Annotated in this window: 54 protein-coding genes (2 of these 54 running past the window's edge); 11 read left to right on the forward strand and 43 right to left on the reverse strand. The window is 45.7% G+C overall.

From position 1 onward, the window contains the following. The 4 genes from BMW94_RS22160 to leuB form a co-directional block, all read right to left on the reverse strand. On the reverse strand, positions 1-435 hold the 5' portion of the coding sequence (locus BMW94_RS22160) for an ATP-binding protein (protein WP_091001070.1). Its footprint begins 669 nt before the window's first position; 435 of the gene's 1,104 nt are visible here — the first part of the coding sequence; the start codon lies at positions 433-435; its stop codon lies off the left edge, out of view. Between the two features lie 443 nt (positions 436-878). After that, positions 879-1,295 (reverse strand): hypothetical protein, encoded by a 417-nt coding sequence (locus BMW94_RS22165; protein ID WP_024628323.1) that lies wholly within the window; start codon positions 1,293-1,295, stop codon positions 879-881. A gap of 357 nt (positions 1,296-1,652) precedes the next feature. Further along, entirely contained in the window at positions 1,653-2,192 is a 540-nt protein-coding gene (locus BMW94_RS22170) for a peroxiredoxin (protein ID WP_091001071.1), read from the reverse strand. Between the two features lie 273 nt (positions 2,193-2,465). Continuing rightward, entirely contained in the window at positions 2,466-3,551 is a 1,086-nt protein-coding gene (gene leuB / locus BMW94_RS22175; protein WP_024628321.1) for a 3-isopropylmalate dehydrogenase, read from the reverse strand. Positions 3,552-3,782: 231 nt separating this feature from the next. Here leuB and BMW94_RS22180 point away from each other — a divergent pair, with 231 nt between their 5' ends. Then, a complete protein-coding gene (locus BMW94_RS22180; RefSeq protein ID WP_091001072.1) occupies positions 3,783-4,763 on the forward strand; it encodes an aldo/keto reductase in 981 nt (326 codons plus the stop codon). 234 nt (positions 4,764-4,997) lie between these two features. On the opposite strand, the gene BMW94_RS22185 is transcribed toward BMW94_RS22180, so the two are convergent. From BMW94_RS22185 to ilvB, 4 genes are all read right to left on the reverse strand, one after another. Further along, on the reverse strand, positions 4,998-6,539 hold the full coding sequence (locus tag BMW94_RS22185; RefSeq protein WP_091001073.1) for a 2-isopropylmalate synthase: 1,542 nt from the start codon (positions 6,537-6,539) through the stop codon (positions 4,998-5,000). A gap of 123 nt (positions 6,540-6,662) precedes the next feature. Then, positions 6,663-7,655 (reverse strand): ketol-acid reductoisomerase, encoded by a 993-nt coding sequence (gene ilvC / locus BMW94_RS22190; RefSeq protein WP_024628318.1) that lies wholly within the window; start codon positions 7,653-7,655, stop codon positions 6,663-6,665. A 302-nt stretch (positions 7,656-7,957) separates the two neighbouring features. Then, on the reverse strand, positions 7,958-8,440 hold the full coding sequence (ilvN, locus tag BMW94_RS22195) for an acetolactate synthase small subunit (RefSeq protein ID WP_091001074.1): 483 nt from the start codon (positions 8,438-8,440) through the stop codon (positions 7,958-7,960). After that, entirely contained in the window at positions 8,437-10,188 is a 1,752-nt protein-coding gene (gene ilvB / locus BMW94_RS22200; RefSeq protein WP_091001075.1) for a biosynthetic-type acetolactate synthase large subunit, read from the reverse strand. Before ilvB ends, ilvN begins: the two co-directional genes overlap by 4 nt. Positions 10,189-10,789: 601 nt before the next feature. On the opposite strand from ilvB, the gene BMW94_RS22205 reads away from it, so the two are divergent. Beyond that, on the forward strand, positions 10,790-11,233 hold the full coding sequence (locus BMW94_RS22205; protein WP_091001123.1) for a GNAT family N-acetyltransferase: 444 nt from the start codon (positions 10,790-10,792) through the stop codon (positions 11,231-11,233). A 6-nt stretch (positions 11,234-11,239) separates the two neighbouring features. Here BMW94_RS22205 and BMW94_RS22210 read toward each other — a convergent pair whose 3' ends face one another. The 9 genes from BMW94_RS22210 to BMW94_RS22255 form a co-directional block, all read right to left on the reverse strand. Continuing rightward, positions 11,240-11,614: a hypothetical protein gene (locus BMW94_RS22210; protein WP_091001076.1), complete on the reverse strand. Its 375-nt coding sequence runs from the start codon at positions 11,612-11,614 to the stop codon at positions 11,240-11,242. Between the two features lie 216 nt (positions 11,615-11,830). After that, entirely contained in the window at positions 11,831-12,793 is a 963-nt protein-coding gene (locus tag BMW94_RS22215) for an ABC transporter permease (protein WP_091001077.1), read from the reverse strand. After that, positions 12,794-13,873, reverse strand: a complete 1,080-nt coding sequence (locus tag BMW94_RS22220) for an ABC transporter permease (protein ID WP_091001078.1) — start codon at positions 13,871-13,873, stop codon at positions 12,794-12,796. Further along, the gene (locus BMW94_RS22225) at positions 13,866-15,404 is read right to left on the reverse strand and encodes an ABC transporter ATP-binding protein (protein WP_091001079.1); all 1,539 of its coding nucleotides are present in this window, start codon (positions 15,402-15,404) and stop codon (positions 13,866-13,868) included. Before BMW94_RS22225 ends, BMW94_RS22220 begins: the two co-directional genes overlap by 8 nt. Before the next feature lie 341 nt (positions 15,405-15,745). Further along, the gene (locus BMW94_RS22235; RefSeq protein ID WP_091001081.1) at positions 15,746-16,786 is read right to left on the reverse strand and encodes a BMP family lipoprotein; all 1,041 of its coding nucleotides are present in this window, start codon (positions 16,784-16,786) and stop codon (positions 15,746-15,748) included. A gap of 579 nt (positions 16,787-17,365) precedes the next feature. Then, positions 17,366-17,725: a 50S ribosomal protein L20 gene (gene rplT / locus BMW94_RS22240; protein ID WP_017689664.1), complete on the reverse strand. Its 360-nt coding sequence runs from the start codon at positions 17,723-17,725 to the stop codon at positions 17,366-17,368. Between the two features lie 78 nt (positions 17,726-17,803). After that, a complete protein-coding gene (gene rpmI / locus BMW94_RS22245) occupies positions 17,804-18,004 on the reverse strand; it encodes a 50S ribosomal protein L35 (protein WP_062320217.1) in 201 nt (66 codons plus the stop codon). A 24-nt stretch (positions 18,005-18,028) separates the two neighbouring features. Beyond that, positions 18,029-18,523 carry a translation initiation factor IF-3 gene (gene infC / locus BMW94_RS22250; RefSeq protein ID WP_024628309.1) on the reverse strand — a complete coding sequence of 165 codons (495 nt, stop codon included), beginning with the start codon at positions 18,521-18,523 and terminating at the stop codon, positions 18,029-18,031. A 311-nt stretch (positions 18,524-18,834) separates the two neighbouring features. After that, the gene (locus BMW94_RS22255; RefSeq protein ID WP_091001082.1) at positions 18,835-20,073 is read right to left on the reverse strand and encodes a glycosyltransferase family 2 protein; all 1,239 of its coding nucleotides are present in this window, start codon (positions 20,071-20,073) and stop codon (positions 18,835-18,837) included. Between the two features lie 712 nt (positions 20,074-20,785). On the opposite strand from BMW94_RS22255, the gene BMW94_RS22260 reads away from it, so the two are divergent. After that, complete coding sequence (locus tag BMW94_RS22260; RefSeq protein ID WP_091001083.1) at positions 20,786-21,313, forward strand: phosphatase PAP2 family protein; 528 nt, start codon at positions 20,786-20,788, stop codon at positions 21,311-21,313. A 50-nt stretch (positions 21,314-21,363) separates the two neighbouring features. Next, the gene (locus BMW94_RS22265) at positions 21,364-22,512 is read left to right on the forward strand and encodes an MGDG synthase family glycosyltransferase (protein WP_091001084.1); all 1,149 of its coding nucleotides are present in this window, start codon (positions 21,364-21,366) and stop codon (positions 22,510-22,512) included. Between the two features lie 84 nt (positions 22,513-22,596). Here the strand turns inward: BMW94_RS22265 and BMW94_RS22270 are convergent, their stop codons facing one another. The 3 genes from BMW94_RS22270 to BMW94_RS22280 form a co-directional block, all read right to left on the reverse strand. After that, entirely contained in the window at positions 22,597-24,144 is a 1,548-nt protein-coding gene (locus tag BMW94_RS22270) for an ABC transporter substrate-binding protein (RefSeq protein WP_091001085.1), read from the reverse strand. Positions 24,145-24,258: 114 nt separating this feature from the next. After that, on the reverse strand, positions 24,259-25,158 hold the full coding sequence (locus tag BMW94_RS22275) for a carbohydrate ABC transporter permease (RefSeq protein WP_091001086.1): 900 nt from the start codon (positions 25,156-25,158) through the stop codon (positions 24,259-24,261). A 29-nt stretch (positions 25,159-25,187) separates the two neighbouring features. Next, a complete protein-coding gene (locus BMW94_RS22280) occupies positions 25,188-26,093 on the reverse strand; it encodes an ABC transporter permease (RefSeq protein WP_076289941.1) in 906 nt (301 codons plus the stop codon). 402 nt (positions 26,094-26,495) lie between these two features. Here BMW94_RS22280 and BMW94_RS22285 point away from each other — a divergent pair, with 402 nt between their 5' ends. Beyond that, positions 26,496-28,742, forward strand: a complete 2,247-nt coding sequence (locus tag BMW94_RS22285; RefSeq protein ID WP_091001087.1) for an AraC family transcriptional regulator — start codon at positions 26,496-26,498, stop codon at positions 28,740-28,742. Between the two features lie 124 nt (positions 28,743-28,866). On the opposite strand, the gene trmB is transcribed toward BMW94_RS22285, so the two are convergent. Both trmB and BMW94_RS22295 read right to left on the reverse strand, forming a co-directional pair. Beyond that, a complete protein-coding gene (gene trmB, locus BMW94_RS22290; RefSeq protein WP_091001088.1) occupies positions 28,867-29,616 on the reverse strand; it encodes a tRNA (guanosine(46)-N7)-methyltransferase TrmB in 750 nt (249 codons plus the stop codon). Positions 29,617-29,768: 152 nt separating this feature from the next. Beyond that, positions 29,769-29,966, reverse strand: a complete 198-nt coding sequence (locus tag BMW94_RS22295) for a hypothetical protein (protein ID WP_091001089.1) — start codon at positions 29,964-29,966, stop codon at positions 29,769-29,771. 272 nt (positions 29,967-30,238) lie between these two features. Between BMW94_RS22295 and BMW94_RS22300 the strand changes: the two genes are divergently transcribed. From BMW94_RS22300 to BMW94_RS22315, 4 genes are all read left to right on the forward strand, one after another. Further along, the gene (locus tag BMW94_RS22300; protein WP_064639508.1) at positions 30,239-31,192 is read left to right on the forward strand and encodes a tRNA modification radical SAM protein MnmL/YtqA; all 954 of its coding nucleotides are present in this window, start codon (positions 30,239-30,241) and stop codon (positions 31,190-31,192) included. A gap of 1 nt (position 31,193) precedes the next feature. Then, entirely contained in the window at positions 31,194-31,778 is a 585-nt protein-coding gene (locus BMW94_RS22305; RefSeq protein WP_091001090.1) for a tRNA 5-(aminomethyl)-2-thiouridylate-methyltransferase MnmM, read from the forward strand. Positions 31,779-31,965: 187 nt separating this feature from the next. Then, positions 31,966-32,943: a type I phosphomannose isomerase catalytic subunit gene (locus BMW94_RS22310; RefSeq protein WP_091001091.1), complete on the forward strand. Its 978-nt coding sequence runs from the start codon at positions 31,966-31,968 to the stop codon at positions 32,941-32,943. 65 nt (positions 32,944-33,008) lie between these two features. Further along, positions 33,009-33,986 carry an alpha/beta fold hydrolase gene (locus BMW94_RS22315; protein WP_091001092.1) on the forward strand — a complete coding sequence of 326 codons (978 nt, stop codon included), beginning with the start codon at positions 33,009-33,011 and terminating at the stop codon, positions 33,984-33,986. Between the two features lie 129 nt (positions 33,987-34,115). Here the strand turns inward: BMW94_RS22315 and odhB are convergent, their stop codons facing one another. From odhB to BMW94_RS22370, 11 genes are all read right to left on the reverse strand, one after another. Then, positions 34,116-35,396, reverse strand: coding sequence for a 2-oxoglutarate dehydrogenase complex dihydrolipoyllysine-residue succinyltransferase (gene odhB / locus BMW94_RS22320; protein WP_091001093.1), 1,281 nt, complete (start codon positions 35,394-35,396; stop codon positions 34,116-34,118). A 5-nt stretch (positions 35,397-35,401) separates the two neighbouring features. Beyond that, a complete protein-coding gene (locus BMW94_RS22325; protein WP_091001094.1) occupies positions 35,402-38,275 on the reverse strand; it encodes a 2-oxoglutarate dehydrogenase E1 component in 2,874 nt (957 codons plus the stop codon). Positions 38,276-38,951: 676 nt separating this feature from the next. Then, positions 38,952-42,053 carry a DUF5704 domain-containing protein gene (locus BMW94_RS22330; protein ID WP_254790322.1) on the reverse strand — a complete coding sequence of 1,034 codons (3,102 nt, stop codon included), beginning with the start codon at positions 42,051-42,053 and terminating at the stop codon, positions 38,952-38,954. 588 nt (positions 42,054-42,641) lie between these two features. After that, positions 42,642-43,925, reverse strand: a complete 1,284-nt coding sequence (locus BMW94_RS22335; protein WP_091001096.1) for an S-layer homology domain-containing protein — start codon at positions 43,923-43,925, stop codon at positions 42,642-42,644. Positions 43,926-44,293: 368 nt separating this feature from the next. Next, the gene (locus BMW94_RS22340; protein ID WP_254790324.1) at positions 44,294-44,737 is read right to left on the reverse strand and encodes an NUDIX domain-containing protein; all 444 of its coding nucleotides are present in this window, start codon (positions 44,735-44,737) and stop codon (positions 44,294-44,296) included. Between the two features lie 161 nt (positions 44,738-44,898). Further along, positions 44,899-45,261, reverse strand: a complete 363-nt coding sequence (locus BMW94_RS22345; RefSeq protein WP_091001098.1) for a cupin domain-containing protein — start codon at positions 45,259-45,261, stop codon at positions 44,899-44,901. Beyond that, positions 45,258-45,770: a GNAT family N-acetyltransferase gene (locus BMW94_RS22350; RefSeq protein WP_254790323.1), complete on the reverse strand. Its 513-nt coding sequence runs from the start codon at positions 45,768-45,770 to the stop codon at positions 45,258-45,260. Before BMW94_RS22350 ends, BMW94_RS22345 begins: the two co-directional genes overlap by 4 nt. 173 nt (positions 45,771-45,943) lie before the next feature. Continuing rightward, positions 45,944-46,366 carry a GNAT family N-acetyltransferase gene (locus tag BMW94_RS22355; RefSeq protein WP_368086934.1) on the reverse strand — a complete coding sequence of 141 codons (423 nt, stop codon included), beginning with the start codon at positions 46,364-46,366 and terminating at the stop codon, positions 45,944-45,946. 168 nt (positions 46,367-46,534) lie between these two features. Next, positions 46,535-46,903, reverse strand: a complete 369-nt coding sequence (locus BMW94_RS22360; RefSeq protein WP_091001099.1) for a YybH family protein — start codon at positions 46,901-46,903, stop codon at positions 46,535-46,537. A 44-nt stretch (positions 46,904-46,947) separates the two neighbouring features. After that, positions 46,948-47,442: an 8-oxo-dGTP diphosphatase gene (locus BMW94_RS22365; protein WP_091001100.1), complete on the reverse strand. Its 495-nt coding sequence runs from the start codon at positions 47,440-47,442 to the stop codon at positions 46,948-46,950. Positions 47,443-47,796: 354 nt separating this feature from the next. Next, the gene (locus tag BMW94_RS22370) at positions 47,797-48,582 is read right to left on the reverse strand and encodes a DUF3891 family protein (protein ID WP_091001101.1); all 786 of its coding nucleotides are present in this window, start codon (positions 48,580-48,582) and stop codon (positions 47,797-47,799) included. Positions 48,583-48,774: 192 nt separating this feature from the next. Between BMW94_RS22370 and coaA the strand changes: the two genes are divergently transcribed. Further along, entirely contained in the window at positions 48,775-49,704 is a 930-nt protein-coding gene (gene coaA / locus BMW94_RS22375; RefSeq protein ID WP_091001102.1) for a type I pantothenate kinase, read from the forward strand. Positions 49,705-49,763: 59 nt separating this feature from the next. After that, complete coding sequence (locus BMW94_RS22380; RefSeq protein WP_091001103.1) at positions 49,764-50,126, forward strand: DUF423 domain-containing protein; 363 nt, start codon at positions 49,764-49,766, stop codon at positions 50,124-50,126. 69 nt (positions 50,127-50,195) lie between these two features. On the opposite strand, the gene BMW94_RS22385 is transcribed toward BMW94_RS22380, so the two are convergent. From BMW94_RS22385 to BMW94_RS22425, 10 genes are all read right to left on the reverse strand, one after another. Then, positions 50,196-50,747: a histidine phosphatase family protein gene (locus tag BMW94_RS22385; RefSeq protein ID WP_091001104.1), complete on the reverse strand. Its 552-nt coding sequence runs from the start codon at positions 50,745-50,747 to the stop codon at positions 50,196-50,198. 32 nt (positions 50,748-50,779) lie between these two features. Then, positions 50,780-51,604: a glutamate racemase gene (murI, locus tag BMW94_RS22390; protein ID WP_091001105.1), complete on the reverse strand. Its 825-nt coding sequence runs from the start codon at positions 51,602-51,604 to the stop codon at positions 50,780-50,782. Positions 51,605-51,859: 255 nt separating this feature from the next. After that, the gene (locus tag BMW94_RS22395; RefSeq protein WP_091001106.1) at positions 51,860-52,246 is read right to left on the reverse strand and encodes a hypothetical protein; all 387 of its coding nucleotides are present in this window, start codon (positions 52,244-52,246) and stop codon (positions 51,860-51,862) included. Between the two features lie 4 nt (positions 52,247-52,250). Continuing rightward, positions 52,251-52,394 carry a hypothetical protein gene (locus BMW94_RS30620; RefSeq protein WP_175480811.1) on the reverse strand — a complete coding sequence of 48 codons (144 nt, stop codon included), beginning with the start codon at positions 52,392-52,394 and terminating at the stop codon, positions 52,251-52,253. Positions 52,395-52,476: 82 nt separating this feature from the next. Further along, the gene (locus BMW94_RS22400; protein WP_091001107.1) at positions 52,477-53,172 is read right to left on the reverse strand and encodes a GNAT family N-acetyltransferase; all 696 of its coding nucleotides are present in this window, start codon (positions 53,170-53,172) and stop codon (positions 52,477-52,479) included. 234 nt (positions 53,173-53,406) lie between these two features. Beyond that, the gene (locus tag BMW94_RS22405; protein WP_091001108.1) at positions 53,407-54,291 is read right to left on the reverse strand and encodes a serine/threonine-protein kinase; all 885 of its coding nucleotides are present in this window, start codon (positions 54,289-54,291) and stop codon (positions 53,407-53,409) included. Continuing rightward, positions 54,288-54,869, reverse strand: coding sequence for a GNAT family N-acetyltransferase (locus BMW94_RS22410; protein WP_091001109.1), 582 nt, complete (start codon positions 54,867-54,869; stop codon positions 54,288-54,290). Before BMW94_RS22410 ends, BMW94_RS22405 begins: the two co-directional genes overlap by 4 nt. Next, positions 54,866-55,447, reverse strand: coding sequence for a DJ-1/PfpI family protein (locus BMW94_RS22415; RefSeq protein WP_091001110.1), 582 nt, complete (start codon positions 55,445-55,447; stop codon positions 54,866-54,868). Before BMW94_RS22415 ends, BMW94_RS22410 begins: the two co-directional genes overlap by 4 nt. An 87-nt stretch (positions 55,448-55,534) precedes the next feature. Beyond that, positions 55,535-56,455, reverse strand: a complete 921-nt coding sequence (locus tag BMW94_RS22420; RefSeq protein ID WP_091001111.1) for an SDR family oxidoreductase — start codon at positions 56,453-56,455, stop codon at positions 55,535-55,537. A 51-nt stretch (positions 56,456-56,506) separates the two neighbouring features. Beyond that, on the reverse strand, positions 56,507-57,671 hold the 3' portion of the coding sequence (locus BMW94_RS22425) for a F390 synthetase-related protein (protein WP_091001112.1). 170 nt of this gene lie beyond the right edge of the window; only the last 1,165 of its 1,335 coding nucleotides appear in the window; the start codon falls outside the window, past its right edge — the gene reads right to left on this strand; the stop codon is at positions 56,507-56,509.

Below are 57,671 nucleotides of genomic sequence, written 5' to 3' on the forward strand. Positions count from 1 at the left end.
ATTCTGATAAGCGGTCTGCTCAATCTGTTTATAATCGGAAACATCCTTCACACTGAAGAGGAAGTCCCCATCCATCTGATCCCCGTACGTTACTGTAACCAGCCAATGCCTGCCATACTCGTCAATCAATTCATGATAGCGCTTACGGTGAAAGATAGTTTCCCGATAGATCCGTAAAATTTTCTTTTTCTTGAATCGGCTCATCTGTGGATGATGCAGCATTTGCATCAGGGTGCAGCCGCTCAATAGACTCCTAGGAAGCTCCAACAATTTTGCCATTTGAACGTTAATAAACGTCAATACACCGTTACTGTCAAACAACATTATACCGCTATCCAGATGCTCCAGGACATTCTCATATTTGTTGTTATCCAGATGTACAGGCGGGAATCCATTCGTTGGCCGAGGCACTGTATCCTGAAATTCACTAATCATGTCAGGTTCCTCCTTTTCACGTAAATGATAAACTTGCCATTCGGACATCATATCATCACAGAAACAGGAAGGGCCGATTTTATTTTTCATTACCGGTGCCCTTTCATTAGGGGGCTGAGCCGAAAATATGGATGGCATGTCCGGAACCCAAGCTGGTCTATTCCGGGTAACCAAGAGTCGATCCGGAAAACATGATACGTCTGTTCCATTCTAACCTTCTCCTATTCCCAAACACGAACATTTTTTGCTCCGCCTCGTTTGCAAGTCTGTTTTTATCATAGACAAGTTTATAGAAGAGAGTCAATCGGAGAAAGTGTCGAATGGAAATTATTTTAAGAAAAACCGTGAATTAGTTTCTATATACAACAAAAACGAAGCTTATTCGCTTGATTAGCGAATAAGCTTCGTTTGTATAATTTAAATTTTAAATAATTAAATTCAATCTATAGTCCACTCTTGTTATGCTGAATTTTGAGTCTGCGCTGACTCATGACGGCTAAGCGACGCTTGAGTTCACTTTCCCACTTCTCATCCTTCATTTCCTTGGCAAGACGAAGTAGATCCAGAGACATGTCGATCTGACGCTGCACAATGACCATAGCATCCTCGCTTTCACGATTCACGCAATTTTCAAAAATCGCATCTTCATCTTCCGTCACGTAATCTTGAAAATCAATCTCCGACGCACCATCTCCATGCGCATATTCAGCCAAAATTTCATATTCATTTTCCACTTTATAATGCACTTCTACCCGGTGACACACCGGACAAAACAGCAGGGGAACATTATGAACCTGGGTGCGGTAATGCTTCAGCGTGCCCTTTGTTCCCACCATACTTGCCCCACAACAGTAACTCATTTTTGTTCACCCTCCTTATAACGTGCCGAGACTTTTTAGTAGATAGCAGTCCCGTACACTTCAAGCACTTCCGAAAAAGGAATAGTTCCATCAGTGTATCACATTCATGTACAAATTATAAATGCAGAGCACCGGAATATTTACCGGGTTTCCATACCCTATTCGCCTTAAGGCCCTTCGATTCCTCTTTCCAGAGATAAAATGAAGGCTTTCTTCTATTACATCATTACCACGTTTACGTCCCTGTTTAAACACTTTTCTTCCTTTAGGCACTATATTCTCGCAAAAGGGTGCAAAAAGCCCTCAATCCCATGAGGGATGAGGGCTTGAACAATAAACGTTCAAGTTCAATCAGGCTTACAGATTGCTGTCGCCTGGTTTCCAGTTCATTGCACACAATCCACCGGATTGCAGAGCTTGCAGTACACGAAGTGTTTCTTCAACACTACGGCCTACATCATTGTGGTTAACCACTTGGTATTTCAATTCGCCTTCTGGATCGATGATGAACAAGCCGCGCAGTGCAACGCCTTCTTCTTCGATCAGAATGCCATAATCTTTAGCAACTTGTTTCGTGATGTCGGAAGCAAGTGGGAAGTTCAATTGACCAAGACCATTGCTGTCTTTAGGTGTGTTGATCCAAGCTTTGTGGCTGTGTACGGAGTCAACGCTCACGCCAAGAACTTCAGTATCCAAAGCTTTGAATTGCTCAGCAGCATCACTCAAAGCTGTAATTTCAGTTGGGCACACAAAAGTGAAATCCAAAGGATAAAAGAAAAATACGAGCCATTTGCCACGATAATCGGACAGTTTTACGGAACCAAAGTCTTGTCCATCTCCCGATACTGTTTCCATTGCAAAATCCGGTGCGGGTCTACCAACCAAACGTTCTGCCATAACTAACAATTCCTCCTTTGGGATTATGTAAGCACTCGAGTTGAATGCTCATCATCAAGAAAAACGAGAACGCTTTTCCTGTAATTAAAATGGGTTTGTTACTTGATAACAAGTACAAGTAAAATGTTATCATCCGGACTTCTCAAAGTCAAGATTATAATCGTTGTTTTTTTATAATAATTATAAATAAGGATTTTTCGTGGCAAAAATCATAAAGGAACAGCCCTCTGCAATTCCGGATCGGAGCAAAGAGCTGTTCTGTTTTTACTATTATTAAGCTTGTTTCTGGATTGCTGCGACGATCAGATCGCCCATTTCCGTCGTGCTGATCGCTTTGCTCTTGTCTACAGCGATATCGCTTGTACGATGTCCCGCATTCAGCACATCAGACACAGCTGCTTCAATTGCATCAGCACCTTCCGCATAACCAAAGGTTGTACGGAACATCAATGCCAGCGAAAGGATCGTTGCGATCGGGTTCGCCAGTCCTTGACCTGCGATATCCGGTGCGGAACCGTGTACTGGCTCATACAGACCAAAGCTTCCTTCACCCAGTGATGCAGATGCCAGCATGCCGATCGAACCTGTCAGCATCGCTGCTTCATCACTAAGGATATCTCCGAACATATTTTCAGTCACGATCACGTCAAAGCTGGATGGACGACGCAGCAACTGCATTGCACAGTTGTCTACAAGTACATGTTCCACTTCTACATCCGGATATTCCGGTGCTACACGATTAACAACTTCTCTCCAAAGACGGGAAGTTTCCAGCACGTTGGCTTTATCTACTGAAGCCAGTCTTTTGCTACGACCTTGGGCAATTACAAACGCCTGACGAACGATGCGCTCCACTTCGGTTACATTATATACGCATGTATCCACTGCTTCTTCGCCTTGTGCACCTTCACGTCTGAATTTTTCACCAAAGTAGATTCCACCAGTCAGCTCACGCACGACCATCAAATCCGTACCTTCCAGCACTTCCGGTTTCAAGGTGGAAGCATCCTTCAAGCAATCAAATACTACTGCCGGACGCAGGTTTGAGAACAGTCCGAGTGCTTTGCGAATGCCCAGCAAGCCTGTTTCCGGACGCAATTCCTTGCTGTTGTTGTCCCATTTCGGACCACCAACGGCTCCGAGCAGCACAGCATCTGCACTCTTACATACTGTCAGTGTTTCTTCAGGAAGCGGTGTACCTTTCTCATCAATAGCAATTCCACCAAACAGCGCATGCTCTGTTTCAAAACGGTATCCGAACACTTCCTCTGTACGTTTGAGAACTTTCTCTGCCTCTGCTACGACTTCAGGACCAATTCCGTCACCTGCGATAACTGCAATTTTTTTCACGTCTGCCATGGGTTGTCCACTCCTTATATCCATTCATTCGGTTTTTCACTTCAATAATTAACGTGTCATTTTTAACTCTCTCCTTTGTATCATATTCAGAGGTCATTTGACCAAGATATACAATCTATGACTTTAATAGTTTTTACCTATAAGCGGTTTAGGATTGGTTGTTCTGTACCTCTGACTGAGTTAAAATAAAGCCTGAAGACAAATTCAGGTAACTCAGGAGGGATTGCAATCATGCAATACACGTACTTGGGAAAATCAGGTCTTAAAGTCAGCCGGATCTGTCTCGGCACGATGAACTTTGGTCCTGCTACAGACGAAAAAGAGGCATTTCGTATCATGGATGCGGCACTCGATGCTGGTGTGAACTTTTTTGATACCGCTAACATTTACGGCTGGGGCGAGAATTCAGGTCTCACCGAAGAGATCATTGGGCGCTGGTTTAAACAAGGCGGCGGCAGACGAGAAAAAGTTGTACTTGCGACCAAAGTTTATGGCTCCATGCACGACGATACAGACGGTCCAAACAACGATGCAGGTCTCTCCGCCTACAAAATCAGACGCCATCTGGAAGGTTCCCTCCGCCGCCTGCAAACTGATCATGTTGAACTGTACCAGATGCACCACGTTGATCCCGCCATCTCATGGGACGAGCTTTGGGGCGCGTTTGAGAACGCTGTTCATCAAGGCAAAATTGGTTATGTAGGTTCAAGCAACTTTGCTGGTTGGCAGATTGCCGTTGCCCAAAGCGAAGCCAAAAATCGCCATTTCCTCGGTCTTGTTTCCGAGCAGCATAAATACAGTCTTAACTGCCGTTTGCCTGAGTTGGAAGTATTGCCCGCAGCGAAAGAACTGGGCCTTGGCGTTATTCCATGGAGTCCGCTTGACGGTGGGTTACTTGGACGCAATGCGCTCCAGAAGCTGGAAGGCACACGCAGTGGTGGCATTGCTGAGCGAATTGAGTCCCATCAAACTCAGCTTGAACAATTCGCAGCAATTTGCCGCGAACTGGGCGAACCTCAGGATACCATAGCTTTGGCTTGGGTTGCCGCTAATCCAGCAGTTACTGCACCCATTATTGGGCCGCGTACGCTGGAGCAATTTGAAACTGCGCTCAAATGTTTGGATGTACCTTTGGATGAAGCGGTCCTCAAACGTTTGGATGAAATCTTCCCGGGTCCTGGAGGACAAGCTCCGAACGCATATGCTTGGTAAAAGCTTATCAGCATAACTAAATACGTCCGTCTTTTCATTTCAATGAAAATGCTCTAAATAAAAATACAATTATTCGATACGTAACAACAAAAAAGTCTGACCTTCAAATGTTGAGGGTCAGACTTTTTATGTACCTCACTGAACTACAATACTTAGGGCTGGGAACTCCATCTTAGCTTCTCCACCCAGACGAATTCCAGTCCAATGAAGGGCTTTGCTTGCTGCAAATTTGTGTTACAGGTTCACATTAACGCGATCCGTATAGGTCTTGCGTTTCTCAATCAACTTGTTCAATCCATCGACATAAGCACGTGCACTGGCACCCAGAATATCGGTACTTACGCCGCGTCCTTGTACAGAAATTTGATTTTGAGTAAGTACGACGTGTACCTCACCCAATGCATCCTTACCATGCGTAACGGATTTGATCGAGTAGTCGGATAGCGTTACCTCTTCCCCGCTCACTTGGTCAATCGCATTATAGATCGCATCTACCGATCCATTTCCTTCTGCTTGTTGTTCCACCGTATCACCATCAAGTGTAGAAATACGAACTTTAGCCGTTGGAGTGGATTCATCACCATACGTCACGAAGATGGATTCCAGTTTAAACACCTCAGGTGCATCCTGCAATTTCTCTTCGATGACCGCCAGCAAATCCTCATCCGTCACTTCTTTTTTCTTATCAGCCAGATCTTTAAATTGGGCAAAAGCACGGTTCAAGGCTTCATCTTCCAGTTCATAACCGAGCTCAATCAAGCGCTCACGGAAAGCATGACGTCCCGAGTGTTTACCCAATACGAGCTTGCTTTCCTTCAGACCAATGGTCTCTGGCGTCATAATTTCGTAGGTTGTTTTCTCCTTCAGCATGCCATCCTGGTGAATTCCAGATTCGTGTGCAAACGCATTCGCACCAACAATCGCTTTATTCCCAGGTACAACCATCCCCGTCAAACGGCTCACAAGACGGCTGGTCCGAGCAATTTCAGAAAGTTGCAGCGAAGTTTTCGCCTGGAAAAATTCCTGACGTGTCTCCAATGCCATGGCAATCTCTTCAATCGCGGTATTACCTGCACGTTCACCGATGCCGTTAATGGTGCCCTCAATTTGATCGGCTCCATTCAGAATGGCTGCAAGTGTGTTGGCAGTTGCCATTCCCAGGTCATTATGACAGTGTGCACTCAGCTGCACCTTATCAATATTGTGTACGTTTTCCTTGAGATGTTTGAAAATATTTCCGTATTCATATGGGCTCAAATAGCCCACCGTATCCGGGATATTTACAACAGCTGCGCCTTCTTCCACAGCCATATTTACCATCTCAACGAGGAAATCATACTCGGTCCGACCTGCATCCTCCAACGAGAATTCGAGCTTCGAAAAAGTTTTCTTCGCATAACGAATGGCGGAACGAGCTGTATCGAGAACCTGGGCTCTGTCCATGCGCAATTTATGCTGACGGTGAATAGGTGAAGTTGCCAAAAAGATATGGATACACGGGTCTTGAGCGCCCTCCAATGCCTCTTTCACCGCGTCGATATCCTGCTCTCTGGAGCGGGACAAGCCAATGACCGTAACATTTTTGACCGCTTTGGCTACTGCATTAACTGCCGCCAAATCGCCTGGAGAGGCCGCGGGGAAACCGGCTTCCATCCGGTCAATACCCAGCCGCTCGAGCTGGTGCGCAATTTCCACCTTTTCACGAGTATTCAGATTGACCCCCGGGGATTGTTCTCCATCACGCAGCGTTGTGTCAAATACATAGATTTTACGCACGCCTCGCACCTCCTAGACTTGTATTTTATGTTCCTCTAAACCAGTAATAGCGGCACACGCATATGCACGGCCGCTATTCCCGGTTAAAGCTGTAAGTTTACTAGATTACCTTAAAACGAATACTTACTTCTTGATCCAGTGCATCATCTCACGCAATTGTCCGCCAACCACTTCGATTGGGTGTTCAGCTTCGTTGCGACGAGTTGCTGTCAGGAATGCACGACCGGATTGGTTTTCCAGGATGAAGTCACGTGCAAATTTACCTTGTTGGATATCTGTCAGGACTTCTTTCATTGCTTTCTTCGTATCTTCAGTTACCACGCGAGGTCCAGTTACATAGTCACCGTACTCAGCTGTGTTACTGATGGAATCACGCATGCTTGCAAGTCCACCTTCATACATCAGGTCAACGATCAATTTCAATTCGTGCAGACACTCGAAATATGCCATTTCAGGAGCGTAACCCGCTTCTGTCAATGTTTCGAATCCAGCTTTTACCAGGGCGCTTACACCGCCACACAGAACAGCTTGCTCACCGAACAGGTCTGTTTCTGTTTCTTCACGGAAGGAAGTTTCGATAACCCCTGCACGCGTGCAACCGATACCTTTAGCATAAGCCAAACCGATATCTTTTGCTTTACCTGTTGCATCTTGCTCAATTGCGATCAGGCCCGGTACACCGAATCCTTCCACGTAGGTACGACGTACCATGTGGCCAGGGGACTTAGGAGCTACCAGCAATACATCGCTGTCTTTTGGAGCAACGATTTGACCGAAATGAACGTTGAAACCGTGGGAGAAGAGCAATGCAGCGCCTTTTTTCAGGTTTGGTTCGATTTCGTTTTTGTATACAGAAGCTTGTGTTTCGTCAGGCAGCAAAATTTGAACTACGTCTGCACGGCTAGTTGCTTCAGCCGGGGACAGAACTTCAAATCCGTCATTTTTTGCAGTGTCAAAAGATTTACCTTCACGAAGTCCGATGACTACGTTCAATCCACTGTCACGCAGGTTTTGAGCTTGGGCATGGCCCTGGCTACCGTAACCGATGACCGCAATCGTTTTTCCTTTCAATACGCTAAGCTCTGCATCCTGTTCATAATAAGTAGTTACTGGCATGTTTATAAGTCCTCCTTTGTATTGTAAAGAACCCTTCATTAATGAGCGGGTGTCTCAAGGGACCGGCACGCTTTTCCTGCTTTAGCGTCTCTGGTCTGCTCCGATCCGTTCAGACACCCGCCCGTTAATGCGGGTGTGTGGCTATATTGTCAAGCGTTACATCACTAAAATGTTAAATTGCAACTTATGCGGGACTGGCACCTTATCTAAGATTAACGATATTTCTCAGCTTAATGCTGCTAACATACCTTTGTCGTTCCGTTGATAAGCATCAGACCATGCTTTTATTTCAATATGACTGTTTAAACGTTGCCTCGTACCAATGCAGTTACACCTGTACGTGACAGTTCACGAATACCGTATGGTTTAAGCAATTCAATCATCGCATCAATTTTTTCTGTATCCCCGACCACCTGGACAATCAGGCTGCCTGGACCAACATCTACAACAGATGCGCGGAATGTTTCCACCACACCCAGAATTTCTGGACGCTCGGATGGCTCTGCCTTGACCTTGATCAATGCAAGTTCACGAGCAACCATCGGTTTCAGACTGAAATCAACTACTTTGATGACATCGATGATTTTGTACAGTTGCTTTTCAATCTGTTCCAGCGTTTTGTCATCACCGATCGTCACAATGACCATCCGGGACAAACCCGGTTCCTCGGATTGACCTACCGTAATGCTCTCAATGTTGAACCCCCGTCGACCGAACAACCCTGATACCCGCTGCAGGACGCCAGGCTGATCGTTGACCAATATCGAAATCGTATGTCTTATCATTCCTCAGCATCCCCCATCAGCATTTGATCGATTGTCGCTCCTTGCGGAACCATTGGATATACATTTTCTTCCTTACGTACTACGAACTCAACAACGACTGGTCCTGGTGTATCCAGGGCTTCTTGCCAAGCACGCTCGGCTTCTTCCTTGTTGGTTGCACGCAATCCTTTTACACCATAAGCTTCAGCAAGTTTCACAAAATCAGGGCTGCCTGCCAAGTCGATATGACTGTATCGGTTCTCGTAGATAATTTCTTGCCACTGACGTACCATTCCAAGCACCTGATTGTTGATAATAACAATTTTCACCGGGATGTTGTTAATGGCACAAATTGCGAGTTCTTGAGAACACATCTGCATGCCGCCGTCACCGTTGATGGAAATAACGAGTCTGTCCGGATTGGCCATTTGAGCACCAATTGCAGAAGGGAATCCAAAACCCATCGTTCCCAGACCACCGGAGGTTACCCATGAACGCGGTTGGTTGAATTTGTAATACTGAGCTGCCCACATTTGATGCTGTCCAACGTCCGTCGTCACGATGGCCTCACCTTTGGTTGTATCATTCAGCATTTCCACAACCCACTGCGGTTTTAATACTTCATCTGAATCTGTGTAGCTATAAGGTTTCTCTTGTTTCCATTGTTTGATCTGATCTCTCCAAGCATCCGCACGTTCAGCACGTTGAACCTCTTTGTTCGCTATTTCGAGAACCGTTTTCACATCACCAACGATTGGAATGTCAGTTGCGATGTTTTTGCCAATTTCAGCCGGATCAATATCAATGTGCACAATTTTGGCATGTGGAGCGAATCCGTCCAGCTTGCCTGTTACCCTGTCATCGAAGCGTGCGCCGATGTTGATGAGCAAATCCGATTTTTGAATCGCCTGATTGGAAGTGTATGTTCCGTGCATACCCGGCATACCCGTCCATAACTCATGACCGCTTGGGAATGCGCCTAGACCAAGGAGAGTAGTCGTAATTGGAATGCCTGTCTTCTCAACAAACTCGAACAGTTCTTCATGTCCTCCCGAGTATACCACACCGCCACCAGCCAGAATCATTGGGCGTTCTGCTTCCTGAATCGCCTGAGCCAGACGATCAACCTGAAGTTTGTTCGGTACTGTCCGTGGGTTGTACCCTCTCAATGTAACAGGTTCAGTCACCGGTTCAAACAACGTTTTGTTTGCCGATACATCCTTGGGAATGTCGATCAATACGGGACCTTTACGACCTGTATTCGCAATATGGAATGCCTCATGAATGACACGTGGCAGATCTTCTACGTCTTTTACCAGGTAACTGTGTTTGGTGATTGGCATTGTGATTCCGGTAATGTCCGCTTCCTGGAAAGCATCTGAGCCGATCAGACTGGAAATTACATTTCCCGTAATGACTACGAGTGGTACGGAATCCATATACGCTGTTGCAATACCCGTAACCAGATTTGTTGCTCCTGGTCCGGAGGTAGCGATACAGACACCCACTTTTCCACTTGCCCGTGCATATCCGTCAGCAGCATGAATGGCGCCTTGTTCGTGACGGGTTAACACGTGCTTGAAATCCTCGAAACCATACATCGCGTCGTAAATGTACAACACTGCGCCGCCCGGGTAACCAAAAACGCACTCTACACCTTCCAGCAACAAGCTTCTCAGCAGAATTTCGGAACCGCTAATGACCTCCGGCTTCATCCATTTTTCACGTAATTCATCTGTCGATCGTACTTCTGGAATTTGAGCTCCCATCAGTCATCCTCCTCTCGGAATTTACATCATTCTGACATTTAAAGTTACAAAAAAAACCTTCCATCCCTGCAAACAAGTTTATGCTTGCGAGGGACGAAAGGTTGTTGCTTCCGTGGTACCACCCAACTTTGTCCGAAATTTCGCAATAACGGACCTTACCAGGTACAAAAAACGATAGATCAAACGGATATACCCGTTCTCCATACCTGTTGTCTGTAACGCAGACATACGATTTTCCCTAATACGCGAGTGGAGTGACATCCAATGCTTTTCAGGAAAACAGCTCCGAGGTGAGCTCGTATATAAGGGATAATGGTGGTGGTTTCAGCAATTCCAGCCACTCTCTGAGCAAAAGAGCCCTTAAAACTTCGTCCTCTTCATAGCCGATGAAATATTCTCGTTAAATGTTAGGAACATTATATGATTCCTCCAACCGATAAGTCAATACCCCTTTTGTATAAAAATTCAGAACGTCTCTAATGTTTCAACCTCCATCTTTAACGTTACCCCAATCCCCACGCTTCATTCAGTCACCTTTCAACTTGCCTCAGGCATAGGATATACGAGCAGCACGACTGGTCCTGAAAGGAGGCTTCCGATGGTGATTCGGCAACGTAAATCCAAGCTGGATGATGCCGCCATAATGAGGCTGATTGACTCTCAACTTGTTCCTCTATCTCATATGAGTGAAAGTGAAATCAATAAAATACGCAAAGAAATACCCCTGCGAATGAACAGGGGCATGACCTTTGTTGTCTCATCAAGTCCTGACAACGAAGCTGTCGCTTTCATCCATTTTCTCATGCACGGCGAACTGCTGTATGTGGATATGATGGCTGTTTCCACAAAAGAACAGCGAAAGAGATACGGTCAGACTTTGCTGCTCAAAGCGGAAAACTTTGCGGCATCTCGAGGTTGCAAAAGATCCAAAGTGATGGTTGACGAAGGCAATACAAAAGGACTTCGATTTTACCAAAAAAATGGATATAGTACAATTCGATACATTATGTTAAGCCGCTGTTACGAGTTGGAAAAAACATTATAAATCGGTCTAAAAAAAGCCTGGTGGCCGCGGTCCATAGGGTCCATATCCAGGTCCTGGTCCATATCCACCACCATATCCCGGTCCATACCCTGGGCCTGGTTTTGGTCCCGGGCCAAATCCCGGACCAGCACCTGGACCAAAACCGAATCCAGCGCCAGCGCCGTAAGCATAAGGCAGCGTACCGATGGCGAGCAGATCAAATAATACCAATGGCAAAATGGCTTTGGTACGTACTTTTTTGCCAACTGTACGTTTTAGCACCAATTTATTGCCCGATACTTTCAACAGTCTTCCCGTCACCCGAGTACCGTCTTTTTTGATTGCGACAATATTTTTGCCTATTAATTTCAACGCTTCTTCACGCGTAACTTGTTGTTTCATACTTTCCCCTCCTCCTCGGATCGTTCAAAACAGTGTATTCGTCCAGAGCCGACTTCGCCTGTTTCTTTGTCCCTAAATGAAAATATGGGTGTCATTCTCTATAAAAATTAAGCAAGCTGGTAATCTGATATTTTTCTTTGAAAAACAAAAAAAGGTCCGCACGAGGCGAACCTTTTTTTAAGTAAAGCATTATGTGGGAAAACATCATTTCTGTCGTTACCTTTTCCCCGGATCATATGGTTCACCGAGTGCTGACGGAGCAGAAGAACGTCCAACAGCCGCAACGAGCACGATGATGGTGAGCAGGTAAGGCAGCATATAAATAATTTCCTGGGGAATACTTTGAGACCATTCGAACAACTGTACATAGTTCCGGATAGCTTGCGAGAAACCAAAGAACACAGCCGCCCCAAAGGCACCAATCGGATTCCACTTACCAAAGATCATCGCTGCAATCGCAATGTAACCTTGGCCGGAAACGGTATTATGAGAGAATGTGCCTGTTGTAGTGAGCGTGATTGCAGCTCCACCAATAGCAGCCAGCGCACCAGTGATCATCACGGCAACATAACGGTAACGACGCACTTTAACACCTACGGTATCCGCAGCACTTGGATGTTCACCAACCGAGCGAAGACGAAGACCGAATGGAGTTTTGTACATAATGTAATACGTCAGAAAGACGAACAGAATAGCCAGATATGTTGTCGGGTACACATTCTTGAAGAAAGCTTCACCAAGCAAAGGAATATCCTTTAACAGTGGCACATCAAACTTGCTGAATCCTTGTACCAATGGTGAATCGCCTGATCCTTCAAACAGCAGCTTTACCAGATAAAGTGTGCTTCCTGCTGCCAGAAAGTTAATGACGATACCGCTGATAATTTGGTCAGCCTTAAACGTAATGGAGGCAACCGCGTGAATCAGTGAAACCACTACACCCAACACAACCGCGAACAAAATCCCCATCCAGGCAGACGTCGTTCCACCCATGCCAGCTTCTTGTGCATAATGCGCAGCAATCCCTGCAGCAAACGCACCAAATACCATGAAACCTTCAAGTCCAAGGTTGGTCACACCGGATTTTTCCGAGAAAATCCCGCCCAGGGATGCAAAAATCAATGCCGTGGCAAAGACAAGCGTCGTATTGATAATTTGCCCAATTGTCAACAAGTCCATCTACAACACCTTCTCTTTCTTGCGCTTGGAATAGAACGGTTTAAGTACCCAGCGCACGATGCCTTGTGCCGCAATGAAGAAGATAATCGAACCGATAACAATCCGAATAATCTCGGGCGGTACATCCGCAGCAAAGCTCATTCCCGCAGATCCATAAGTGAGCGTACCGAATAACAAAGCACCCAGCAACACACCAAACGGATGATTCAAACCAATCAGTGCAACCGCGATTCCGTCAAAACCTGTACCTGGTGAGCCCGACATAACGGTCTGATATTGGAACACCCCGAGTACCTGGAATGCACCACCAAGGCCTGCAAGCATACCACTGATAAACATAGCTTTAACGATATTGCGATTGACATGCATACCCGCATACTCTGCCGCATTCGGGTTATATCCTACGGCACGAATCTCGTACCCTTGTTTGGTTTTCCACATGTAAATATAAAAGAGTACAGCCATGACAAGGGCAATCAAGGTTCCCATGTGAACACGGGAGTTGCCCATCAGCTCAGAAAGCCATGTCAGACTAATCGATGCGGTATCACTGATATCCACCGAACGATTTTCACCTTTTAACAGCAGGAATTGGCGTACGATCAGGTTGGCCAGATACAGACCGATCCAGTTCAGCATGATACTACTGATAACTTCGTTAACCCCACGCGCTGCTTTCAGGTAACCGGCAATAGCTGCCCACAGACCGCCAAATACCGCACCAGCAATCAAAGCCAGTGGAGCATGAATGTAGATTGGCAGACCTGTAAACTTCACGCCTACAAAAGTCGCGGCAGTCATACCGACGAGGAATTGACCTTCTCCCCCGATATTAAACAGTCCTGCACGTGCCGCAAATGCAAATGCAAGTCCTGTCATAATCAGTGGTGTCATTTCCCGAACGGCTTCACCAAAATTGTACATGTCTCCGAAAACCTTCGTAAACAATGCACTGTACGCTTCAATCGGGTTGTATCCGCCGATCAGCATGACAATACCACCCAGGATCAGCCCCATAATGATGGCTACAATAGGTAATATAAATGAATCACGGGTAAACCATTTTAATACGTTATTCATGCACAGTACCTCTCTTTTGGGTGCTGCCCGCCATCATCAAGCCGAGCTCCCTGTCATTGGTTTCTTCCGGCAGCACCTCGCCCACGATCTGTCCTTCATAGATGACAGCAATTCGGTCGGATACGTTAATAATTTCATCCAGCTCGAATGAGATCAGCAATACCGCTTTGCCCTGATCACGTTGTGCAATCAATTGTTTTTGAACAAACTCAATAGCACCTACGTCCAGACCACGAGTTGGCTGGGCAGCAATAAGCAATTCAGGATTTTTATCAACCTCACGTGCGATAATGGCTTTCTGTTGGTTCCCTCCCGATAAGGAGCGGGCCTTTGTTTCAATGCTTGGTGTACGCACATCAAATGCCTCGACAAGACGCTTCGCTTGCTTCTTGATCGCATCGAAGTTAAGGAATCCTTTACGCGTATAAGGAGACTTATAATACGATTCCAGAACAATATTTTCACTCACAGAAAAATCAAGGACAAGTCCATGCTTGTGCCGGTCTTCCGGAATATGGGCTACACCCGACTCCGAAATATGGCGCGGAGAATGATTAGACAATTCTTTACCCTCAAGGCGAATCGAACCACTATCTACTTTACGCAGTCCGGTAAGAGCCTCAATCAGTTCGCTCTGTCCATTACCATCGACACCTGCGATTCCTACAATCTCTCCTGCACGTACATTCAGGTTGAGTTCGTTCAGAACCGAAATGCCTTCTTTGTTTTTGGCAGTCAATTTGCTAACTTCAAGCACATTGTTTCCTGGAGTAGCCGGCTTTTTGTCCACTTTAAATGTGACATTGCGACCAACCATTTTTTCTGCCAACTCATTCGGATTCGTTTCTGACGTTATAACTGAATCAATCACTTTACCACGGCGAATAATTGTCACCGTATCGGAGATTTCCATGATTTCTTTCAGTTTGTGTGTAATCAGAATAATGGACTTGCCTTCGGCCACCAATTTTTTCATGATTATCATCAGTTCTTTGATTTCCTGAGGTGTTAATACAGCAGTAGGCTCGTCAAAAATAAGAATGTCTGCACCACGATACAACGTTTTTACAATCTCAACACGTTGCTGCATTCCGACAGAAATGTCATGAATTTTGGCATGTGGATTCACTTTGAGTCCATACTGCTCAGACAGACGCTGCACTTCTGCAGCAGCTTTTTTATAATTAATGTTGAGACCTTTCCTTGGTTCAGATCCCAAAATAATGTTCTCTGTTACCGTGAACGGCTGTACAAGCTTAAAGTGCTGATGCACCATGCCGATGCCAAGATCGATTGCTTTGTTAGGGCTGTCGATGATGACAGGCTTGCCATTCACTTCAATGGAACCTTCATCCGGCTGATAGAGACCAAAGACAATATTCATCAACGTTGATTTACCAGCGCCGTTTTCGCCCAGTAGAGCATGGATCTCGCCTTTACGAAGCTGAAGGCTGATGGCGTCGTTGGCAACAATGCCTGGGAAACGCTTCGTGATTTGTTTCAACTCAACGACGGGGGTTGCTGCACCCATGTAATCACCCTTATACCTGATATAGTTTGGTTCTGCAAACGTAAGAAAAACGTCTAACGACGTTTATTCAAGGAAGATGACCGCATTTCAGCGGTACTTTTTCTTGGGATTATCGAATCCTTCAGTTTCAGCGAAACTTCTGCATTCCATAATCTTAAGAAAAGCTCCTACCGGAGCGTTGATACGAAGACTTCTTCTTATGCCATGAGCTATTCCCAAAGCACCGTATTGCATAGCTTGTACAATTGTTATGATGACCTGAGCAAATTTTCCTGTTTTGACAATCATAAGGCCGGTCAAGACCGGCCTCGATGATTATTCATTTTTACAGCAGAATCAGATTACTCTGTAGGAACTTTGATTTCGCCGTTGATGATTTTTTCTTTGTACTCGTCGACTTTTGCAAGAATATCAGCAGGAACATTTTTCGTAGAAGTATCAGCGACACCTACACCGTTTTCTTTCAAAGTCAGATTCTCAGCTCCGCCTTTGAATGTTCCATCGATGATTTCTTGGTTTACGCGCTTAACAGCTTCGTCAACTTTTTTGATCATGGAAGTCAGAGTTACCTCATCACCAAACTCCAGGGATTGGTCTTTATCTACACCGATAACCCAAACGTCTTGACCTTGTTTCTTACGAGCGATTGCTTCGTTGAACACACCATTACCTGTAGCACCGGAAGCGTGGAAAATGATATCTACGCCTTTGTTGTAGAGTGTTGCTGCTGCTGCTTTACCAAGGTCAGGCTTATCAAATGCACCTGTGTAGTTGGAAATGAACTCAGCATTAGGATTAACCGCTTTAACGCCTTCTCTGAAACCTACTTCAAACTTTTTGATCAGTGGGCTTTCCATACCGCCAACAAAACCAATTTTGTTCGATTTAGTTGTCAGACCAGCTACAACACCTACCAAGTAAGAACCTTCTTCTTCAGCAAATGTTACCGATTTAACGTTAGGAGCATCAACAACACTGTCGATGATCGCGAGTTTGGAATCAGGATTTTGTTCAGCTACAGTCTTGATTGCATCAGCCAATTGGAAACCGATACCCCAAGTCAGATCATATCCACCTTTAACGAACTCGTTCAGGTTTGGAATGTACTCTTCATCGGATTTACTTTGCAGGTATTTAACAGCTACACCTGTTTCAGTTTCCGTTGCTTGCAGAGCTTCCCAAGCGGATTGGTTAAACGATTTGTCGTTAACTCCACCTACGTCAGTAACCATACCGATTTTCAAATCGGATTTAGCTTCAGTGTTTTCGCCACCTGTAGTTCCTCCGGCATTTGTTTCCTCTTTCGGTTTGCTACCGCAACCTGCGAGCATAACCGATACTGCCAGCAACATGACCAAAGACAAGCTGAGCATCTTTTTCATTTCTCTTGTTCCCCCTTAATGATATATACCTAATTCCTGTCCAGGTCAAAATGGAACGGATCAACAGATCGATAATATGGCTTTTATGCAGAATGTATGGTTTCTTCGACATTAAAAGCGCATTCTTACCCCTCAAAGATTGTGTCACCTGTCGAAAAACCGAACATTATGACATGAAGAGAAAATTTTAGGACTAGCCTACTAGAGGTGATTATACATTCAACCCGTGGTAAAATCCAGATGTTTCATCACTAAAGTTCACTTATTTTTGCTCTTTTTTTATTGAAAGCGCTTAATATTTTAACAGTTTAACACACTAACGTTACAACGATGTGAAGTTATATAACAAAAACATATCACACTCCCTAGAAAGATGTGGATTCCATCTGTTTTTGTTTGCATTATTTCACCGTTCGTATTTTATGTATTATCACAGCCTGTTATTCACCCGTTATATGCTTTCATTGTGTCCTTACAGGCTGCAGCATATTCGTATCGCACAACCTAGCTCTTTGGAGTAGATCAATCTTTAAGCCGTAAAAAAAGCCGCCATAGGTACGGCGGCTTGCATAAACAATGTTAAGCGTTGATTTTGCCTTTAGCTACAGTAGCCAAAGAGTTGAACGCATTGATGTCGTTAACGGCCAGATCAGCCAACATTTTGCGGTTCATGTCTACACCAGCAAGTTTCAATCCATGGATCAGTTTGTTGTAAGACAAACCATTCATACGTGCTGCAGCATTGATACGAACGATCCACAGTCTGCGGAAGTTACGTTTTGTGTTGCGACGGTCACGGTATGCGTATACCAGGGATTTCATTACTTGCTCGTTAGCTGTTTTAAAAATACGGTGTTTGGAACCGAAATAACCTCTTGCCAGTTTCAAAACCTTTTTATGACGACGACGTACTACAAAACCGCCTTTTACTCTTGCCATATTAAAAGAACCTCCCAATAAATATTAAATGTATCCGTGGTATGTGTACGGCCTAGGCCGATCCCCCATACGGATTTACTATTTCAAGTTAGCCAGACCTTGTTTCAAACGTCTTACGTCCCCGGCAGCCATTACTGGGTTGCCGTTCAGAACGCGCTTAGCACGTTTTGATTTGTGGGAAAGCAAGTGGTTTTTGTGAGCTTTGTAACGCAGGACTTTACCGGAACCGGTAATTTTGAAGCGTCCTTTCAAACTGCTGTGTGTTTTCATTTTAGGCATTTTGTGTTTCCTCCTCCAATGTTATCAGGCTTTAGGAGCCAGAATCATGATCATACTGCGGCCTTCCAATTTTGGTTGACGTTCGATGGTGCAAAGTTCTGCAACCTCCACCTTAACACGTTCCAAAATCCGTTGACCAATGGCGGCATGCGCAATTTCACGTCCGCGGTAACGAACGGAACATTTTACCTTGTCGCCTTCTTTCAAGAACTTAACTACATTACGAAGCTTCGTTTGATAATCATGCTCCTCAATATTGGAACGGAACCATACTTCTTTAATGTCAACAATTTTCTGGTTCTTACGGGCTTCTTTGTCTTTCTTTTGTTGCTCATAGCGGAATTTGCCATAGTCCATGATGCGGCATACCGGCGGTTTAGCCTGTGGTGCCACATTGACCAGGTCCAAGTTCAGGTCAATCGCCATTTGCAGTGCTTCCCGAATCGGCGTGATCCCAATTTGTTCTCCTTCAGCTCCGACAAGGCGTACTTCCTTCGCCCGAATCTCGTCATTAATCATGTGATCTTTACTAATAACCGTCCACCTCCAGGTCATTTTGAATATCCTGTTACACAAAAATAAAAGGGATGCCGGTTAAGCTACCGACATCCCTGTAATCAACACAATTCTTCATGAGTAAACACTTCATAAATTATTGGGATCGTTGACCAGCCAACATGTTTGTTGATCAGGTGAGAAGTCGGACTTCTACTTGTGATTCCATAGCTATTCATTTAACGCACTTGAATACTATAACATCCTGCAAAACCATTGTCAACGTCTCTACAATGTTTTTTTACAGAAATGCTTTCATCCAGGTCAACCATTCGTTATCCCTGCTTGCTCTGCACCTCATCCAAACGTACAACACGTGTATGTTGGGTATGGCTCCATTGTTTGTTGTTCTGCGTGAAGAACGCGTAGAACGTAATTGGATACCATGAAAGAAGGTAAATCGGGAACAGGATCAGGTACAGATACACTTTGGCAAAAGTAACCTTTTCCAGCGCCATGGACAACAAGAAGGTCAGGATATTCAGACCAATCGCTACGAATCCTACCCAAAGCGGGAAGTACCCGTATATGTTTGCGATATGAGGACCACTGAATATCGCTGTATCCACCCACAGGACAGCTGTCATCAGGAACGTAAGCAAAACAACATACACGTTTGCGCCATACACAGCAAGGTCAAATTTCACCAAGCTTCTTTCCTTGATACTCTGCCACAGAAGCGGGAAGAAATATCTGCGTGCAACCGTAAAGTGACCTTGCATCCAGCGAAGACGCTGTCTTGCTGAAGCTTTAAAGGTTAACGGCTTCTCATCAAATACTTTGGCATCATAGTTAAAGACAGGATATACATTACGCTGAACACTGCGCATGGTAAACTCCAAATCCTCAACCAAACTTGTAGCACCCCAACCAATTTCCTTGAGCAGGTTTGTCTCGAAGCACATTCCAGTACCTCCGAGGAAATTCGCCATATTCAAATTATGACGGGACAACTGCCACAGACGGTTGATGTACCAGTAAGATACGCCATATGCTGCAGTGATCCAGGAATCCTCCGGATTTTTGGTATCAATGTATCCTTGAATTACACGCGAACCATTGCACAAGTCATCATTCATCTCAAGCAAGAAGTTACGATCAACCAGGTTATCCGCGTCAAACATGACCACTGCGTCATACTGACGTGGCAATTTCCACAGGTATTTAAGCATCCATTCGATGGCATACCCTTTACCTCTGAGATCAGCATTCGTACGTACACAAGCATTCAATCCATGCTGTCTTACAATTTGAGCCGTTCCATCCGTACAGTTGTCACAAATGACAAACACATCGTACAGATCTTCCGGGTAATCCAGTTGTTTCAAGTTCTCCATCAAAGCACCAATGACTTGTTCCTCATTGTGAGCTGCGACGAGTACAGCGAATGATTTTGTCGCCGGATAATGTTTCTTTTTCTTTTTCTTAATCAGACCGAACAGCGAAAACGTGAATTGGTACACGGCTAGCAGTGCCAGAAGGACCTGCATTGTGACGAATATAGCGTCCAACATCGTTCTCTGTTACCCCCTTTTTTTCAAAACCAGATTACTTTAAATGTTTCTCTTTCTGGATTCTGCACTTTTATTTTTTTTGTGTTGCGCAGAATATGACCCTGTTCTTTTGTTTACTACGCAAATATTTCAGACAATGTTTCATGCATGGTTGATGCCAGTTGGCTGCTTTATCGATTTTGTATTCTTTTCAGCCATTTGTCAAAACCGCAATTCCACTTCCTGAAGCAGAAATGTGAACTTTAAACGCTGAATAGGCACCTCGTGATACTCCAACCTCGCATTCATGCCTGTTATATCTTATTTTCAGCCGTTTACTTGATTTTTATTTCTAAAGTCCCTGCTTTTTTCATCAGGCTGATCCATATCGACAGAGGCTCTATATCAAATAACGTAAACAAACCACAAAAAGTTCAATCTTACACTCACATTTTTTTAACCGCATTTCAGCCATGTTGAATCATTGTATCTTTTTTAGATCGTCCAAGTCAAAAAGTTAAGTTGGATGTATATCCACTCTTTAACATGAATTTTACTTTCTTCACATGTGTTCTTCTTGAAAAGGACAACATTTAAAAATATGATAAACATATACCTGAAATAACCTCAAGTTCACGAAAAAACGGTTATATACTAATCAGGACGAAACCGGACACAGCAATTTACCGGAAATACTGCCGCCAACATGGGGCCTGACTGGCAGGAGGCCACTATGAGCCGTTTATTCGTAAAGTTTCAAGAGTATGATCGAAATGTATTTATGTGGATTAATGGTCGACTTCATAATCGATTTATGAACTTTTGGCTGTATTATTTCACCCATCTGGGCGGAGCAACTTCTTCTATTGCAGTATCCTTACTAATCTGGCTGCTGGCTCCCGCTCCTTGGAGTACAACAGGACTTCAGGCATGCATCGCTCTAGCGGTTAGCCACATTCCCGTAGCAATCGCCAAAAAACTGTATCCGCGCATTCGGCCTTACCTGGCCCTACCGGATACGATTACGTTCCGCAATCCCCTGACGGACCATTCGTTCCCTTCAGGGCATACTACTGCCGTATTCTCTGTTACGGTCCCTTTTATGACGATGGAGCCGTTCCTGTTGCTGTTGTTACTTCCTGTTGCAATAATTGTCGGATTTTCACGGATTTACCTGGGGTTGCATTATCCCTCAGATGTGCTCGCAGGTGCTACAATCGGTACTTTAGTCGCACTTGCAACAGTTGCTTTATGGACATAATGTGAATATGTTAGACTAAGGAAAACCTAGCAGGAACAGGTGAAGCAAGCGTGGAGAAAAAAAGAGTATTACTATTATCTGAAGGCTTTGGCGCTGGTCATACTCAAGCCGCTTATGCGCTGTCCAGCAGTTTGCGAAAACTTTCGCCGAATGTGCAAACTAAAGTGCTTGAGTTGGGGAGTTTTTTGAACCCCAGAGTTGCGCCACTCATCATTACAGCGTACAAAAAAACGGTCATTAATCAGCCCAAGCTCATCGGGTATGTATACAGGCACCAATATAAAAAATCCTTGAACCGGCTGACTACACTTGCGTTGCATAAACTGTTCTACACCCATACACGCAGTATTGTGCGTCAGCTCCGTCCAAATGTTATTGTATGCACCCACCCTATTCCTAGTGCCGTCATATCCAGACTGAAACGTCTGGGTGTGCAGGTTCCACTTTGTACAGTCATCACGGATTATGACGCGCACGGGACATGGATTAGCCCAGAAGTGGACCTGTATCTTGTTTCCACAGATGAGGTAAAGTCCAAATTAATGCTGCGGGGTGTATCTTTAGACAAAATTCGGGTTACTGGCATTCCGATCCACCCCAACTTCTGGGAACATCCCGGGCGGGACGAGATCCGAGGCAAATTCAATTTGAAGAACATGCCTACTGTGCTTGTGATGGGCGGTGGTTGGGGAATGCTTAGTGATGAAGTGGTTAACCAGTTATTGACACGCTGGCATGAGGATGTTCAGATTATTTTCTGCCTTGGCCGCAATGACAAAAGCCGAATCAGCATGGAACAGAATCCATTGTATCAAAAAGATAATATCCATATCATCGGCTACACCAATGAAGTGGACAAATTAATGGAAGTAGCTGATCTCCTGATCACCAAGCCGGGCGGAATGACATGCAGTGAAGGTTTGGCAAAAGGAATCCCCATGTTGTTTCATAATCCCATACCGGGCCAGGAAGAAGAGAATGTTCAGTATTTCACCGCTCGAGGTTTAGGGGAGCCTATTACTTCCCTTGACGTTGTTGTAAAATGGATGAATAAACTGCTTCATAACTACCCTGACATTGTTCGCAAACGAAAACGCCACATGGCGCAAATTGCCAAGTATCACCCGATGCAGAGCGCTCAGAGTATTATCGACCTTCTGGACCTGCGTCCCTACTCGGCAGATCAAGCCAGACTGTGACGGCTTCAAACAAGCCTGCATGTACACAGTAAAGGTGCCTTCGAATTTGAAGGCACCTTTTTTTAATATGAAGAAAAGTACAAACTATTGAATCCCAGCCGACTTCAAGTAATCCTGCCACTGCTTGGTATACTCCGTCTGAATCTTCTCAAGGCCCGCCTGTTTGGCTTTTTCCATAAATATATTTAGACCCGCTTCTACATCGTCCACCAATCCTACATTCAACGGATAGAGATACTGCTTCTCTACCTGCTCCAGTGCAGCTTTCTCAGCTTGGTATGGCGTCCAATCCTCAGCAAATCCGGTGTAGATGTCCGGCTTTTTCATTTTGTCCAGCTCTTTGAAAATAGCCAGCACATCATCAAAGCTCTTATCGTAGAGCATGAATTCAGGATTACGCCAAGCCCAGCCATTCATGCCTTCGCGTGGGAATCCATTGGTCTGGGCATCGCCCACCATTTTATAATAACCGTCTTGAACTTCAAAGTTCTTGCCTTCCACACCATATTCGGTAAGCCAGTTGTAACGTTTGTCGGTAACCAGTTTCTCATAGAATGCGAGTGCTCTCTCCGGGTTTTTGCTGCTGCGTGGAATTGCAAACCCATTGTGGATCGGGTGAACCGGTTGTGCAAACCCTTTGGCATTCGGGTAAGGGAAATAACCGAGCTTCCAATCCGGGTGAGTGGACTGAACCTTGATCACATCCGCGTTAAATTTGTTCGGGTTCTCTCCCGACAGAACAACCGCCGCTTTGCCATTTTGCAGCAATGAGTTGGACGTATCCTTTACATTCAGCACGTTTTTCGGGAAGAAGCCTTTGTCCATCCAGCGTTTGTACGTTTTCAGGTCCTCCAGATGCTGCGCAGACCCCCAATAGGAAGTGATATTGGATGGAGTATCATACATGATGTCCAGTCCATAAGGGAGCTGACCTGCGGTATTCACCAGCTTGGATGTTAATTGACGAATACCATGGGTATGGTTTGCATTGCTATCCGCGATTGGAATCATATTTGGTTCATTGGCTTTGATTCCCTCCAGATAGGCTTCGAGTGTCTCCAGAGATTCCGGTTTGGGCAGATTGTACTTCTCACGCAAATCCTCACGGTACGCAATACCCTCAGTAACATATTCAGTCCATGTCGATGGCACAGTATAGATCTTGTCATTGACTTTTACCGCGTTCCACATGTCATCAGGCACATAAGCTTTGAGCGTTGGTGCTGCCTTAGGCAATAGTTCATCCAGAGGCAGGAATGCTCCTTTTTTCGCATAGGACTGATAGAACGTCCAATCCGCGGTGAAGATCAGATCAATCGGTTGACCGGAAGACAGCAGCAATTTGTATTTTTGGTCCCAGTCTGTCCATGAGGTATAGTTGAATTTTACATTGACGTTCAGATCGGCCTCAGCCAGCTTGTTAATTTCCGACTCAATCACTGGCAGATCCTTGGGTGCATCACCAAGCATGTAGAATTGCAGTGTTACCTTCTCCCCTTTGTTGTCAGAAGAACCTCCCTGCTCACTTCCTTGCGCCGATCCCCCCGAACCGTTATTACATGCGGCAAGCACCCCGGCAAACAGCATCAGGGCAAGAACCATAGACAGGTGCCGAATTGTTTTGTTACGCATACGCATCCTCCCTTTTTGTGATCAACCTTATATGTTAGCGCAGACTCGCCATGGTTCAGACGCAGACGGGCAGACAGCTATCCCGCATATTCGCACCCACAGCGCGTAAGCGTTCTAACCTTTCACCGCACCAATGGTAAGACCCTTGACAAAGTAACGCTGTACAAATGGATACAGGAACAAAATGGGGCCAGTAACCACAATAGCCATCGCCATTTTGGTCGATTCGGTAGGTACATCCTGGCTAAGTGTTATGCCGGTACCAATCGCCATCTGATCAATGAAGGTAATTGTGTTCATGGTGTTATACAAATAAAATTGCAGCTGGTACATGTCCGGGTTGTTAATGAACAATGATGATGTGAACCAGTCATTCCAGTATCCCAGTGCCAGAAATAACCCTACAGTGGCAATGCCGGGCATCGCCAGTTTCAGTACTACGCTAAAGTAAATGCGGAAATCATTCGCGCCATCGATTTTGGCGGACTCGATCAGCTCATCCGGAACAGCTGAACGAATGAAGTTTTTCATCAGGATAATGAGAAATGGCGTCATCAGTCCCGGAAAAATCAACACCGTATATGTGTCCGTAAGATTGAAATAATTTGCCAGCATGATGTACCAAGGAACCAATCCCCCACCAAAGAGGGTTGTAAAGTAGATGAAAAATGAGAAGGCGTTCCGGTACTTGAAATCTTTGCGTTGCAGTACAAATCCCGCCATCGTAATGAGAAATAGTCCAAGAGCCGTACCCACAACAGTTGTAAAAACCGTCACGCCATAAGCTTTGAGCACCTGTGTCGGAAATTTGAACACCATCTTATAACCTTCCAGGGAAAAATCGGTGGGAAAGAGGTGATACCCATCTCTTACAATGGATTCATTGCTGCTGAATGAGCCGGATAAAATCAAAAGAAATGGAATGATACAGATTAAGGAAAGAATCAGGATCATGCTGTAAGCGATGATTTGAAACAACAAGGTGAATTCCGTATCTCGGGCACGAGTATGCATAGTGGTTCTCCCTTCTGCCTAAAGGCGTTTTAGAACAAGGCGTAGTCCTCATTCACTTTACGAATGATATAGTTGACGGTCATGATCAGGATAAAACCGAACAGCGATTGATACAGACCAGCCGCAGTAGCCATTCCGATATCAAACGTCACTTTCAGGGAACGATACACATACGTATCGATGATATCTGTAGCGTTATATAAGACACCGTTATTTCCTATGAGTTGGTAAAATAGATCGAACTGTCCCTTCATAATGCTCCCGAGGGAGAATAACAGCAGGATGACAAAGGTCGGTTTTAGCATGGGTACAGTGATGTACCAAATACGCTGAAAGATATTGGCCCCGTCAATCCGGGCGGCCTCGTAATACTCATCGCTGATCCCTGTAATGGCTGCAAGGTAGATGACCATGCTGTACCCGAGATTTTTCCACAGATAAAAAATGATGATCAGAAACACCCAGATCCAGGGTGTGTTGTAAATATCAATTGGCCCCGCCTCAAAACGTTTGAGTACCGTGTTCACAAAACCAGATTCATAGTTGAACATGTTGTAAGCGATTACACTCAATAGTACAAACGAGATGAAATACGGTAAAAACATGACCGACTGCGTAATTTTCTTAAACACTTTTCCCCGAATTTCACTGAGCAAAATCGCACAGAAGATCGCTAGCCCGTTTCCCAATATAATGAAGGCCAGATTGTACCCCACCGTGTTGGTTGTCAGCTTCAGCAGCATTCCGGATTGCCACAGGAACTTGAAGTTCTCCAGGCCCACAAACGGGCTGCCGAACAAACCACCTTCAAAATCATAGCGGGTAAACGCATAATAGATGCCGACCATCGGAAAATACGAGTTAATCAGAAAAAAGATCAGTGTAGGCAGCAGCATGAGAAACATGATTTTGTTTTTGTTCAATTCTTTGAGCATGGCTCGATCCCTCCCGAATTTCTTACGGCGCGGCGCGCAGTGGAGCTCTGTTTTTATTGTAGATGCCCTGAGTGCTACCGGATACTGAATCATTCGGCCGGATCATGAACGATTCTGCGAAACCGAATATGAACAATATGAACGAACACTGAAATGAATGCCTGAGCGTTCACAAAAGTTGATATCGTGCATAGGTTGAACCTAGTGAACAATAAAGCGAAAGTTGAACTTTAGCGAAGGAAATCGGGCATAGCATGCCGTCCATCGTTGATGTAAACGCATACATAATATATAATTCAAAGATACATCCGTGATTCACCACGCCCATATATGAAGTCTCATCCTTCGCTATGAAGTCTAACTTTGTTCATCCAAAACAGGAGGTCCACGGGAGGAAAGATCATGCGTAAACGTTCAGAGGACAGTCAGAAGGTGTTTGCACGGATTCTCATCGGCATTATTGTTAGCACCGTTGCCACCTTGCTTGTGGCTTCCACCATTTTGTACGTCAACTATAATCGTATTGCTCTTCGTCAGGTCTACCGAACCGATATGAACGGCCTTACCCAGACCAGTCGGGAAGTCTCCAAGATGACCGAGACCGCCAAATCACTGTCTTATCAGATTTATCAGGATTACACCATATCTGCTCTGTTGCTCTATTCGAATCCGAGTATCTATGAAATTACGCCAGCGATGGAACAACTCGACAACTATCGCATGTCCCTGCCTTTTATCGAATCCATCTATGTATATAACTCCAAAAATGATGAGTTCTTTATCAGTTCCAATGAAGTTCGCAATGGACAACAGTCTATCTCGGAAATTGACGATCAAGGGATTACAAGCATCCTTGACCGTTTCCATGATTACAAACCTTTTGTCCCCATTCCGCGTACATACCAGGTTGGGTCCACCGAGGAAACCCAGGTCAGCAGCTATACGTACCTCTGTTATGACACGATCAATGACAATGCTACACTGAATTATGCGGTCGTCGTAAATATCAAGGACGACTGGCTCAGTCCCAATATGAACTCAGCCGATCAGCCAGGGAAAACGTTTATTATCAATGAACAGGGACAGTTATTGTCCGATTTCAGCAATCGTGCGTTGATGAAAGATTTGTCCAATGAAACGTTTATGCAGCCCATTCTGCAGAATAAGGAGCAGTCCGCTTACTTTACAGCAGAAGTTGATGGAGAAAAGTCACTTATCACCTACACGGCTCCTGACAACCTCGGGTGGCGCTATGTTCGAATCACGCCTTATGACCTCATCACCTCAGATATTCGCAATATGCGAACTCACACCGTTCTGTTTTGTCTTGGGCTATTAATTGCCGGAGTGTTCTTGTCCTACCTCGTGTCCCGGAAGCTGTATCATCCCATTGATAAAGTGCTTGTCCGTATGCGTGTGATGGAAGCGGAGCGTCGTGGCAGTCTGCATCTATTGCGACAGGATTTTCTACGCGGGGCTTTGCAAGGACGGGAAACGGTAACGGGAGGCATGCTGGAGGAACGAATGAAGTTCTATGGCTCTTCTGTTGATGTTCATTGTCTAACCAGACTGGTACTGCTTCGTATTGATCATTTTACCGATTTCAGCGATACCTACCGGGATGAAGTCCAACTTGTAAAATACGCGATGATGAACATTTGCACGGAAACAGCTGACCTCTACTACCACACCGAAGCTGTGGACATGGGCGGAGATCTGATTACACTTATCTTTAATAATAAAATTCAGGATGAAGCTGATGATGAGCGTAGCCCCATTGAGGACCTGCTACGTATGATGCAGGCTGCCGTGATGACACATCTAAGATGTTCCATTTCATTTACTATCGGACCAGCGGAAGATTCACTGGAAAACAGTATTGCTTCGTATACCCGATCAGCAGAAGCTTCTCTTCATCGTTTGTTCCTAGGCCCTGGATGCCTGATTTATACCTCGGACATCATGGCGTACCATGCCAAAGAATATGCTTTCCCTGTTGGAAAAGAGAGACAGCTGATTGATTGCCTGATGACAGGCAAGACAGGCGAGGCCAAACAGGTCTATGCAGACATCGTGAGCGAAACGGCAACCTACCCATTTACCGTATTTCAACTCGCTCTGTCCCATCTGACCATGACCCTGAATCATGTGAGAAACACACTCAAAAAGAACAACCAGCTTACCCTTGAATCCATCTCCGACCGTTCAATGCTGCCGATCCATGATGCCGAGGATTTAAGTGAAGTTCACGAACACTTTTATCGCATGTTTGAGGAGCTTGGATCCAAAGTTGAGGAAAAAAGAACACTCAAACACGAAGAACTCATTCGCAAAATTAACTGCATTATTGAACGAGATTACGCAGACACCAATCTTTGTCTAACCTCGATTGCGGACGAACTAGCCATGTCACCCATCTATGTCAGCAGGCTCTATAAACAACTAACGTTAAAAGGACTAACCGATGTTATTAATGAGACGCGCATAGCCAAAGCGCAATATCTGCTCATTGAGACAGAACACTCTGTAGCTGATATTGCCGAGCAAACCGGATTCACCAACAGTTCTTATTTCTATCGGATGTTCAAAAAATTCAACGGCGTTACTCCCAACGATTATCGACGTAAGGAGCTTCATTCGGAGCTTTAGCAGACTTCAAACGAAAAACGAAGATCAACAAGTGGTGTATTGAGGTTTAGTTCAATCAGAACAGCAAAAAAGCGTGATATGTGAGTCAGATAGTCGGACTCATATCACGCTTTTTGATATTATATTACTCTTGATCTTCGACAGACTCGTCCGCAGCTTCCCGCACTTTATACTTGTCCAAGCGGATTTGTTGATACTCGCGCAAGGCCTCTTCACCCACGATGACTTCAACCCGGTGAATGTTCATGCCTTTGCCCATGAATTTCTGCTCATACTCTGTCATGACATGCTCTTCATTCAATCCATCACGGTGCAGGTTCAGGGACAGATTGGTCATTTGCAGACCAAAGTCGGCAATCGCATTGAGAGAGAAATCAAACAATGTCTCCGAATCGGTTTTGAAATGAATCTGTCCTTTGGTGTTAAGCAGTTCCGTATATTTCTTCAGGAAGCGTGGATGTGTCAAACGACGGCGTGCATGCTTGGCTTTCGGCCAAGGATCGCTGAAGTTCAGATAAATCCGTTCCAGTTCTTCCTGTTCAAATACATCTTCAATCTGTTCGATATTAGCCAGCGCCAGCTTCAGGTTAGGCGGTGTCTCCACTTCTGCCTGACTCCATGCTTTCCGAGCCTTCTCGCTGGCACGACGCACCAGCTCATCATACATATCAATACCGATAAAATTAAATTCCGGATATTTATAACTCATTTGGCTGATAAATTGACCTTTACCCATGCCAAATTCCACAAAGATCGGATGGTCATTGCCAAACAGTTCAGACCACTTTCCTTTGTACTGTTTGGGATCAAGAACAACGAGGTCAACTTGTTGCTCCAGATTTTCCCGAATCCCTTTTCTGCCACGTAAACGCATCTTATTCCTCCGTTTATCCATACTTGTCTCAGAATCATTTTGCCGAAGAACTGGCTAATTGTAAAGAGCAATGAAAAAGGAATCTTCGGATCTGCCACTTTGGGGCAAATCTCAAAGATTCCCTCTTCGATTTATTTGGAATTGGGGTCCAACTACTTTAATAGTTCATAGTCTACCTTATCTTGGTGTGAAAAATCAAATGTCTTTTCGAAAGCATCGCGAACTTTTTGTCTTGCAGCCGCTTTCACTTTCGGATTGCCATTGAAACGAACACCTGTCAAAGCCAGAGCTTCTTCTGCCGTCAGTTCTACAGAAACATGATGAAGATCATTATTAACTTGGGAATTCATTCATATCACCTCACGGTATAGTATGGTCCATGACGTCAACATTGATTCAAATGCTATGATGAATAGTACCCATTAGATGGTGTCTGACGCTGGTTTAAATATAACATAATGTGTAAACTATAGCAAGGATAAAACCCCGTTTCTACGGCCTATTTTTGCGACTAGATTCCCCTTTTTTTGAGTTTTTTGATACAATGGTAAAAGTTCAAAAAGAGTCGAATTCGGTAATAGAATAAGCAAGCCATTAGGTAAGCCAAAGGAGTACCCTGAAGATGAATGCACCTTCAATACAACCTCCTCTTCTGTGGGGAGATAAACGATTCCATACCTGGAATTATGAAATGAGAGATGAATTTAACAATAAGGTTTTCAAAGTGATGCTGGATGCGGGTTTCACCTGCCCGAACCGTGATGGATCTATCGCCAAAGGGGGCTGTACATTTTGCAGCGCACGTGGATCGGGTGATTTCGCCGGTAGCAGACGGGATGATTTGGTCACCCAGTTTAATACCATTCGGGATAAACAGCATCTGAAATGGCCTACAGCCCACTACATTGGCTATTTCCAAGCCTATACCAACACATACGCACCCGTTGAAGAACTGCGTGAATACTTTGAAGAAATTTTGAAGCAGCCCGGTGTCGTGGGTCTTTCCATTGCCACTCGCCCTGACTGTTTACCGGATGACGTCGTTGATTACTTGGCTGAATTGAATGAACGCACTTACCTATGGGTTGAGATGGGCTTGCAAACTATTCACGAGTCCACGTCAACCCTAATTAACCGTGCGCATGATACGCAGTGTTATGAGGAAGCCGTTGCGAAGCTGCGCAAACGGAATATTCGGGTGTGTACACATATTATTTACGGACTGCCGCAGGAAACCCATGAAATGATGCTGGATACCGGACGGGCTGTTGCCAACATGGATGTGCAGGGAATCAAAATTCATCTGCTTCATCTGATGCGCAAAACGCCAATGGTGAAGCAGTATGAAGCCGGGCTTCTTCGTTTCCTGGAACAGGACGAGTACATTAAACTGATCGTCGATACGCTGGAGATGCTGCCACCCGAAATGATTGTACACCGCCTTACAGGGGATGCTCCGCGCGATTTGCTGATTGGGCCGATGTGGTCCATGAACAAATGGGAAGTATTAAATTCCATTGATCGTGAGCTGCGTGAGCGGGATTCCTGGCAAGGTAAATACTGGAGGGGTGCTTAAGATGGGCTTTCTTTCGGTTTTAAGTTGTGCCCATCAATGGATTTCTTCCCGTTTACAGCCTGGAGATTTAGCTATTGATGCAACGGTAGGCACGGGGGCGGATACTCTGTTTCTGGCACAAAAAGTTGGTAAACGTGGTCAAGTCATCGGTTTCGATATTCAGAGCGAGGCACTTACCCTGGCACAAGCCCGTATTCGCAAACAAGAGGACAGCGCCAAATTGGGCTCCATCTCCATGCTTCAATTAAGCCATGATCGAATGGCTGAGGCCGTTCCTGCATCATGGCAGGGTAACGTTGGTGCTGTAATGTTCAACCTGGGGTATCTGCCTTCGGAAGGTGCGGACTCCACCATAATTACGGAAACAGACAGTACCATTGCTGCACTCCAGGCTGCACTGGCATTGCTCAAGCCACGCGGCATTATTACCGTTGTGCTGTATCCGGGTCATGATGGAGGATCACAGGAAGCGGATGCGGTTCTTGAATGGTCCTCTGCTCTGTCTGTAGAGCAGGCACAAGTGGTAATCTATCGCCAATTGCAGCGTGAGACCTCCCCTTTTCTGATTGGCATCGAGAAAAAATAATTTCCTTTGTTCCACAAATACAATAAACTAGACACAATCGCAACAAAGCACTCTTTGGGTTTAATTTATGCGATTTGTGTACTACATAAAGACGTGCAACCGTATTCACTGTTACATTCATGCCAACTACGCGGTCATGATTGATTAAAGCGATCCACCATTTCATATACTAGAGGAGAGATTAGGAATGCCTACGCCATACCCACTGCAATTTCAACCAGAGTTCAAAGAACGTGTATGGGGAGGTCGCGCGCTGGAGCAATTCGGCCTGACGCCACCTGAAGGACATATAGGAGAAGGCTGGATGATTGCGGATCATCCCAATGGTACAACCAAGGTATTAAATGGAGCACTTGCTGGAAAAGGCCTGGACGAAGTTCGTGAGAAACTGGGCACAGCCTGGCTTGGAACCAAAGGAGTATCGGAAAAAGGCGGACGATTCCCGCTTCTGATCAAACTGCTTGACTGTAACGATGATCTGTCCGTACAAGTTCATCCAACAGATGACTACGAAGCGCTCCCTCCCGGCGAGCTTGGCAAAACGGAAATGTGGTATGTGCTGGATGCCAAACCAGGAGCACATATCATCTACGGCTTGAATGAAGGCGTTAATCGCGAAGTACTGAAGGAAGCGCTGGAGAATGGTACGGTTATGGATACCCTTCGTCAAGTACCTGTAGAGGCTGGAGATACGTTCTTTATCCCTGCGGGAACGGTACACGCTCTATGTGCAGGTGTCGTTGTGACTGAGATTCAGCAAAACTCGGATACAACATACCGGATTTACGATTATAATCGTCCAGGCCTGGATGGCAAACCACGTGAGCTGCATGTTGAGGATTCGTTGAATGTAACGGCTTATGAGGGCGCTGGCGCCACGACGATGAAAACCAACAATGCAGCTCCAGGTGAGTGGCTGAAGCTTGCGGAATGCCCATACTTTGTAGTAGAAAAAGGGATTGTTACAGGACGTTGGGAGCTCTCTACAAGTGCTGAAAGCTTCACTATTCTTGTGGTCTGTGAAGGTAGCGGAACGCTGGAGTGGAATAACGCAGATTCGGATAAAATTGAATTGAAAGCTGGACAATGTTACTTACTGCCTGCTAACCTGGGCTCCTATACGCTGGATGGCAACACTACTGTTCTTCGCTCTTCTTTGCCTTAATTGAATAATCAATGAACTATTCAAGTGATTGGCTAATGTGACCTGTGAAGGAGGATTTACACGAGATGCAGGAATCTACCTTTAGCCTGGTTGGCAATGAAGGTACCCGTATTCATGTGTACCGCTGGCTTCCCGATCCGGAGTGCAACATCAAAGGTGTAGTCCAGATTGCACATGGCATGAGCGAGACCGCTGCCCGATATGCTGAGTTTGCCCAACATCTCACCACGCACGGCTACGCCGTCTACGCCAATGATCATCGCGGTCACGGTAAAACGGTAGAGAACTCGAATTTGTTGGGCAATGCCGGCGTCGATGCTTTCCGCTGGATGGCGAGTGACATGATGAATCTGGGCGAAGTTGCCGCCAAAGAAAACCCTGATGTGCCCCTCTTTCTGATGGGGCATAGCATGGGGTCGTTTTTGGTACAGCATCTAATGTATGCTGGCCACGAGCGTTACCATGCATTTATTTTGTCCGGCACTAATGGCAAACGTGGTCTTCTTCGGATTGGAGAGAAACTGGCTTTCTTGCAGTGTAGCATTCAGGGAACCGGTCATCCAAGTATGCTGCTCAATGCGCTCGTATTTGGCGGATTCAACCGTTCTTTCCGTCCGGCAACGACGCCGTTTGATTGGCTGTCTCGGGACCCCGAAGAGGTCAAGCGGTTTATGGATGACCCTTTGTGTGGAGCCGTCTGCTCCGCAGGTTTTTTCCGCGACTTTTTCAAGCTGCTGTTGGACATTCACTTGCCACGTAACATGAAACGTATTCCCAAGGATAAATCTGTATATCTGTTCTCGGGTGAACAAGATCCGGTGGGACTTCATGGCAAAGGAGTGCTTAACCTGGTCTCCCAATATCGGGAGCTTCAGCTTGAGGATATCGAATACCGCCTCTATCCGGGGGGACGCCACGAAATGCTGCATGAGACGAATCGGACTGAGGTTGCAGGGCATGTCGTGGAGTGGCTGGAGAGACATACGCCCGACTACAGTGCATCTCATTCCACAACACACGCAGAAACGGCCGATTCCGTGTAATGCGGTACAAATTACTTATGCAATGACAAAAGCCCCTGAACGCGGGTGCACAGCATACACTGTGCTCCGCGTTCAGGGGCTTTCTTTTTTTTATTTATAAGATGGCAATTTAATGTTAATCGTTATGGATTACCCTTCGATCAGCAAAGACTCTGGATCTTCAAGCAATTCTTTTACCGTCACAAGAAAACGTACAGCTTCGCTACCATCAATGATACGGTGATCATACGACAGGGCGATGTACATCATCGGACGGTTCTCCATCCGCTCTGCATCAATCGCTACTGGACGAAGCTGGATTTTGTGCATACCCAGAATACCTACTTGAGGTGTATTCAAAATCGGTGTGGACAACAGGGAGCCAAACGTTCCGCCATTGGTAATGGTGAAGGTTCCTCCTTGCAGATCAGACAACGCCAGCGTGTTGGAACGCGCTTTGGACGCCAGGTCAGCAATGCTTTTCTCGATCTCAGCGAAGCCAAGACGATCTGCATCACGTACCACCGGTACGACAAGGCCCTCTTTGGCAGATACCGCAATACCGATATCATAGTACTTTTTGAGAACTACATCTTCGCCATCAATTTCCGCGTTAATGGTTGGGAACTTTTTCAGTGCGCCTACAACCGCTTTGGTGAAGAAGGACATGAAGCCGAGATTGATTTCATGTTTCTCTTTGAACTTGTCCTTACGGCGTTTACGAACATCCATGATTGCCGTCATATCGACTTCGTTAAACGTAGTCAACATCGCTGCAGTCTGCTGTGCTTCTACCAGGCGTTTCGCAATGGTAGCACGACGACGAGACATGCGTTGACGCTCTACTGGTTTGGTATAGGTGGAGCCACCTGCTGCCGGAGCACTAGGTGCTGCAGCGGGAGCTTTAGCAGGAGGCGCTGCAGGAGCGGCAGCCTGCGTGTTGTGAGTTTTCACATCATCCTGATAAACCCGACCAATCGGATCCTTGCTCTGTACCTGATCCAGCTCAATACCACGCTCACGTGCAAGTTTGCGAGCAGACGGTGAAGCTGTCTTCGAGCTGCTATCCGAGGACTCCGGTGCTGCTGCAGCAACGGGTGCTGGTGGCGGAATTGGAGCTTCCGGTGCAGGAGCAGCTGCTAGTTTCTGCTCCGTTGCTGCTGGTTGGGAAGCGGGCGCGCCGCTTCCTCCTCCAGTTCCTGCCGAGAGTGTTCCAATCGTTTCACCGATTTCTACAGTCTCGCCTTCCTGGCGAACAATTTTCTCAAGAACACCGCTCTCTTCAGCACTAATCTCAATATTTACTTTATCCGTTTCCAGTTCCAGAAGAACATCACCCTGATTAACGGTTTCGCCTTCTTTGACCAGCCATCTGGATACAGTTCCTTCCGTTATCGACTCACCCATTGCAGGTACTTTAATTTCACTCACAGCTGTTACCTCCCCAGTGGAATATTATTCTTCGTCGTTTGCTTCAATGCGGATGTAATGATCTGTTGCTGCTCCATGCCATGCACAAGTTGATAACCGCTGGAAGGACTCGCATGTTCCGGGCGACCTTCGTATTTAACGGTTGTTCCTTCTGGCGCGATTTCACGAAGACGAGGCTCCATGTATGTCCAGGCACCCATGTTTTTGTTTTCTTCCTGTACCCACACCAGCTCTTTCAGCTTGCTGAAACGTGCAAGTACACGCTTGATTTCTTCCGCCGGGAACGGATACAGCTGTTCGACACGAATAATGTGAAGCCAAGACCAATCTGCTTTATCTTTCTCAAAAGCATCTTCCAGATCGATGGCGATTTTACCACTGCACAAGATGATACGCTCTACGCGATCCGGTTTCGTGCCCAACCCTGCTTGCTCCAGCACAGGCTCAAACTTGCCTTCGCTGAACTCTGTTGCAGGTGAAGCGACACGAGGATTACGAATAAGACTTTTCGGCGACATCATAACGAGCGGACGAGCGTCTTCCGTTTCAGTCAACGAAGCCTGACGACGCAGCAGATGGAAATATTGCGATGCACTTGTCAAGTTCGCAACGGTCATATTGTCTTCTGCACAGAGCTGCAGGAAACGTTCCAGACGAGCACTTGTATGCTCAGGTCCCTGACCTTCGTTCGCGTGCGGAAGCAGCATAACCAGACTGGATTTTTGTGACCATTTGGCACGACCGGCAGATACGAACTGGTCAAAAATAACTTGTGCGCAGTTCGCAAAATCTCCGAATTGCGCTTCCCAGATTACGAGCGTATCTGGTGAGTAGACGTTATATCCGTATTCGAAACCAACAACGGACTCCTCAGACAACGGACTGTTGTAGATAGCGAAGGAAGCTCTTGCCTGTGGCAGATGATGCAGCGGGCAGAATTTCGCACCATTCTCGGAGTCATGCAACACCAAGTTCCGATGGGCAAACGTTGCACGCTCTGCATCCTGTCCACTGATCCGGATCGGTTTGCCATCCGCAAGAATGGTAGCAAACGCAAGCGTCTCTGCAAGACTCCAGTCTACCTTCTCACCTTCGTTCAGAGATGTGCTTCTGCGCTGCAAAATACGCTGCAACTTCGGATACACATTAAAATTCTCTGGCCATTTCAGCAAGTCTGCGTTAATTGTCCGCAGATTTTCCAGTGGTACCGCAGTTGGAATAATCGAAACGGCTTCTGGCTCGCTAATTTGACGTTGGTAATATTCATGTACTTCATTGTTCTTCATCTGCTCGTATGCTTCTTTTAAGCGGTTCGTCACAGCTTCACGAATGCTGTTGATGGAGGCATCGTCGATAACCGATTCCTCTTTCAGATGATCCTGGTACAAGTGACTAACCGTTGGATGAGCTTTTACTTTGTCATACACCGTCGGCTGTGTTGTTTCTGGATCATCCGTTTCGTTATGACCATAACGACGGTAACCGATCAGGTCAATCAGGAAGTCCTTTTTGAACAGGTTACGGTATTCCGCTGCCATACGAATAGCTGCGATACATGCATCCGGATTGTCTGCATTGACATGCACAATAGGAATTTCATATCCTTTGGCAAGGTCACTCGCATAATACGTTGAGCGTGAATCACTGCTGTCTGTTGTGAATCCCAGACGGTTGTTCACGATAATATGAATTGTTCCGCCATTTTGGTAACCAGGCAATGCTTTGAAATTGAGCGTCTCTGCTACAATACCTTCCCCAGGGAAAGCCGCATCACCATGCATCAGAATGGTTGCCGCTTTGGTTACATCCTGCTTCGGATATCCCGGATCACGTCGGTCATCCTGTGCTGCACGTGCAAAGCCCTGTACAACCGGATTTACATATTCCAGGTGACTCGGGTTATTGGCAAGCGTAAGACGCGCTTGTACTGTTTCACCGTCTTTTACATAACGGTTTGCGCCCAGATGATATTTGACATCCCCCGTCCAACCGTAATTGATTCCTGTTGAACCTTCGGAAGGAACCAAATCCTTGTTCGGAGAATGATGGAATTCAGAGAAAATTTTGCTATACGGCTTGCCCAGTACATGAGCAAGTACGTTCAATCGACCACGGTGAGCCATCCCCATCAGAATATGGCTGGAACCAGCGTGTGCCATAATTCGGACTGCTTCATCCAGCATAGGGACTAACACGTCGTTACCTTCAATGGAAAAACGTTTTTGCCCAACAAATGTTTTGTGGAGGAAATCTTCAAATTGCTCCACTTCAACCAAACGTTCCAGCAAAGCTTTACGCTCCTCTGGATTAAGCGGTGCCGGCGAAGTACGAGATTCTGCACGGCGGTTCAGCCATTCCCGCTCATGAACCTCATGCACATGGCTGAATTCATAAGCGATAGGACCCGTATATATTTGCCGCAGGCGCTGGATGGCATCCAATCCTGTTACCGTCTGTCCATCTGCACCTTCCCAGATCAGGGAAGCTGGCAGAGCTTTCAAATCTTCTTCATTCAATTCAAAATGCTTCGGTTCAAGCAAAGAAGTATCTGAATCTTCACTGATTCCAAGGGGATCAATATCGGCCGCAAGGTGACCATAGGTACGAATATTCATTACCAGTTTCCCTGCTGTAACCGCTTTCTGTAATAGTTGAATATCCACGCTTCCGGAAGCCTTTTGGGCATTGCCAGAATACGAGGCTGCATGTGCATCCCTGCCAGACATCGGCGGTGCACCCCATTGTTCAAATAATTCCCGATAAGCCGGTGTAACTGCACCCGGGTCTTGGGAGTATAATTCATATTGTTCCTGTACGTATCCCATATTCGGGCCATAGTAACTTTCCCAGGGTTTCTTGTTGCCTTCCTCGATCGTCATCGACGTTCCCTCCGTCTTGATTTAGTCATAAGTTTTTGACGGAAATCATTGACTAAGCCGTAATTTGCGTTCGTTCAACATTTTAAGCTAAATTTTTCATGAAGTCCAATAATCGTGCTGTTGGTGGTAGTAACGTTGTTCCGACGCTCCCGTCAAGGTTTGTCTGCGTTTTCAAAATCATAGTAAACTGATGATTGTATATACCGTCGCACAGATGTCGAATACTGTCCTGATCCGTTCGAGGGTTACACCTTCCTCAACTTTTTCAAGTGAAGTCCGTGTTCTAATATCTATTCTATAAACTTTTACGCTCAGGAGCATTTCCTATTTTTAGTTCAATTGATGCATAAATTAGATGAATCGAATAATTCGAACATTTGCGACCCACAAATGTGCTCTGATTGTATGCCGTTTTGTTGTTAAACGCTTATCCTGCGATGGTTTATACACAATTTCAGATTTCGCCCGATTTGCAGCCCCCTTATTTAGAATTGTGGTCCATAATGTTCAAAAACAAACCGTCAAGATAAATATTAACCATTTGGCTTGGTAATCACCAAAAAAATGGGTGTTGCTTGCAATTAAATGTTATATACCAAAAGCCGCCTGTAATGCGTAAAAGCATCCGGGCGGCTTCTTTTTGAATTGGTTTATTTAGGCTGACAGTCTTTCATTTCTAATGTGGCACCTGAGACTGGAAATCGCTCCGGCTGGACTGATCTGCGTGATATAAGACCACATCGCCATCCTTGAGGTGCCAAGTTCGGCCTTGACTGTCTACTGGTCTGTTATTGAAACCCTCCATCTGCCACTGATTCATCAGAGGAGCATAAATGTATTGCAGGTGTGGAGCTTCTGTATTCCCATCTCGAAGTGTCTCTATATTAAAGTTGACCACGATATATCCGTCCTTCAGAAATACAGAAGCCTTTTCATCCAGTTGATTTTGTCTGGCAAGCGATTCGAGATTGGTTCCCTTCGGCACGACATATACATCTGCAGGCAGGCTGTATTCTCCGTACCAACGCTGGATCGCCGCATTCGCTCGGTCCACACTAACACCCGAAGGAATGTCTGTCTTGGGTCCAATCAGTGTACGAATGGAAGCGGGTAGGATCATCCAGTCATAGCGGCCTACCCACGTTTTCTGGTGAGAGGTTTGATCTACAAGCGTAACCATATAATCGGCGAGTGATCTCTGTTTACGTTCATCGGCTGTCAGTTCATACGTATACTGATAACGCGCCGTATCCCCCAATTCCGTACCGGGTACATTACGCAATCTCGAGTTCAGAACAACAAACCGTTTCTCCAAATCCTGCGCCGATCCTATCCTGATAAGTCGCTCTTGACCGCGGTGGTAGTATAGATCGACTTCTCGTCTGGAAGAGCCGTCTTTGCTCACAAAGTAGAATGTTGGAGTAATTCGAACACCATCCTGTTTGCCAAACATATTGCCTTTTGTTTTCAGATCGAACTTGATATGGTAACCCGTTTTCACCGCAATATTACTGAAACCCTGCACAGGATGACTGCCTGGGCGAACAGGTAACACGAATGGTGCCAGATTCCCTCGCGGATCACCATCAATACGGTTAAGTCCTGTCCAGTAGCTCACTCCTGTCGGCTCCGAACTCCCGAGCTGCTTGCGGAACACGTTCTCCCAATTATAATCGGCGATATCCGTAACGTGAAAATCATACAATCGCCCAACAACCTCCACCGGGACCGTATCTGCCGCGACATGATGGGTCAGATTGGTGTTGGCATCCTGCTGTTCGGTAAATGTCGAAGGAGCATTTTCCGCAATATTGCGAAATTCAACTCGGTAATGTCCTTCATCCACCCATACTGGAAGATAGAAAATGGTATCCAGTTGGTTAACCGGAATGTCCACCCAAGTCTTGGCTGGAATGAACTGACTCCTATCGGCGTTATAGACGTCAAATGGGAAACGAATCTGCTTGATGCGAAAATACTTAGCATAGTCCCTATTGCCATAACCCAGGTAACTGTTTGCGTCCTGATGCTGCCCTGAGGTCGGGATGCGTACGATAAATGGTCGTTCCAAAATAAGTGCCGAACTGGTCGGATCAGGCACTGTTTTCTGGTTATGCGGCTGATCATCAGACACCCAGGCGTAGTTAACGACAGGCGTGTGCACCGTGACAGAATTGATTCCTTGAATAGAAAACTTCTGATCCTGACCGCCTTTAATGTTGCCAGGAATCAAGCCATATGCGATCTCGCCCGTTGTCGGTTGGTCCGCCTTGTTGACCAGTGTATTCTGAATAGTTAAACGATTCTGGTACAGCACGTTGTCACTGATCATACCAGGCTGAGGGATTGTCCCAGGTCGCGGAGCAGTCTTATCCATCGAAGCAGGATCCATCACAGTGGTACCATTAAACACTACCTTGTCATTATTTACAGTGTTCTCTTTAACCTCAGTCTCCGCTTTAGATTGGAACAATGACGTTTCATCAGGTGTAGGCGGCTCGCTGTCACCGCCTGACTTTGTTTCAGTGCCAAGGTCGATTTCCTTGCAAGGTGCAGGTTTCACATGTGCGGTAACGGCATCATCATTAGCCGATTGTAAGGTCGGCGGTGTATATCCGTTTGGAGTCAGCGTTACTGTACCACCGTAGCCACCAAGTGCATAATTGGATATCGTAGCTTGATTTAGCTGATAGACTTCCAAATTATCAATCTGCCAATAACTATATTGTCGGATGACCTGCATTGGTTTTTCCACAGGAACGTCTAGTTCCTTAGGTTGTGGAGGTGTGCCTGGATCATTAGGTCCTGTCGAGGCTCTGCCCGGAATCGTCCATGTTTTGTGATACTTCTTTTTTACGTTGACCGTATAAGTCACTGTTCCCGTCATGTTCACCCAACGGTGCTGGAACAAGTATCCTTTAGCCATGACATTTGCATAGAGATCTTCAGAAGTCGGGATGCCGCGGGTGACCTCAAACTTCTCAGATCCCCGATCATCAGCCTTCAGCACACCCCGGACGGATGGGTCCATGACAGCCGATTCAATTAAAGCTCCTTTATTAGGGGGACTGATGGTCACAGGGCAACCTACAACACCACCGTTACCTGGATCAGTTTCCCCGTCTCCTCCATTGCCTGAGCATTCCTTCACATCTAACACCTGCGTCCCTTGCTCATCCAACTGCTGGGCAGTGTCCACAAAGCGCGCGGTGATGGTGGTGCTGCCGACGATTCCCTTGATCGTCATTTTCCCATCTGCACCTATGGTCGCTACTGCTGGATTGGAGCTTTGCCAGGTCAATTTGGGATGAGCGGTAAGCTCATGAACAGAAAGATCTGACTTGGTCAGGATAGCTTTCGCTTGCAGCGGTGTAGCTGTGTCTGCTTTACATGCGTTTGGCAGGTTCACAATGAGTCCTGGTTCAGACGTTACCGTAATGTCAGCCGTATCCGAGATGAGATATGTGCCGTTGTTCCAGATTGCACGCACAAAAGCAGTACCCGGCTTTTCAGCCTTAACAATCCCTGTTTTGGGTTCAATACTCACAATACTCGGATCGGATGACCACCAGGTGGTCTCAGCTTCGCGCCGACTTACGTCGATGCCGTCACTAAATTTAGGTGCACCATAATTTCGGGTACTGACTTCCGCTTTCATCTGCTTTGTTTGTCCAACCGTTAGAGATGAATCTGGGGTTACGTCGATTTTCTTTTCTTCTTCGAGATCCCCTTCCCAGATGATGTCCATTGGTGTATGGTAGGCTACTACTTGCTTCACACAATTTTGATTAGTTTTACCACCATTTTCGAACTCTGTTCGATCACTTACTGAATGATTCCCTCCTGTTTTTGTGTTGATTTTTACAATGGTACTATCTCTTCGTATTACCGTTTCACCAATTCCTGTATAAGAAGTTTGCTGTAATCTGGTTTGATAAGTAACACTTTTTATTCTTATAGACTTAAGAACTGATGAAGTTATAGGATATCCATTATATTCATTCCATTGAGTAGCAGGCCAATTGGAAAAGTCAACTTCATCGGGTATATCTTTTTCGTCAGGATAAGGAGACGAACAAGACAAGGGATTCAAGTTTCTAGAGAAAGTAGGCCCAGTAGTATGTTCAGCTTTAAAACTTCCATCATCAAGCTGATACCAATAAACACCTGGATTAGCAACTCTTGGTGCAGATTTTACGGTCAGGACAGATGGACTCTTCATTGATTTTGGACCGTACGGATCATTGGTAGCTGCTTGAATTGGAAGATAAAATGTACCCATAGCACCTACAATTAAAAACATAACGTTAAATACTAGCATTAATTTATAATGGAGTTTCAGTACTCACTCACCGCCTTGAAGAAACTACATGTTCTGAATTTGAACTAAATCATTGTTGTTAGCTTTTAAATAATAAGAGCCACCTTTTGCCACGAGCACAGAGGAAGTCCAAAAACGTTTTTTAACATCTTTCTTTATAAGATTACTAGACATCTCTGGAATAGTTATGAATCCATTTTTTTCGGCATGTTTAACATCCATACGATTAAATCTTAACAATGCACTGTCTAGACCACCGCTAAAAGCTAAGAGATTCGATTTTTCTATATTGGATGTAAACGAAATATCTGCAAATGTCATGTAGCTTCCTGGAAACTGAATGGAATCGGGACCAATAAACAGTGATGAGTAAACCCCTTTCGGCGTGCCTTTCGTAACATCTACTACAATAATTCGATGCAGTCGAAGTATGCCGGAATTATTATAGAGAGTTATATCTCCCTTAGATAGATCACTTACCGTAACAGAATTTTTAGTATAAAAGTAATTACTAATCGTCGTTAAATTCGTTCCTGTTGTGCCTACCTCACGCATTTCATTCAGATCACTGTACTTCCCTGCATCGGTACCCTCGACATCCATATAACGCAGCAAAATGGCAGACACTTCAGCTCGAGTTGTTGGATCAGCGGGCTTCAGGGAACCATCCTCAAATCCACCGACAATGCCAGTCCCGCGAACAAGTGCAAGATAAGGAATTTGCTCTGCACGAATCGTTCCCCGATTCACTTCAGGGGTAGGTAGCAGTGTATTTTGGGTATCGTCAAAAGCATCCTGGAAACTGGTTCCCGACTTGATCAGTCCGTTGGCAATCCATTTCATCATCTCGTAGCGTGTCAGCTCGGCATTGGGGTTGAATCCTTTGGGATAATCATTAGCGTTAATAAAACCTTGGCCCACCAACTGTGTCACAGCGGATTCAGACCAGTGTCCCTTGAGATCAGCAAAAGGATTCTCTCCTTGTACCTTTTCCAAGCTGGTTGCACGGCTGAGAAGTGTAGCATACTCACCACGGGTGATTTTGGCATTGGGGCGGAACGTACCATCCTGGTAACCGGAAATCAGATTTTTATCATAGGCTTTAACAATTGTAGCTTGCGCCCAGTGCCCTTTGATATCTTTAAACTTCGTAAGCGCAGAAGCTGTTGTACCCGCTCCATTCGTGCTTGCAGCAGCATCCACAGTAGACACCAGACCCACGGTTCCAGGAGTCAGCAGCGTTCCTGCCAGCAAAGCCGTCGTCAACAATCCGACTATTAACACATTCCTTTTTGATTTACTACCGTTTAATCTCATCTGCTTCTTCAAATCTACTCACTCTCCTATGTACCTTAGTATGGGGCAAACTTCTGCTTCTTCAGCACTCGTACTACTCTTCAAACCAAAACCTAAATTTGTCATAATCATCAATATTCTACCATGCAAATCTAGGCTTTTGGTATTATTTTTCAGCAATCCCCATCCCTACAAGGCATGCAACCTCCCCTTCCAAAGACCCAATTCACCCTTAAAAATACAAAAAAAGGCCACGAATCCGCAGATTCATAGCCTTATGCTTTAAGGTGTCAGTCCTATTCAATTGAAAAAAATGTAATCTATCTATCACAGAATAAACGATTCTTTCCCATTTGACCAGCCCTAAAATTCAAAACATAATAGATTTCTATCAAAATCGTTCACTGAAAACTGTTACCTGACGACCCTAACACTCCACTATTTCTAATCATATACGCTGCAAATGGCGTCAACGACAACGCTCCGACCTCTTCCAGAGTAAACCATTGTGCGCCCAGTGAATCTTCGCCATCCGGTTCCCTTTTGATTTCATAAGGCTGACTTGCACTTGTCAAATATACATCGTATAGAATTCCAATATGGTGCAGCTCTTCCGGCTCGCCTTCGTGAACCCACTCCAATACGTTCGATTCCGCAGAACGAATCACCAATTGTAGATTGGAAAGACCCGTCTCTTCCTCGATCTCACGGTGTAGGGCGGTCTCCGGTTGCTCACCAAACTCCAACCTTCCTCCAGGCAAATCCCATTTGCCCATGTAGGCCCCTCTCGCCTTATGTATTAACAGGACTTTTTGCTCCCAAGTGACTAAACCGTATACCCCCATGTGTGTGTACCGATCCACTTAAAGGTTCTTCCTCTCGTCTGAAAGATGCCTAACTTGCTCTTCCAATCTACGAATACGCTTATTCATTTGATAGAACGATGGAGCAAATATCACTCCAATAATAATAACAATGACCCAGACACTCAAATCATCACCCCTATCTAAGAGTCTCCCGACTCTAGCGATAACCGAACAATCAGTTCTTCACCCTCAATCAACAATGCGGTTAACCCTTTATCCGAGCCAGATTGGTGATTCTCTCCGTTGGTCCAATACGCAGCTTCTCCTGATCGTATCGCTACCCGTTCGCCTGTCTCGCCTTCCACCCAACCTTCGCCTTCAAGCACCAGAAACACCTGCTCACCCACTGCTGGATGCAAACCTACACTTCCTCCTGCAGACAGTTTCAGTTGTGCTACGTGGCAGGCTGTTGTGCTTCGGAGTATCGGCGTAATCTCTGCTCCCTCACTGCCGTAAGCGGTGATGCTGCGACGGTCCTTTGATTTGAGGCGATATATCTTCACTTCTTATTCTCCTCTGCCACGGTATCCAGATCCAGAGCCAAACGAATCATATCGACGCAGCGAATACCATCTTCTATAATCTCTTCTTCATAATGTTTCACAAAAAAGTCCCGATCAACCCCTATAATGCGAAAACCGCAGCGTTGATACAGCTTCAACTGATGAAAACTTGAGTTGCCTGTCCCAATTTCTACCGTTCGACCACCGAGCCTGCGTGCTGCTTCTATCGCTTCCTTGATCATGTGTTTGCCAACGCCCTGTCCCTGTAATTCTTCCTGTACGGCAATATTAACAATCTCAACCGTCTCTGGACGCGTCTTCAGCAAGACAAACTCTCCTACCATTTCCCCTTCATATTCAGCGATAAAACAAACACCGCGACTCAGATATTCGTCAACTATGGCTTTGGACGGATCAGCCATCAATAAAAGCCCATAAGGTTTTTCTTCTTCCCAGTCCAAAATCCGGAACGACAATTTCACACCAATCTCCACCTTTTCCTCGTACATATTCATTTACGTCCCGTTTGCAGAAGCCTATGTATGACTAGATCACCAAATATATAACAACCTTCCGTATATAAAGGTTTGGGTCTGAATTCATATTTTTCTCTTTTTATAACTTCGGGTTACTCCGGAACGATTTTTATACTTTATTTCAACCATCTAGTTCACCAAATCTATTAGCTATTTACCGCTCCATCCTGATTTTGAAAATGACGAATCACCATGCCAGATGCTTTTTGCATGCCCTGTTTCTCATAGAACTCCTGGAGTTCGTTATCGCACAGAAGATCAATCATATAGAGATCACCCAGACGATTAAACATACGCTTGATGAGATCTGTTCCGATCCCTTTACCCTGATACTCCGGCAGCACTTCCAGTAATGGAATATATGCACTAAGAACTCCATCTGAAATCGCTTGAATAAAACCCACCACATTCCCGGTATCTTCATCAACAGCCAGTTCGACAGCATAGGATTGTTCCAGCAGCTTCAGAAATGTAGGCGTAGATGGAGGGTTTGGCCAACCTTCGAAAAAATCCCCGCTAAGTTGGTCGATACCTATTCCCTCCAGCGATTCACGAAATGTAATATCCATAATAGCAAGTCCTCTCCTTTTAAAAAGTAAACTTCATTATATCATAATATCTGGATATAAATATATAGAATTGGCTGATAAAATATGAGGCATGCTTCAAATAGAAGCCTTAATTATTAGCTTTATTCATGTAGACTGTTATAACAACGCAACGTTCTATTCCTCACGTTATACACTCGCACTTAAATGTTCGTGGATTAATTTCCATTCTCCGTTGATGCCTGCAACAAAAACATTGGTAGCCCGACCTTTTCCAGCAGCCGGCTCCCCTTGATACATTCCTTTCCAGTGATAGGTATAAATACAGACCGCCTGTTCTTCGCCAGTCGTAATCCACGTGACATCTTCTGCACGATATACCTCATCCTTGACTGTCTCCCAAGCGTTTTCAAAATAAGCCCGAATTTCGTTAAGGGTAGTACAAGACGTTCCCGTAAACCAATATACGGCAACCGGTGATAACCATTTGCTTACCTCATCAAACTCATGTGTATTGGTTGCTGCAATGTATCCTTCCAGTGCATGCTGGTATCCCATAAATGCTTCCTCCTCCTGAGCGTTTTGAATTATTTAACTTCACTCTATTCAAGAACCGAATCGCTATACACCATAAACGTCTCTTTCAGTGTACGTCCGGTTGATTTCTCCCAGATCACACTCCGCTCAAACGTACCTGCTTGAAAAAATCGCGGGAAACGTTCTGCAAACCAAGCCTGCATGGGCAGCTCAAGCGCCTGTCCTAGAGACACCCACAACAGTTCGCCTTCCGGCGGCTCGTTCAATAGCTCTCCCTCATAAGAAGTAGCCACGTAGTTGAAGACCATATAACGCAATCCTTGCTCCGGATCACAAAATTCATCAAGACCTTTGTATGTAATTTCTTTCACCACAAGTCCTGTTTCCTCTTTCACTTCTCGCACGGCACCATCTACAATACTTTCCGGAAAATCAACTTTCCCGCCAGGAGCAATGTATCCAGGAAATCCTTTTTGGTTCGGTCGATTCATTAATAGCACCTGATCATTCCGTTTGTCCCATACCATACACATCGTTAAAATCTCAGTTCTAGTGTCCATGTTTATCCTCCCAGTTGCCTTATACAAAACCTAATTCCTTGCAATTCACACATATTCACTACGACGACAGAAGAACTTTCCAATCCTTATTTCCCAGGTTTTCTCTGTCCTCTCCGTTCTTGTGTAATTGTTGAATTAAGCTTATATACTTCGTAGTACACTAACACTTCTGGTACGTAGATAGATTTTCCTGCTTCAATCTCTATTCCGAATCCATCTTAACTTTCCTAACTTCTACAAAGTCCATTTGGATATAAACGCATACGAAAGACGGACACCGGAAATTTCGGAGGCCCGCCTCTTTTTGATGTATGCAATGTTCTGTTTTTGAACCAAATATCGAAAAGGCGATACTCATCTCATGCCTGTAATTAACACCCGGCGCTCTTTCCACTCGGCACGGCGATAAGCCTGCAGCAGACCAAATTTGCGGATACTTGCTTTTGGCACCGATTTGTAAGGCATAACGACCGTAAAGTCCTCATCAAACGGTACAAAAGACAATCCTACTTTCTCATTGGAGAGCCACTCAGCATGAATAAGTTCCCTTGAACAGGCATCGAAGGTACAGCCGAGTCCATCAGCGAAAAAATCATAACGTGCAGCAGGTGTTCCGGGTTCCTCCATACAGAGAAAAAGACTGAGCTGATCACAAAAAAGCATAATTTCCACATCACTTTTCAGCCTGAGTTTCAACGCCTCACCGCCACCAAGCTGCTGTTCCCAGCGTAACTGGTGTTCCAGTTCATCGTTTAGATACTCCCTGATATCTTCATCATCATGTGCATTAGCACCCAGATTCTTTTGAAACAATTCTGTATACATCATGCTGCACAACAACCCGGCGTACAGGTTTTTCTCACGGACCTCTTCAATACCTTTACGGTAAAATACAAATCGAGGACGTAGCGGAAAATCACGAAACGAATACGGTATCTGACTATAATCATTCCAGAATGGAGCAGAATCCAGTTCAATCCATCCCCGATCATGCTCTTTTGCGGCAAGAATCAGATCTTCCCGATGCGCTTCATCCGTTAACAACTCCGTTTTCCAATGGGAAGCCATTTCTCCGGCTACTAGTCCATGCTCATGCTGTGCGGTCAAAACAAAATCATGCTCTCTCTCATATACGATCATTTGCTGTCACCCTCCCGCATGGTATACGTTGACTTTAACATAATTTGGTTTACAATTTCCTATAAGTTGCTTTTCATTCAACTTTCAGGGAATATACTAAGGAGCATCAATGTAAAGGTGTTGTCAGTTCCCTGAAATTTGGTACACTAATGATTGTGCCAACATCACATTACATACAGAAAGCGGGATCTCATGAATTTATACTCTCCTTACACCGAGTTTAACCGCAAGGAATGGGCTGACTTGAAGAAATATCAGACCACTCTTCCACTAACGACAGCGGAATTGGAACAGCTAAAGGGATTAAATGAAGAGGTATCCATTCAAGAAGTTGAGGATATTTATCTACCTCTTACCCACTTTATTGACTTATACGCAGGAGCTTCACGAGAGCTGAATCGCTTAACGGCATCTTTTTTAAAAAAAGAAGCACATCACGCTCCCTACATTATTGGTATCGGGGGCAGTGTTGCCGTGGGCAAAAGTACAACCGCCCGCCTGCTTCAGGCGATGCTGGCCAGAGGCAAAGGAAATCCCAAGGTGGATCTGGTCACCACGGATGGTTTCCTGTATCCCAATGCTGTGCTGCAAGAGAAAGGCATCATGAACCGAAAGGGATTCCCGGAAAGTTATGATATCAAGTCACTGATTCAGTTCATGGGTGATGTCAAATCGGGCAAACCCGAAGTGATGGCTCCCGTTTACTCCCATCTTGCCTACGACGTCATTGCAGGTGAGGAGAAGGCCATCTGTCAGCCGGATATCCTCATTATTGAAGGAATTAACGTGCTCCAGGTCAAAAAGGAAACGCCACTGCTGGTCAGTGATTTTTTTGACTTCTCCATCTATATCGATGCGGAAGAGGAGCATATCCGTCACTGGTACATTGAGCGTTTCAAGCTGCTGCGTAATACAGCGTTTCAGAATGAGAATTCCTTCTTCCACAGTCGTTTTGCCAATTTGGAAGAAGATGAGGCTGTTCTTACGGCAAGTCAGATCTGGAAAGATATCAATGCCAAAAATCTGCACGAAAACATTCTGCCAACCAAAGGACGAGCCCGACTGATTTTAAAAAAGGAATCGGACCATTCGATTCAGCACATCCAATTGCGTAAGCTGTAAGCGTCATAAGGAGCAGAAACATTCTGCTTAATACCCATTAAAAAAGGAGACAAAACCACATGCAGACCTTGATTGTACTTGGAAGTATCATGATGTTTCTTGCTGTTGCCCTTGGAGCATTCGGTGCACACGCGCTCAAACGCAGATTGTCTGCTGACATGATCAAAATATACGAGACTGGCGTTCAGTATCACCTTGTTCACGGACTCGGAATCATCCTGCTCGGACTGTTGGCTGATCGACTGGAGCAGCCTTCTCTTGTGTTGCTGGCGGGGTGGCTGCTATTCGCCGGCATCCTGTTGTTCTCGGGCAGCCTGTATGTCCTTAGCGTTACTGGCGTTCGAAAACTGGGAGCGATCACACCCCTGGGCGGAGTTGCCTTCTTGGCCGGTTGGGTCATGTTATTCGTTGCCGCTTTGTAAAACCAACATTGTAAACTGAAAAGAGTGTTCTAGCCGATCTCAAAAATCGCTGGAGCACTCTCTTTATGTTTAACTTCGCCATATACGGCGAGTGCTGTGTGAGACTTTATCTCCCTGCTGTTTTTCCAGCACATATACATCAGGATTAGTTAGATTTTTCCACTCATCGAATCCAAAGGATTCATCATGGCTGCGAATGAGCAGAGATAACAGATTACCGTGTGTAATCACAGCCCCGCTATGCTCAGGCCGGCTCCACAGCTCGTCCAGCACCTCAATGCCCCTGGCTGTCGCGAAACGAGAAGATTCACCACCTTCTTCCGTCCAGTCTTCGTCCGTGTATGTACGTTCAAGCACATCCATCCAGTTATCCAGATGAAGGGTACTAAGCACCCTTTCTTGAAGACGTTCATCCGTATGTATATGTTGCAGGACGGTTTTGCCCAGTGGGGCAGCGGTTTGAAGTGCTCTTTTCCACGGACTCGACACAATGTACCCTATAGGGTGCTCCGCCAACATCTCAGCAAGTTCTTCCGCCTGACGAAGTCCTTCATTCGTAAGCTCGGCATCCGGTTCTTGCCCTGTCGCTTTGGCATGACGAATGAGATAAATAGACTGCATCGCCCCTCACCTCCTGTTGATTCAATTTACATTCAATGCTTCTCCAGATAATTGAGTGCAATTCGCATGTTCTCCCGGTCTTCCGAACGGCCAGATGAACTAAGAAAAGTAACCTTTTCCTCTGTCCACACACCCTTTTGGTCTGCCAACCCAAGAAGCTGCTTCAAGCGGTTAACCGTTCCCGTACTGCCATCAATAATCTGAATATGATCTGGCAGAACTGTACGAAGAATTGATGTGTAGAATGGATAATGCGTGCAGCCAAGTACAACTGTACCGTATAAGTTCAGATCAAGATCAGCCAGTTTAAGGCGGAAATACGCCGCAATCTTCTGTGGATCAAAGTCCAACTGCTCACACCACTCCACAAGTTCAGGTAATGGAATGGAATCGACACTGTGGTGATCATCCACTCGGGATACCAATTCATGATATTTCGTTTGACTCAAGGTCAGGGCTGTAGCAAATACAAGCACTCTTTTGCCGCTTCTTCGATTCATTTCCACTGCCGGTTTCACAGCAGGCTCCATCCCGATAACCGGGATATCATACTTGGCACGTAAATCCTTCACGGTCAGACTGGTCGCTGTATTGCAGGCAATCACAATCGCTTGCACATTTTCCTGAACAATAGCCTCCACACAATGGAAGATATGTCCTCTAACCTCATCGGCGGACTTGGTCCCATAAGGAACATGCAAGGTATCGGCATAATACAGAAACGCTTCTTCAGGGAATTGATGCAAAGCCTTATGCAAGACGGTTAAACCACCGATTCCCGAGTCAAAAAATGCAATTTTCTTCTTCAAGGGTTTCACCTCTATAACGTATTCTTTCAGGTTCCTGGAACCTCTCATTCCTGCTCATGATGACTGGGAGGTGAGTTATGTTATTCCGGGTCATCACAGACGTTAACACTTGACGACCTGCGGTGATCGTTTCGGTTACGGATCGTTCTTTCGATCGCTGTTGTCTCCAAATTTTCTTGATTAATTTTATAAATGTGCAAACTCGGAGACAAAGGCGAACGCTACCGCTTCTTCAGAATCGATTCCGTTCCCTCCACTACTTCCGTTGTAAATTATTCACTAATGATGATGAGACATTATTCATTATTCTACCTTCATTTTATACTGTCTGAGCCAGTCTTTTCCACTTTGCCAGTGTTCCACGGGATTACGCTCTCCGAGCAGCTCAGTACTTGCCTGAGCCATAAGCCATTCCTTAAGGCCATTATCTGCACTAGAGTCCAGCTGCTGAATCAGGACGTTCAGTCCCTCTTCACCCGTATCGAGAATCTGAGCATACGCCTCTGTATTAGCAGCAATATAATCACCTGGATTACTGCTGGTCAGAATCTCAGTTTCGTTCACGATTTGCTGAAGATTGCTATCAATTTTCCAGCTCACGTCATGACTTTCCACCTGATTCGAGCATGCTACCAACATCCATGCTGCACACAGCATCATCATGCCGCTTGCAATACGTTTGCGAATCATGGAATCACTCCTGTCCCTGCTCAAACTTATGAACGGCATTCTCAATAAACTCGGCAAAGCTATGATCATAATTATACTCATCCCGATAGATACGGATATGCGCTTCAATGACATATTGCAGATCCTTTTGTACAAAAGTCCTTATCATTGCTGCAACACCCCCTTTTCATTCCGGGTAACCAACTTAGCAGATTCATACACTTCATTTAACATAAATATGAATGCATCTTTTATGACGAAGTCGTGATGTTGAAATCCACACCAAACTGGATGAGTCCCAGCTTCCGGGCAACAGTCTGCGAAGCTATATTATCCCATGATGTACTATAGATCGGAATGCGTCCGCTCTCTTTAACATGATACTGCCAGCACTTTACAGCCTCTGCTGCATAACCCTGTCCTCTGAATTTAGGCGCCGTATTGAGACTCGCCTCAGCACCCTGTTGGGATACACGGGCCGAACAACATACAGCGACAGCCGAATCCTCCATAACATAAGCGGCAACGGGCATTTTCTCATGCAGATGCTCTATTAAATCAGGAAAATGCTTTTCCAGCAGAAAAGTACGATGACTCTCTATAAGCTGAACATTCGGATGCCATTCGCCGCACTTCTCGGGAAATGCATAAGCCGGGCCCATCCATACACTCTTCACTGGCTTAAACGTCTCCACTCCCCGAATCAGCTTCGCAATATTGAGCGGAAGCTTAGCATCACAGCCTAGCTCCTCAATCAGAGTGAACGGCAACTGCTCATGATAGTAGGAACATTGTCCGACAGAAGTTATTCCAATAAATAAGGCTGGAGCCTGCCCACCATCCGGTTCGTTAATATTTAACAGACGCTTCTGATTGTCCATCGTATACAATGTATTTGCCTGAATTTTCATCATATCCATGGGTGAAAGATTTAATATGGGATTCATATTTACGGAATGAACCTCTGCAATAACGGTTCGCCTACACTTCTTATTCCAGCGTCATGCTGCTTCAGAAAATCAGTTATTAATCCTGATATCGTATATTTGCACATTGGCTATACCCCCCTCATTAATTTCCATTATACGGTATATCCCGTGCAGATACGAATCCAATGTGCACAATTGCGTATGAGAAATATATTAGATAATTTTAAGATCTAGACAAGGATTCAATATCGCTTATTGATCCTGCAGCACGGCTTTTTTCCATGCATCTCCCAATTCAGCAACTGACGCATAGCGACTCGCTCGCTCAGGGTCTATCGCACGAATAACCACCTGGTACAACGCTTCTCCCGCATCCCATCTGGCATATGAACGATCCAACTCTCCACCCAGCAGCGAGAAAGACATCGCTCCCATGTTGAACACATTCGTGACTCCATCCATTGGTGCACCCAACTCAAATTCCTCAGGAGACATAAACCGGGATGATCCCCACATCCGTCCCATCGTATTCGTGAAAGAGCCCTTTCGATACAAATCAATATCACATATTTTCATCGTTTGTTTGTCAAAATCATAGATCAGACTGCCATCGTAAAAATCAACAGCCACATACCCTCTCCGTTGCACTTCGATGTGAAAATCCAAAATACGCTCCATCGCCTGAATACGCGTCTTTACCGGAAGCTGTCTGAATCGATAATAGGGGGAACGAGGGTCCTCATATTTAGCTGGTGGTGGAAAATCCCAATGGGAATGCAGACATTCTCCTTCCACCCAATCGAATACACAGGCGTAGCCATGTTCTGTTGCAAAATGGTTTTTTAAATGAATCAATGTGTCATGTGCCAAATCTTCGTATATGGAAACGGATGATTTCAAATAATGAATCGCTTCGGCAGGTGCACTTATACTGTTCGCATGTATCGTGCGTGCTCCAGCATATTTCACGAATATCCGCTTTCCGTCCCGACTCAGAATACCAAAGGACAAATTGCCGGAATCCTGCTGATCAAACACACGGAATACAGTACCCAGGCGCGCGATCCACTCGAATGAATGAGGTTCTTTTAACTCAAAAGAAATGCCGTCAAGTTCAAGCTGAACCGTGTCCGTCATATGTCACCACCTTCTTCAACATGCTCATCGCTCACATTCAAACGCTCAGCATAAAAGTACGTCATATGCGCTTCATCGTAACCCTTTCCCTGAACGACCAGTGCATTGCGCTCAATGCCATAGGTTTCAAATCCATGCTGCTCATACAATCGCCTTGCTGACCCGTTTGTGGTAACCACACTGAGATTGATTTGCTCTATGCCTTCCAATTCCCTGCCCCGATCCAACACTTCGCGGAGCAATCGGGAAGCAAGTCCACATCCACGATAAGATGGTGAGACATATACTCCCCAGATGTATCCTTTGTGCCTCAGCTTTAGTCCATGTTCTCTTTTGAACCCCATTGTCCCTGTGAGGATGCCTTCTTCTGTATATGCACCCAGAATGTAATCATCGGGTTCGGTATGTATACGTTCCTGCACTTCACTCATGGGAAGCTGAATCGACATTTCAAATGAAGCCCCGAAGGCTTCCGGATGATTTTTCAGTGCTTCCAGCCGCAAAGGCCAATATTTCTCTGCCTCATCTCTGCGTATATTGCGAAGGATGAACACGTTCTCCTTCTGACCTTCATTCATTCTTCAACCACTCCCTGCATGTCATAAGGATAATCGATTTGTAGCTTTACATTCGCTGCGGCTTCCTGGCCTGCAAGCAAACCTACAACATAGACCCCAAGATCAATGGACGTCGCTACCCCTCCGGCCGTAATCACATTTCCGTCTTTCACAATCCGGGTTTGGATCACCTCAGCAACATATGGCTCAAGCAGTTCATAGACATTGGGATGCGTTGTTGCTTTTTTACCCGTTAAAAACCCCGCCGCCCCCATCAGCAAAGAGCCTGTGCACACGGATACCTTCAGTGGAACATTCTCGGCCTGGCTCAGCCAGCCCACAAAAGCCTCATCGAATCGAAGCTTACGCGTTCCCATGCCACCAGGCACAAAAATGAGATCATATTCCTCCAAATTAGGCTTCACCCGGTCCACCTTCAATGTTAAGCCTGATTCGTCCGTAACCTGATCTGTCATCGCACAGGTTTCCCACGTCGTGCCTTTGGTTTGTTCAAAGAAATTCAACCGATTGATCACATCATAAAATCCTGCAAAATCAAGGAAAGTCAAACCATCAAACAAAACAAAAGCGATTTTCATATGAAAGCCCTCCATTATTTTTTATTCCGACGCATCCCGTTCCATGGCTTCCTTCACCCAATCACGTTCGGGTAGTTTACTATTGCCCTACTTCAGTCCACGCGCAATAATCCACTCCAGCCATTTCCAGGGAAGCAGCAGCCTGCCAATGATAAGCAAACGCGAGCCTTTACCCAGCGCATAACGAAGTCTTGGTGCACGCATCCGTGCAATGCGAGCAATCAGATCGGCCACTTCCTGCGGATCAGGTGCAGTCTCTCCAGCATGCTGGGAATAACGAAGAACCGCGTCCAGCTTATCTTTATAGGGAGAATGGTCGCTCCTGTGAATTTCGCCCAAGCCTTTACTCCATATGGGTGTGCGATAAGCACCCGGCTCTACCAGCACAACCCGGATGCCGAACGAGGACATCTCATGACGCAAACTTTCCGTGAAACCTTCCACTGCGAATTTGGATGCAGCATACGGCGCATAACCTGGAAAACCGGACAATCCACTGACGCTGGACAAGTTGATGATCAATCCCTGCTTTTGCTCACGCATGACAGGCAGGACCGCACGTGTAACGGCAATCAAGCCAAACAGATTCGTTTCCATTTGCCGACGCCAATCATCCATGGATACTTCTTCAATAAATCCGCCAAGCGCAAATCCTGCATTGTTCACCAGCATATCGATCCGCCCATTGTTTTGAAGTACCGTCTGAACAGCCTCCTGTACCGAATCACCATCCGTTACATCCAGGCAAATAACCTGTAACCGATCCGAAATGCCCGCCTGCTCCGCCAACCTTGCCAATTCCACATTCCGACTCAAATCTCGCATCGTTGCCACAACACGATATCCTTGTTTAGCCAGCGTAACCGCCGTAAGCATACCGAACCCACTCGATGTACCCGTGATTAACGCCACAGGGGCGTTTGGGTTGAACTCTTTCGATTTCCCCACGGTTGAACCTGTTTCGCCCTGTATATGATCGTCCTCTGTCTGTATCTTCTGTTCTGTCATCTGCTTCACCTCTTCCTTCGGTGGATTTAGTAGATTTATCACGTTACCTTATCATCCAAACGCTTCACAACAAGTGTGCTGTCTCTCCACTCGGCGCAGCTTCGTTATTCCCGGTTCAAACGTATAAGGAACGAATATGATCTCGGGTATAGTGCATTCCAGCCGCTCTCCCAGCTTCGTCAGCTCCCGCTTCACACAAAATTCCACCTGCTGCATCCCTTCTCCTCCTCCGAGCCGAAGCGATACTTCCAACATCCCGCTACCTCGCTGTACGACGCGATAATGCTCAATAGCTGGAGAGGCTGCAATCACCGCACGCGTAACAAAATCCGGGAATACAGGTACGGCTTCGCCCGTTTGTCGATGTGGAAAATAAAGCGTGTCATCACAGCGGCCTTCGATACGCTCAATGGCAGTGAATGGAGACCCACAGGCACAAGGAACCGCTGCCTCGGTCAAAATGTCGTTCAGTCGATACCGGATAATCGGCTGTGAGGTTCTGGAGAAGTCCGTGATTACAGGCACGAACCTCCGGGTCGTGGGGTCAATGAACTCTTTTTCAATATGAACGATATCTTCATTCAAATGCAAAGTACCTAAGCCACAGGTTGCGCCCAGAAATCCTTCCGTACACTGGTACACCTGATGAATGGTTTGCCCAAAAACACTCTCCAGCACCTTGCGATCCAGGGGGTCCAGCACTTCAGCAACCGAAATGATTTTGTCCGGTACAGTGGTCAATGTGCCTGACGTATAAGCCTCAGCCAACATTCTCAGCATGGAGGGCGGCGCTACCCATACGGTGGGTCGGTATGTTTCCATACGTTCAACCAAGGTATCGACACGCTCCAGCAAATCAAAATATTGAAATCGCAGCTTACCCCGCTGCACCGATTCATACAGATTACTGTTGGCCCGGAGGAAAAAGGCGATCTTGGCAGGCTTCCACAGTCCGCCAGGCAGGAGCTTGGCCAACACAGTCCCTGTCCACGCATCCTGCTCACGATCACTCACCAGAAACACCCCCCGGTTGCCCGATGTGCCTGAGGACAAGCCTACCGTCACGCCCTGAACGGATGGCTTGAAATCACGCGTTTCCTCACTTTCCCCGGCGAGAGCCATCGCTTCGCCCTTGGAAATGCCCACCGTGTTGAGCCGATCGAAATGCTGCATCATGATCGTTTTGTCAATCAGCGGAAAGCTTCTCCAGTTGGAT

The sequence above is a fragment of the Paenibacillus sp. OK003 genome, from assembly GCF_900109515.1.
GTDB classification, from domain to species: Bacteria; Bacillota; Bacilli; order Paenibacillales; family Paenibacillaceae; genus Paenibacillus; species Paenibacillus marchantiae.

Excerpts from the sequence above, each read along its gene's own strand:
- BMW94_RS22165 (WP_024628323.1), bottom strand. The coding sequence starts at position 1,295 with ATGAGTTACTGTTGTGGGGCAAGTATGGTGGGAACAAAGGGCACGCTG.
- BMW94_RS22170 (WP_091001071.1), bottom strand. The coding sequence starts at position 2,192 with ATGGCAGAACGTTTGGTTGGTAGACCCGCACCGGATTTTGCAATGGAA.
- leuB (WP_024628321.1), bottom strand. The coding sequence starts at position 3,551 with ATGGCAGACGTGAAAAAAATTGCAGTTATCGCAGGTGACGGAATTGGT.
- BMW94_RS22180 (WP_091001072.1), top strand. The coding sequence starts at position 3,783 with ATGCAATACACGTACTTGGGAAAATCAGGTCTTAAAGTCAGCCGGATC.
- ilvC (WP_024628318.1), bottom strand. The coding sequence starts at position 7,655 with ATGCCAGTAACTACTTATTATGAACAGGATGCAGAGCTTAGCGTATTG.
- ilvN (WP_091001074.1), bottom strand. The coding sequence starts at position 8,440 with ATGATAAGACATACGATTTCGATATTGGTCAACGATCAGCCTGGCGTC.
- ilvB (WP_091001075.1), bottom strand. The coding sequence starts at position 10,188 with ATGGGAGCTCAAATTCCAGAAGTACGATCGACAGATGAATTACGTGAA.
- BMW94_RS22210 (WP_091001076.1), bottom strand. The coding sequence starts at position 11,614 with ATGAAACAACAAGTTACGCGTGAAGAAGCGTTGAAATTAATAGGCAAA.
- BMW94_RS22215 (WP_091001077.1), bottom strand. The coding sequence starts at position 12,793 with ATGGACTTGTTGACAATTGGGCAAATTATCAATACGACGCTTGTCTTT.
- BMW94_RS22220 (WP_091001078.1), bottom strand. The coding sequence starts at position 13,873 with ATGAATAACGTATTAAAATGGTTTACCCGTGATTCATTTATATTACCT.
- BMW94_RS22225 (WP_091001079.1), bottom strand. The coding sequence starts at position 15,404 with ATGGGTGCAGCAACCCCCGTCGTTGAGTTGAAACAAATCACGAAGCGT.
- BMW94_RS22235 (WP_091001081.1), bottom strand. The coding sequence starts at position 16,786 with ATGAAAAAGATGCTCAGCTTGTCTTTGGTCATGTTGCTGGCAGTATCG.
- rplT (WP_017689664.1), bottom strand. The coding sequence starts at position 17,725 with ATGGCAAGAGTAAAAGGCGGTTTTGTAGTACGTCGTCGTCATAAAAAG.
- rpmI (WP_062320217.1), bottom strand. The coding sequence starts at position 18,004 with ATGCCTAAAATGAAAACACACAGCAGTTTGAAAGGACGCTTCAAAATT.
- infC (WP_024628309.1), bottom strand. The coding sequence starts at position 18,523 with ATGATTAATGACGAGATTCGGGCGAAGGAAGTACGCCTTGTCGGAGCT.
- BMW94_RS22255 (WP_091001082.1), bottom strand. The coding sequence starts at position 20,073 with ATGTTGGACGCTATATTCGTCACAATGCAGGTCCTTCTGGCACTGCTA.
- BMW94_RS22260 (WP_091001083.1), top strand. The coding sequence starts at position 20,786 with ATGAGCCGTTTATTCGTAAAGTTTCAAGAGTATGATCGAAATGTATTT.
- BMW94_RS22270 (WP_091001085.1), bottom strand. The coding sequence starts at position 24,144 with ATGCGTAACAAAACAATTCGGCACCTGTCTATGGTTCTTGCCCTGATG.
- BMW94_RS22275 (WP_091001086.1), bottom strand. The coding sequence starts at position 25,158 with ATGCATACTCGTGCCCGAGATACGGAATTCACCTTGTTGTTTCAAATC.
- BMW94_RS22280 (WP_076289941.1), bottom strand. The coding sequence starts at position 26,093 with ATGCTCAAAGAATTGAACAAAAACAAAATCATGTTTCTCATGCTGCTG.
- BMW94_RS22285 (WP_091001087.1), top strand. The coding sequence starts at position 26,496 with ATGCGTAAACGTTCAGAGGACAGTCAGAAGGTGTTTGCACGGATTCTC.
- trmB (WP_091001088.1), bottom strand. The coding sequence starts at position 29,616 with ATGCGTTTACGTGGCAGAAAAGGGATTCGGGAAAATCTGGAGCAACAA.
- BMW94_RS22295 (WP_091001089.1), bottom strand. The coding sequence starts at position 29,966 with ATGAATTCCCAAGTTAATAATGATCTTCATCATGTTTCTGTAGAACTG.
- BMW94_RS22300 (WP_064639508.1), top strand. The coding sequence starts at position 30,239 with ATGAATGCACCTTCAATACAACCTCCTCTTCTGTGGGGAGATAAACGA.
- BMW94_RS22305 (WP_091001090.1), top strand. The coding sequence starts at position 31,194 with ATGGGCTTTCTTTCGGTTTTAAGTTGTGCCCATCAATGGATTTCTTCC.
- BMW94_RS22310 (WP_091001091.1), top strand. The coding sequence starts at position 31,966 with ATGCCTACGCCATACCCACTGCAATTTCAACCAGAGTTCAAAGAACGT.
- BMW94_RS22315 (WP_091001092.1), top strand. The coding sequence starts at position 33,009 with ATGCAGGAATCTACCTTTAGCCTGGTTGGCAATGAAGGTACCCGTATT.
- BMW94_RS22325 (WP_091001094.1), bottom strand. The coding sequence starts at position 38,275 with ATGACGATCGAGGAAGGCAACAAGAAACCCTGGGAAAGTTACTATGGC.
- BMW94_RS22340 (WP_254790324.1), bottom strand. The coding sequence starts at position 44,737 with ATGGGGGTATACGGTTTAGTCACTTGGGAGCAAAAAGTCCTGTTAATA.
- BMW94_RS22350 (WP_254790323.1), bottom strand. The coding sequence starts at position 45,770 with ATGTACGAGGAAAAGGTGGAGATTGGTGTGAAATTGTCGTTCCGGATT.
- BMW94_RS22355 (WP_368086934.1), bottom strand. The coding sequence starts at position 46,366 with ATGGATATTACATTTCGTGAATCGCTGGAGGGAATAGGTATCGACCAA.
- BMW94_RS22360 (WP_091001099.1), bottom strand. The coding sequence starts at position 46,903 with ATGGGATACCAGCATGCACTGGAAGGATACATTGCAGCAACCAATACA.
- BMW94_RS22365 (WP_091001100.1), bottom strand. The coding sequence starts at position 47,442 with ATGGACACTAGAACTGAGATTTTAACGATGTGTATGGTATGGGACAAA.
- BMW94_RS22370 (WP_091001101.1), bottom strand. The coding sequence starts at position 48,582 with ATGATCGTATATGAGAGAGAGCATGATTTTGTTTTGACCGCACAGCAT.
- coaA (WP_091001102.1), top strand. The coding sequence starts at position 48,775 with ATGAATTTATACTCTCCTTACACCGAGTTTAACCGCAAGGAATGGGCT.
- BMW94_RS22380 (WP_091001103.1), top strand. The coding sequence starts at position 49,764 with ATGCAGACCTTGATTGTACTTGGAAGTATCATGATGTTTCTTGCTGTT.
- BMW94_RS22385 (WP_091001104.1), bottom strand. The coding sequence starts at position 50,747 with ATGCAGTCTATTTATCTCATTCGTCATGCCAAAGCGACAGGGCAAGAA.
- murI (WP_091001105.1), bottom strand. The coding sequence starts at position 51,604 with ATGAGAGGTTCCAGGAACCTGAAAGAATACGTTATAGAGGTGAAACCC.
- BMW94_RS22395 (WP_091001106.1), bottom strand. The coding sequence starts at position 52,246 with ATGATTCGCAAACGTATTGCAAGCGGCATGATGATGCTGTGTGCAGCA.
- BMW94_RS30620 (WP_175480811.1), bottom strand. The coding sequence starts at position 52,394 with ATGATAAGGACTTTTGTACAAAAGGATCTGCAATATGTCATTGAAGCG.
- BMW94_RS22400 (WP_091001107.1), bottom strand. The coding sequence starts at position 53,172 with ATGAATCCCATATTAAATCTTTCACCCATGGATATGATGAAAATTCAG.
- BMW94_RS22405 (WP_091001108.1), bottom strand. The coding sequence starts at position 54,291 with ATGACGGACACGGTTCAGCTTGAACTTGACGGCATTTCTTTTGAGTTA.
- BMW94_RS22410 (WP_091001109.1), bottom strand. The coding sequence starts at position 54,869 with ATGAATGAAGGTCAGAAGGAGAACGTGTTCATCCTTCGCAATATACGC.
- BMW94_RS22415 (WP_091001110.1), bottom strand. The coding sequence starts at position 55,447 with ATGAAAATCGCTTTTGTTTTGTTTGATGGTTTGACTTTCCTTGATTTT.
- BMW94_RS22420 (WP_091001111.1), bottom strand. The coding sequence starts at position 56,455 with ATGACAGAACAGAAGATACAGACAGAGGACGATCATATACAGGGCGAA.